The organism is Paenibacillus sp. Soil750, assembly GCF_001428045.1.
In the GTDB taxonomy this organism is placed as follows: Bacteria; Bacillota; Bacilli; order Paenibacillales; family NBRC-103111; genus Paenibacillus_E; species Paenibacillus_E allorhizoplanae.
On the sequence record NZ_LMSD01000007.1, the window covers coordinates 115343 to 173013 of the forward strand.

Genomic DNA, 57671 nt, shown 5'->3' on the forward strand with positions numbered 1-57671 from the left:
TCTAGTATGATTACCTTGCTCGGATACCCGAAAAAGGAGTGTTGAAACCATGACCACGCAATACGAAATTTTCCGCGATCCTTTCCGCATGTTAATTTTACTGGCCACATTAGTGAGTGAAAAACAAAACGAACCAGCACTGCAATTTGACAAAGTACCTTTTTTCGAAAATGATACCTTTCTTATTCAGCATGAGAAGTTTGTGTACAAGAAAAATCTTACAGAAATCACTTGGTTTCAATTTTTAGGAAGAGACATCGCTTGCAGTAAAGACCTCACACGTGAAGAGTATAATAAAATGTTCGTTGATTGCCTTGCGTCCTTATACCACATTGCATAAAAAAGAAGGAGTAGATCACTTCGATCTGCTCCTTCGGTTATTACATTACTTCTTCTTCACTTCTTCTACAAAAACGTCACTTGCGTCACGTGTGCTCCCGAGCTCAAGAATCGTATATTTCTTCTCACCGATCATGATCACATCTTCCACTTCAGGTAGCGGATCGCCTAGGTACACCGTACCTAAATACATATTACTGCTCTTCAAACGTAAATTCCAACGATGTTGTTGTTTCGTCATAGCTAATCCTCCCAAACTCTAATGTTCTCAAGTTACCATAAATTCACGCAAGATGAAAGCTATATGAAGAAACAGCGTTCAAATAGGGAACATTACTTCACTATATTGACCATCTCCAATATTCCGCGGTCCAAAAAGAGACGAAAACCTTATTCTATCCTGCATAAGTTGATCTTTTGGAGCAGAAGTAACACACCCCAACAATTGACAATCTCTCGAGTATTTGGTATATTACTACATGTATAAATAAACGACTTGTTAGCTCAGCTGGGAGAGCACTATCTTGACAGGGTAGGGGTCAGTGGTTCGAGCCCACTACAGGTCATACACAAAAGAAAACCCGCGAAGCCTAGTGCTTCGCGGGTTTTCTTTTTCAATCACGATGGTCCAACTTACTACCGCAACCTCTTCCCTTCACATCTCCCGCTACACAAAAAGAACCCCTCCCAGGGTTCTTCAGCATAAGACTTCTACACCTTAAATCTATCAACCACTTCTTGCAAACCTGTCATCTGATCATGCAGCTCGATCGACTCTTTATGTACACGCTCGAACATTTGTCCCAGCGTCTCCACATTGGCCAAAACTTCCTCGGAGCTGGCTGCCGTTTCCTCGGAACTCGCGGAGGAGAGCTCGATAAAGCCAACAATGATGTTTTTACGGTTATCAACATGCGCCATATCAGCCGAGATACTTTCAATGGATTCATGGATTTGTTGCAAAGAGGAATGAATGAAATCAAATGTATCTGATGTCTGTCCTGCATTCTCTTCTTGCGAGCCCACGATGTGAAGCGACTGCTCCATCGCTGCGGATGTTAGCTGAGCAGAATGCATAACATTCTCAATCAACGTCTGAATATGCTCAGATGCCTCACCTGCTTGAACGGACAGTGTTCTCACCTCAGCAGCGACTACAGCAAATCCTCGGCCGTTTTCTCCAGCTCGTGCTGCCTCAATCGAAGCGTTAAGCGCAAGTAAATTCGTTTGTCTCGAGATGCCGTGAATCGTGCTGACCATCTCTTTAATCGCGTCAATATCCTGCATAAGTTTGCTTACGCTAGCCGCTACTTCTTTGGTCACGGTAACGTTATTGCGGATCAACTCGATCATCGCGTGCATCGCTTCAGCGCCACGTTCTTCCTTCTCGCGAATAATCGCACTATTATTCTGTAGAAGTTGAACATGTCCCTTCGTGTCGTCAATCAATTCCGCCAATTCGTGAACACCCTTCAATCCATCCTCTACAACCTCTGCTTGAGTTCCAGCAGCCGTTGCCAATTCATGAATGGTCGTATTAATTTCATATGAGATCGTATTGGTTTGCTTCATCGAATCTTGAATATGATCGGCATTGCCTTTACTCAGATGTGCAGATTGCTTAACATCCTTGACGATCACATGAATTTTCTCAATAAATTGATTGGTCGCCGTCGACAGTCTGCCGATTTCGTCCATCGAGGTATCGGGAAGCCTTCTCGTCAAATCTCCATCTCCCTCAGCGATCGCAACCATAGCGGATTGCAGTTTCTCCAGCCTTTTGAACTGACGGCTAACAATATAAAATAATACCGCCCCCGCGATTAGTAAGCCTGCCAATGTGGCAATACATGTCGTGTAGAAGAAGTTTCTCAAGACTTGCTCCGACAACGTCAATACAAGCACTTGCCCCGTCGACAACGCTCTAAAATAATACTTGGCTTTGGTTCCATTGTACGACATCGTCTCAAACGCTTTATGTTCCCCAGTTAAACTTACACTAAGGGAGTCTAGCAGCTTCGTGTCTAACTGCGTAACCGCATCATCGGATGAAGCAACGAGTTTGCCAGTGGCATCAACAACTCCCGCGAAAAGCACATCTCCGCCCAGCTCTGACTTTAATTGCGTCAGTACCGGCTTCGCTCCTATTTTACTATCGAGTTCTGTTAGTGTGGCTCCATCTCTTCCTGTTTGTACAATCCGTGGCGATGACCAACCCGACACTCCCACATATTTATACACTTTAGGATCGACACTTCGTTGTTGAGCCGGTTGTGTGACAACTTTTTGCTTACCAGAAATTAAATCCATAAACTCATAAGCTTGATTCTTAGGATCAGCACCGAAATTAAAATCTATCTTTTCTCCCGCATTTGTCAGTACCAACTGACCCTGTGCATTGGTGATCCAAAACTCATCTATACCGGAGCGCTCGGCTATTTCCACAGCTTGCTTATAGTTCATCGGGATTTTATCGAACATATACGACAGAAGGGCTGCTTGTCCGACCATCTCCTTCTCCATCACACTCTCCGTTGTCTTTCTCGCAATTATTGCGTTTTCAATTCCTATCCGAGCTGTTTCTAGTGTCGTGAAACCTTTTTCATGAAGACTTTCAGCCGTCTGCTGATACGTTAGTGTTGCTGTCCCTACGGACACTGCAAACAATACGACCATTAAAGGCCAAATGATTTTGTACTTGATTGATTTGATAGCCATCTCGTTCTCCCTTTTTTTGTAGTTTCAATAATTCTAAATATTCCACTTCGTCATTTACCAACATATTCCTGCTAAAAGACCTATTATTCGACGGAATCTTTCGATTTTGTAGGTCGATAGCACTAAAAAAGCTCTCCAGAAGTAGAAAAGATCTACTCCCAGAAAGCCCTTTAACACCTTTTTACAGATTCAGCATGCTACGTATTGCACCTTTTGTCTCCTCGATCGCCATTCTCAGAGGCTGCGTCTCTCCTTGATACGGGTGTACACTCCCAAAGGTATGGTTGCCCCCTGGAATCTTAACCCATTGAATCGCTGCGTTGTTCGCGACTAGCTTTTCAGAACCTTTGAGCAACCGTTCTCCATCTTCCGTGCCTTGAATAAGTGTAATGGGGAAGGTCGCTTCACGAATTCTTCCTACAATATCAAATCTCTCTTCGTTGCGTTCCATATCTTCTAAGATTTCAAGATCGAGCGGCATCATCTGCTTCGTTCGTCCATTCAAGGTATAGGAGCGGCCCGTGGCTCTCATCTCCGCTTTATTCTCAAGTGTGAGCAAATCGACATGAGCAATCCCATTCCAGCTAATGACGCCTGCAATTTCCTCAGGATGATCCAACGCATAGATCAAACTTACACCAGCGCCTCTGCTATGACCCAGTAAAAGGATTGGCTTATCCGTGCCTGCGTGTTTATGAATATCTGAAATAATAACTTGTATATCCTCTAGATCTTTGGTATACGTATCACCTGCGAATTTCTCAAGTTCTGTAAAATCCATCAAATTTTCACCCACCCCATTATGGGAAAAATTCAAGGCAACAACATCAACAACTTCCGCTAATTCGCTTGCGACATAGGGGAACATTCCCCAGTTTTTGAAGCCTTTATAACCATGTAATAGTAATAAGGTGCCCTTACTCGGTTCTTGCTTTGCTTTATAAATATCGCCTCGTACGATACGCTGCTCTGACATATGTAGTTCAAAAGGTATTCCTTTATAGTCCTCCATCTGTTTCTCCTTCCTTTCGTTACCAAATCAATAATCAATCGTATACTTTTGTCATTTTATCACAATCTAACTCAGACAAGACAACTTTAGCCAACCGAGCCTGTAAATTTCTTGTAAAACAACCAACTCGCATCTTTGACAAAAATGCCCTACGATAAGGAGGAAGCTTCCCTGTTATCAAGCCGAAAACGCAGTAAGCTGCGACTACTATTTCTCACCTTCCTTCTAACTCAACTTTTGAGTCAAGGAATTAACAGCCGCTCACAAGCACAACATATGGAACCGTTACACAAAGAGACGGCCGCCGAGGCGGGAACCATTCAACTTCAAGTCAAAGCATCACCCGGTGCTCTTTATCAAACAGAACTTTCCTTCGTCAATAAAACATTACAACGCGCATTGGAAGAAAGCACGGCAGGCGATGCATCTTTAGAACCGATTCCCCCAGACACCACACTTATGTATTACAAAAAGGGGCAACCACTTCATCTTGGGGTCACCCCAAGCGGAGACGTCGTTGATTGGACTTCGAAGCAACAGATCAATCTCCCCAAATCAGCTCAGGAAACGCTGCAAGCGCAAGTGCAATCCCTTCGCACAAAGCATTATGGCGAGATGCTGCCTTGGGAAGAAGCAAGTCTCGTTCTCCCAAAATACAGTTCATTTACCGTCGTTGATGTGATGAGCGGACTTAGCTTTGAAGGCCAGCGTCGCGCGGGCTCCCACCATGCGGATGTACAGCCGCTAACGAAAACCGACTCCGCGACGCTCAAAAGCATTTATGGCGGCCAATGGAGCTGGGACCGCCGCGCGGTCCTAGTGAAGCTAAATGGCCGCACGCTCGCCGCTTCCATGCATGGCATGCCGCATGGCGGTGATGGTATACCGGGAAATGACTTCAATGGTCATTTCTGTATTCACTTCCTCGGGAGCGTGACCCATGGCTCCCGCTCCGCTGACCCGGCGCACCAGGTCATGGTGCACCGAGCTGCAGGCTTGCTGCTGGACTACGTCAGCAAGCTCTCGCCCTGGGCGCTGATCGACGTATGGATCAGCGCCGCACACCAAGGTGACCTGCAGCTGTTGCAGGTCACCACAGGGCAAGAACAGGCGATGCATGTGCGAAGCATGCGCCGCCTGTCCAAGTTCAAGGAGCTGGATACATCCCAGCTCCTGCAGTTCGACACAGCTGTCGATGTGACGATGACAGGGGCTAAAGCTTCCGCGGTTTCGAGTCGCCGCGTGCTCTTCCATCTTGAACGTGCCTCGGTACAAGATCGGTGGTACATACGCAGCGCGGTTATCCAATGAGTAAAGCCCGGCCACTTTGGAAGTCCCAAAGCAGTCGGGCCTTACTTATTTTTTTTCACCGATTCTATTGCACGGTCTGACCCGAAACCTTACGTAATTCATTGGCGAGTCGATGAAACTCATTCTGCGCAGGCACGGATGTGGTTGCTCCATATCCCGCTGATAGGAAGGGAATGATCGCATTGGCATCTTTCACAGTAAGAGGATAGCTAGGTGGTTCTGGTGTAATTCGTTTATTCCACCAACCTTCATTCCCATAGGATTCATCATAGTCAACCGCAATACCATTCGCCATGACATCGTTGAGGTATTGATAAATTTGAATAAACGTCGATTTCTTACCTCCGCTCCAAGCATAGGTTTGCCAGAACCGTGAGCACGCACCTGCAGCATATACAGCCTCCATGACAGCGTATGAACCATAGACACCTGTCGTGTAAGCAGGCGTAGCTTCACTCGCAGCCTTAATATATGCGATAACCGCCTCCATCTGGGCAGATGATACGTCAAAATCAACAGCAAAATAGATGCAGCTGCCCTCCGGCTGACCTACTTGCGCGGCAACCTGCAAAGCTGTTGCACCGTCCGCCAAACCAGCACTTCTACCACCAAGAGCACGACTTGCCGTTGTTTCATAAACAGAAACCAACTGTAAGCCAGCTGCACTAATTGCGTCAGATTCTGATTTCGTTAATGCCTTTGCACCACTTGGCACCAAATATCTGGCAACAAATGTATAACCCTGTCCGACGAAAGCAGCCGCTTTTTGTGCCGTAAGCGGTGTTGAACAATCAAACCCTTTCGCCACTTGCCATCACCTACTTTCCAATTGGTATTCACATCATATGCCAAAAGAACGAGACCCGACACCACAAGGCATCTAAAGTCCCGTTCTCAGGCATGAAAAAAGGCTTTTCTCCCTAGAGAAAAGCCCGATCCTTCATTCAATTTAAACTTCTTTCGTACCAAAGCGGATTGCATTTCGCTCTTTAGCTCGCTGCGCTTCTACTTCTCGATTCCGAGGTTCCGCATTCGTAACCAAAGAATCCATTAGCTTCTGTGCTGCCAACGCTACCTCTTGTACAGCCAACTGGAACGCTGCTTCATTCACTTTAGACGGCTCTGTAAATCCTGAGATCTTGCGCACAAATTGCAGGGACGCTGCCCGAACTTCATCTTCTGTCACGACCGGTTCATAGTTGAAAAGTGGTTTAATATTTCGGCACATATCGTACTCCTCCAGGCTAGGCATCCCATTACCAATTACCATTTACATACTCTGTTCTCAATATAATAGATGCCCATTGTTTTTTCAAGATCGCATACACCTAGGCTCTGGCCATCAATAGGTCTATACCATAAATCTATATCCAGATCCCCAAACGGTTCCTATATACTGAGGTTTAGAGGGGGTTTCCTCGATTTTCTCTCTAATCCTGGCAATATGAACCGTTACCGTAGATGCGTCACTCATCGCATCCATTCCCCATATCCGCTCAAATAGTTCTTCCTTGCCAAATACCCGATTAGGATATTGGACAAGAAACAGAAGTAGGTCAAATTCCTTTTGAGCCAGGACAACTTCATTTCCGTTCACAAACACGCGTCTGGCATCCTTCTGAAGCTCAAGACCCCTAATCTGGATCGAGCTCCCCTCATTCCCTTTACCAAACCGCTCTTTCATCCGCTCGAACTTCTTAAGATGAGCACTTACCCGTGCCACAAGCTCCCCTGAGCTGAAGGGCTTTGTTATATAATCATCCGCACCGAGGCCAAGTCCATTGACTTTATAAATTTCTTCTGCTCTCGCCGATACCAGAAGCACGGGAATATCATCATGCTCTCGTATGGTTTTTAACACTTCAAATCCATCTATATCGGGCAGCATGATATCTAAGATAACAAGCTCAAACGCTTCTTCCTTGAGCGCTCTCAGACCTTCCGTGCCGTTATTTACCATCTTAACGGAATAACCGCTTAACTCCAGATAATCTCTTTGTAAATTGGCAATACTCTGGTCATCTTCAACAATCAAAATTCTTTTCATCATAACCTCCAAACCTATTTAGAACTTTTTTAGAGATATCATAATCCCGGTTCCCTCACCTACAGCGCTTTTAGCCCATATTTTCCCGTCGTGCCCTTCAATAATTTGCTTAGCTATAGCTAGACCCAGTCCACTTCCATTCTTTCTTGAAGGATCTACTTGATAAAATCGTTCAAATATAAAAGGAAGCTTATCCTCGGGTATGCCATTTCCATTGTCTTTAATTTCAATAATCGCAGATGTTCTAGTTTCCCTGAGTATAATGTCAATCTTACCATTCGCTTTTCCAGCATACGTCATAGCATTATCAATGATGTTTTGCACAACCCGCTTTAATCTTTCGCCATCTATTAATACTTTGACAGGCTCTTTTAACTCATTAATTAATGTGATGGCTACATTCGCCTTTTCACATTCATATTTATGATCTGCCACACAATCCTCGAAATAACTGGCCAAATCACTCTTCTCAAAATGGTAAGGAAGCTGATTCAAATCGAGTTTCGAATATAATAGAAGATCATCAATCATCGCATTGACCAAAATAGCCTTGGATCGGGCTGTTTCCAGATATTCCTCCATCTTCTCAGGCGTCTTAGCTACTCCATCTATAATGCCTTCAATATACCCTTTAATGGAAGTCACAGGTGTCTTTAAGTCATGTGAAATACTTGAAATTAGAAACTTTCGATTATCATCATATTTTTGCTGTAAATAAACAGATTCCTTCAATTTGATCCTCATTAACTCCAAGGTTATCCCTAATTCCCGAATTTCGCCCTCGCCATCCTCGGAAATCTCTCCATTAAGATCGCCTTCCCTAATTTTTACAGCGGCATCCTTTAATCTGGCGATTGGAATAATAATACGACGTGAGAACTTATAGGAAATCCATATATTCATCAGCAAAAAAACAACTGTGAAAAAACTAATCGTAAAGATGCCAAGCATCCAATATACCTTTGTATTCACCTTGATTGGGGCAAGCAGCAGTAGAATACCCGAATCGCCTGACAAGAGTTTGAAATCTGCTCTGTTAAACATATAAGTTTTGCCATCAAGCTCGATCTCGCTGCGATTAGAGTCACTGGAGAGCATTATGCTTTTCTCGATATCAATCTTATTAAAATGTTGCGTAGCGAACATTACCTCTCTGCCCGCGATAAGGATCGCACTGGCATTCAAAACGTTCACGCGATCAGCGAGCTCTTGTTGATACTTCGTATCCAGGAGTCCCTCGAACCCCAGGGTCAGCGCTTCTCTTTTAATCTCACTGATGGCTGCACGAACTTCAAACGCTCGTTGAAACTGCTCTATACCGGCTTCGCGGCCCAAAACTTTCGTATACGTAGCAATAAAAATAATGACAGCCAAGATCGTCAAACCAATGGAAAGCAGCACAGCCAGCGTATTCATCGTGAAAAAACGTTTCGTTAAGTGCATGTAGATTCCTTTCTATATATCCTTTCTGTCAAACAAGTAATACCCCATCGTAAATAACATGATACCACAACCGAATATAATTAGAATCTGGCGGCTTATTTTGAAGACATTGATGGATTCAGATATCCATAGGGTATACCAGTCAAACATCGACGTGATAAAAAAACTGGAATAGGATGAAAAGACAATCCCCAGAAAATTAAATCCAATAAATACAAGAATGGACAGGAAAAATACGGCTAGTCCTCCCTGAATGAGATTGGATAGCAGCACAACGATAAGCGCAAACACAAATACAGGAAAAAAAGTTAAGCCATATGACACCAGCACCTTTACGATACCAATGAAACTGGCGGACGAAGGATTGAATATAAAACCAGCTAACAGCGATAGAACCATAATAAATAAAAGATTACCAGCAATAAATAGTGCTAAATTCAAAACCTTAGCAGTAAACACGCCGAATCTAGATACTGGTCTTAAAAGAGTGATTTTCATTGTATTCGATGAGGACTCACCATTAAACATATCAATGGCTACAAATACTGCAAATAAAGGTAACAGCGTATACGATACAAACGATAGTACGGCTATGGGAAATTCAACGCTCCCTACAACTCTTAATCCAAGACCATGTTTAATCGTCGTTACAGCAATTTGACCGATCATGACGGCAAGAATGGATAATATCGCGGCTGCCATGATTTTTTTCTTTTTAAGCAGCTTCACGGATTCATTCATAAATGCAGCTTTAAACCCTACCATTCCTGTCCACCTCACTAACAAAATAATTCTCAAGCGACGAATAAAATGACAGAATATGTTGGGTATATTCTACATTAACCAGCTTGCCTCCATAAATAATCCCGATTCTCGAACACGTTAATTCCACATCGTGAATCAAGTGGCTGGATATAAAGAACGTCGTACCCTCCTGGGAAAGCTGTTTGATCAACTTCCTCATCTCCAGCATCCCTTCCACATCCAGTCCATTTAAAGGCTCGTCCAAAATTAACAGTTTCGGCTTCGATAGAATCGCCGCCGCTATCCCTAGTCTTTGTTTCATCCCAAGCGAAAATTTTTGTGATTTCTCATTTTTATATTTCAGCATCCCTGTAATTTCAAGACATTCATCAATTCTACGCTGATCGATTTCAGGATAAAATCTTGCAAACAGTCTCAAATTCTCATTTGCCGTCAAATAAGGATACGATTCCGCTGTTTCAATAATACAGCCTACATATTTCATTGCGTTGACATAGTCTTCAGCCACGCTCGCTCCGAAAATCTTCACATCGCCTCGATCAGGCTTCATGAGTCCTGTAATCATCTTCATAGCTGTCGTTTTGCCCGCACCATTAGGTCCAAGGAAACCGAATATATCACCTTGATCTACCTCTAAATTCAAATCGCTGATTCCTCGACCATTCGTAAATGACTTGGTTAAGCCCGTTATTTCAATCGCCTTGACTGTCAATTCATCATCTCCCTAAAAAATCTCAGGAAGCCGCTATCCGCAGCCTCCTGAGAATCATTTCTATTCAAATACGCGATTAAATTCTCCATCATAGAAAGGCTTCATGTTACTTTGTTTGTAACCATTTTTATCCATTTCTAGATTCATTTCAAAATAAATCTTACCTGCCATACTTGGATGAATCATCCCTTGCTTCTGTTCACCCTTCGAGTCTGTGTAAGTAAATGCTGGAGACGTCGACAAATTGTATTCGAAATTAAATACATCCTTGTTTGGATACTCGTTCTCAAATCCAGGATTTACGGTTTCGGAATACGTACCTGTTACTTTGTCGCCATCTACACTTGTGATTTTAACTGTTCTCTCACCGATCTTCACGAACTTACCGTCTTTGTCCAAAATAATATCATTTTGATAGGTTCCCACATATTTAGAGCTGAATCCACCAGAACGACTAACCTTCTCAACCTTGGCTGTAGTTAGATCAGGCATAGTAATCTTTGTACTGCCAATCTCAGACAGCTTTAACATAACATTGAGGTTTAAGTCATGCTGAACCCCATTTTTATCTTTTCCTGACAGCGTGATCTCACCCGTCAGATTTTCTAGATAACCATCTTTACTTTCATTTGCCGTACCTACTACCTTTTTCACGAAAATATCGCTCTCTATAGCTGGTAAATCTCTTTCACTATCCAGCATTTGTTTGATACCGAAGGAGGAAACTGCATTCACAATGGCCGGCACTTGTGTCTCTGACAAACTGCCCGAGAACACTTTACCTCCATTTGCGCTTTCTTCAACTTGTACATAATCTTTCAAAGAGCCAACAACAGCGTCAACGATTTTCTCAACCTCCGTTGCTCCCTTTTCTTTAAAAGGGTTATCAAAATCGGCTGGACCTTTACGGTTTTGGTTCACTTCCGCCGAATGATCAAATACATAATATGTATTGTCCAATTCGTTTTTGTCAATCGTTTGCTTCTTGTCGGCATACGAATATCTGGAGGTCGTTTCACCTTTGGCGTTTTTCGTTACCTCGTTATTCTCTTTCACTTGATTTACCGTATCCATTTTCATGAAATTAGACGATTGAATCAAAATTTTATCATTATCTTTCAGTGTATACATCGTCTCAACCGTATAGTTGTTAAGACCCTTTTCCATCACAGACGCTGTATTTTTCACTGAATCCTTCAACCGGTCGTATCCGGATCCAAGCAGCGCATCAGCGAATGCCGTAGATACAAACAGACAAGCTCCAACCGTAAAAGAAAGTACTGTAATTGATTTTTTGCTAAGTTTCATTTCTCTTCTCCTTTTTTAAAACAATTTGCGGGAAACGTTTCCTTACTAGTTATTTTAGTATACGCTTATTGAATCCATCTAAATGGATTATTAACAAAGTATTAACTCTTATCGTAACTGCGTAGAAATTAAATTTTAAATGCTAGGAGTATGATGAATGATGAGCGAAATTGTAAAATTGTCTAAATCCACTGTCTTAGGAGCTGCCAATGGCGTCATGTTCATGACTTTCTTTGGTGCGCTCTGGTCATCCATTGGCATTGTAGGTTCACATCGACTTGGAGCTCCATGGCCACTTGTTCTTTCAGTACTAATAACATTGATTTTACTGAGCGGAGCCATTTCACTCTTTGTTAAAGCTCGCAGTAGGAATCAATCTGTTACTCCGAAAGAAAAGGAAGAAACGAAGCGATTAAACCAAAAATTCGGTTTGATTTTTGGCTTGGAAGGTGTTGCGATCTTTCTTGCAAGTGTCATTTGCAATACACTCGATCATTTTGAAGTCTTTTTCCCTGTCATGGCGATGATTGTTGGTATTCACTTCTTTCCTTTAGCTACATTATTTCGAGAAAAATTTTATTATGGTACGGGTATTGTAATGTGTATGCTAGGCATCATTTCACTATTTCTACCTCTCAACGCCACGATCGGCGATGTATCTCTCATTCCGATGTCTACGTTTATCGGATTTGGCTCAGCTGTGACGCTCTGGGTAACGGGCTTGAGAATCTGGGTGACCATGCTGAAACAGCTGAAACAATACTAATACTAATCAAAGCATTGTGCACAAACCTGCACAAACAAAGAACAAGCCCCTCATTCCCATCAGCATTGATGAGAACGAGCGGCTTGTTCTGTCTCTAAAATAAATAAAAACCCTTATATACCAAGGGTTTCCGTACTATGGGCCCAGAGGGACTCGAACCCCCGACCAATCGGTTATGAGCCGACCGCTCTAACCAACTGAGCTATAGGCCCTAATGAAATTTGGTTGCGGGGGCAGGATTTGAACCTGCGGCCTTCGGGTTATGAGCCCGACGAGCTACCGAGCTGCTCCACCCCGCGTCATGTATGCCGCTCAACAGCGACAAAAATAAATATACACCAACGGAGATGGCTTAGTCAAGCGTTAATTTTATGCATAATTAATTCGTTTAAGTATTGTATCTGACGCCAAAGCGTCCTTTCTTCGACTTATAAACCTCAACTTCCTGCGGGCACTCATACCCATAGATCCACCAATCTTCTTCCATACGTTTCGCTAAAACACCTGCTTGAAACTTCGAATCGTATAATTTCGCCCAATATATCCAGTTCATGCGTATCCCTCCATTGTAGTCAGATCGTTACATTTAGCTTATCCATATAAAGGATCTCTTATTAGCAGTATTGTCCAAAGACGATCTCAAATATGGGAAAAGTCGTTCTATTTGACCATATGACAAATAAAATGTGACGGTTTACAAGCATAGCAGGATTTTCCCTGTTTTTGGGGAAGTTAAGTGATGTAGACAATTTGGCAGTGAGAAAAAGGAGAAAACATCCATGATCGAATCAATCAAAAATTACTTACAAACGCATAGGGAAAAACACATAGAGGAACTCATGGCTTTTTTGCGGATCCCAAGTATAAGTGCAGTTGCCCAGCATCAACCGGATATGCAGAAATGCGCGGAGTGGACGGCTCAATCTTTACAAAAGGCTGGACTTGAAAACATTGAAATTATGCCTACGAAAGGCCACCCTGTCGTTTATGCCGATTGGTTACATGCCCCCGGCAAACCGACGGTCCTGATTTATGGTCATTATGATGTGCAACCCGCTGAGCCATTAGAGTTGTGGGAAACGCCTCCTTTTGACCCCGTAATCCGTGATAATAAGCTGTTCGGTCGCGGAAGTACCGATGACAAAGGGCAACTGTTGCTTTATGTGAAGGTTGTTGAAGCTTTTCTACAAACGAAGGGTTCACTTCCAGTTAACGTGAAATTCTGCATCGAGGGTGAAGAGGAAATTGCTAGTAAGAATCTCCCTGCCTTTGTTGAAGAGCATGCAGCCAAATTGCAAGCTGATTCCATTGTACTTTCCGACACGCAAATGCACGGTCCTGGTAAACCAGCACTCATGTATGGACTTCGTGGCTTAGCGGGATTCGAAATCACAATCGATGGCGCGAATAGTGATCTGCATTCTGGTCTATTCGGCGGTGCTGTACAGAACCCAATTCACGCTATGACTAAGCTGTTAAGCTCTTTTCATGACGAGAATGGCCGAGTAGCTGTACAAGGGTTCTACGACCGTGTTATCGAACTTTCGGACAAAGAACGTGAAGCTTTCAAGAAAGTGGAGCCGGATGAAAACAAGGTTCGCAAGAATTTGAATGTCACAGAGCTTTATGGGGAGAAAGGATTCTCCTTTTACGAACAAACGACATCCCGACCTACACTTGAAATCACGTCAGTTAGCGGCGGCTTTCAAGGTGAGGGAATTAAACCAATCATTCCGAATAAGGCTACTGCCAAAATTGCATGTCGCCTCGTCGCTGCGCAGGTTCCTGAGGAAATCATGGATCTGGTCGAAGCCCATATACATGCACAGTCTCTTCCCGGCGTGTCAGTTACGTTAGATCGCCAATTACGAGGGAATCCCTTCATTACACCTATTGATGAACCCGTTATGGTAGCGGCAGCAGAAGCATATGAAGAAACATTCAGTGAATGGCCGGTCTATACGCGCAGCGGAGGATCAATTCCGATTGTCGAAGTGTTAGGTCGCGTCTTAGACGCACCTGTGGTACTTATGGGCTTTGGTCTGCCAGGGGAGAATCTTCATGCACCGAATGAGCATTTCCATTTGATGAATTGGGACAATGGGACTGAGACGATTAGCCGTTACTGGTTGAAGCTAGCTGCATTGGCTGCAACTACAACAGAATCTAACTAAGGTAGAGTAAAAGGAGTAACTTCTATGGGGAATTCATTACACATGCGTGATGCACAATTGGAAGATTTACCAGAAATCGTACGTATCTACAATTCCACGATTGCTGGACGTATGGTTACTGCCGACACAGAACCCGTTACAACAGCTTCAAGGGAGCGTTGGTTTCACGAACACTCTGCTGATTTCCGTCCACTTTGGGTGCTTGAAAATGAAAACGGCATTTGTGGCTGGCTGAGTTTTCAGTCCTTCTACGGACGACCCGCCTATAACGCAACAGCGGAAGTCAGTATTTACGTAGATGAAACGTATCGTGGCCAAGGGATCGGTCGATATTTGATGGAACAAGCCCTTGAAGCTAGTCCCAAGCTAGGGATCAAGTCTTTGTTAGGTTTTATATTCGGGCACAATGAGCCGAGCCTGCGGCTTTTCCGCAAATTCGGATTCACGAATTGGGCGCATTTGCCTGGTGTCGCTGAGTTAGATGGTGTTGAGCGGGATCTGATCATTTTGGGCAAACGTGTTGGTTAGTCGACACTCGTAAAATAAAAAGCGCTACGCCTCCCTACTCGCGAAATTAAGTTCGCGATGCAGTGAGTTGTAGCGCTTTATTCATGATCGGTTGGGTAAACCTGAACCAATTGTGGTCCTTCTTCCATTTACTCTACGTCACACCATTCTCTACTCGCCCTTCGCCACAATCGCTTCTACCTCTATCTCAATCAGCAATCGGGGGTCAATCAGCGCTTTCACTTCGACCATCGTCGCAACGGGCTGCACATCACGGAAATACTCGCCATGCGCCTTGCCGTACTCTTCCCATAACGTTATATCCGTCACGAACATCCGCGTTCGCACCACATCAGATAGCTGTGCTCCGAGCTCTTGCAGCGCCTGTTCAATCGTTTGAAGGATGAATCGAGCTTGCTCGTAAGCGTTGCCTACGCCAACAACCTCGCCATCCTTCATCGCTGTCGTCCCAGCCACCTCGATTCTGTCACCTATGCGAATAGCTCGACAATAGCCGACCACGGGCTCCCATGGTGAGCCCGTAAATACTCTCGTTCGATTCATTACTCCATCGCTCCTTACTTTTTTACAGATAAGTTGCTAGTCTCGCTTGCAATCCCTCTGTCACCGGTAATAGTGGCAATCGTAACGCGCCTGAACCGATGACGCCTTGTTGGTGAAGCAGCCATTTGATCGGAGCGGGATTTGGCTCTTGGAATAGAAGACGAATAAGCGGAAGCAACTCCTCGAACTCTCGTTGACTGTCCTCCTGTGCCCCGTTTACGAAGCTGCGGATAAAAGAAACAAACCTCTCCGTCTCCACATTCGCAGAAGCACTCATAACCCCTTTAGCGCCAGACTGCAGAGCTGCATACAGCAAAGTGTCCTCGCCACACAAAACTGGTTTAGATCCTAGTCTAGTCAATTCTGTGACCAACCCAATGTTAGGCGTACTGTCCTTCATCCCGATAACCCCATCAATATCAAGAATGGCTCGAACCGTATCCAACTCAAGCGTTACCCCTGTACGATGCGGCACATCATACAAGATCACCGGTACACCAACCCCCGCCACCTGGCGAAAATGTTCAATGATCCCTTGCTGACTTGGCTTGTTATAATAGGGTACTACAACTAATGCAGCTTCTGCACCAAGTTTGCCTGCTTCTGCTGTTTTGCGAACGGTTGAACGCGTATCGTTCGTACCTGTTCCAACGATTAAAGGCACATCAACGTGAGCAGCGTCGCGAGCTGCTTGAGCTGTAGCAAACAACACGCCAAGCTCGTCTTTCGTGATCGTTGGTGATTCTCCCGTTGTCCCATTGACAACCAATCCATCTATTTCATCTTGAAATAAGTTATAAGCCTGATTATAAAAGGATGCAGCATCCACTTCAAACTCATCATCAAAAGGTGTGACAATGGGTACGTATAACCCCTGTAGGTCTTGTTCTTTTAGCAAAATAACCATCTCCCTGCCTCATTTGTTTGTACATTTACTTTAGCATGGAACTCTTCATCACAGTTAGCTATAATAAATGATAGAACTCATCAAAAATATTGATAATGAAGCGAGGCTATATATGGATCTGACGTATTTCCGCACCTTTCGGGAAGTTGCCCGTAGGAAAAGCTTCACGCGTGCTGCAGAGGAATTAGGCTATGCCCAATCAAGCATTACGATGCAAATTCAAAAGTTGGAACGTGAATATGGTGTCCCTTTATTTGAAAGGTACGGCCGACAGCTACGCCTGACGCCACCTGGAGAAAGCTTACTTGTGATAACGCAACAATTGTTGGAACTCTATGATCAATCGAAGGAAATGATAGCCAATCAAGTTAGCGGAACGTTGACCATCGGGACCATCAACTCATTAGCAGCCTATTATCTGCCACCTTTTTTACACAAGCTCAAACAGCTGTATCCTGGGTTAAATATTCAGCTTTTTCCGGATAGTGAAGCTTCTATCCTCACCAAGGTCAAAGAAGGGGATTATGATATTGGGCTTCTATTAGATCAATATCCGGCAGATCCCTCTCTCACTTGTACAAGTGTCCGTGAAGAACAACTCGTCTTCGTTGCACCCTTAGATCATCCTTTAACTAAACAATCGGATATTCAACTTGCTGACCTGGGTAACACGGAATTTATCGTCACCGAAGAAGGCTGTATCTACCGTGGGAAGTTTGAAAGATTACTTAAAGACAATGCCGTCGCCTTACAAATCGGTTTCGAGTTAGGCAATGTTGAAGCCATCAAACAGTGTGTCATGAGCGGCTTAGGCATCGCTTTGTTACCTCGGATCACAGTATCAAATGAGCTGGCCGTCGGAAAGCTTGCACAGCTTCCTTTTACGCATAACCAACTTTCCATGGACTTACAGCTAGTGCTTCATCCGAAAAAATGGTTGTCACAACCCTTACAAGCGTTCATTCAATTGTTGACGAAACAATCCACGGAATGAAAAAAGAAGCTCACCTTTGCGAAAAGGTAGAGCTTCTTCTAATTGTAAGTCAATTTCAAGATTTGCACCCTAGTGCGGCGCCGATTGTACGGTAACCTGCCCAGATTCGCAAAATCTTGTGGTCTGTTACAAGACCACTTTAGTATAGAGGAATTCTACACCGTTCGTCAAATCTCGTCACAGAAGCAACAATTATACCCCGTAAGCGGATGGATTAACTCTCCAAGAACGCAAGAGCTCCATATCATCTGGCTGGATCTTCCCTTTTTCCAAAGCTACCTCAAGTAAGGTTGAGTAGTTAGAAAGTGTGTGAAGTGGCATTTCTGCCGCCGCGAATGCGTCTGTTGCTTTATCCAGCTGATAAGAGAAAATGGCTAGTACACCAAGTGCTTCAGCTCCCGCATCTTTCACTGCAACAGCTGCTTTCAGCGAGCTTCCTCCTGTGGAAATCAAGTCTTCAATAACGATGACTTTTTGTCCTGGTTTCACGGAACCTTCAATCAAGTTCTCTTTACCATGACCTTTCGCTTTATCGCGAATGTAGATCATCGGAAGACCTAGCTTCTGAGCTACCCAAGCTGCATGAGGGATTCCAGCTGTTGCTGTTCCTGCCACAACCTCAGCTTCAGGGAATTTTTCCTTGATCAGGGCAACGAAGCCATCGGCAATCGCATCACGGATCGCAGGGTGAGACATGGTCAAACGATTATCACAATAAATCGGAGACTTCAGCCCCGATGTCCATGTAAAAGGTTGCTGTGGACGAAGAGCCACGGCTTCAATATCTAATAACGACGCTGCAATATGCTGTGCGATTGTTTCGAGCTTACTCATACGCTCACCGTTCCTTTCAATGTTAAAATAAAGTGCCTAGACGATTGAATCGATAATCGCTTCAATCGCTGCTCTTGGGTCCGCTGCGCCTGTGATCGGACGCCCGATCACGACGTAGTCCGTCCCCTGCGCGAACGCCTCAGCCGGCGTCATAATCCGCGACTGGTCGCCGATGTCGGCCCCCGCCGGGCGGATGCCTGGCGTCACGGTGACGAAGCCGTCACCGCACGCCGCCTTAATCGCTGTCACCTCAAGCGGTGACGCGACGACCCCGTTAAGCCCCGCGGCATGCGCCAAGCGGGCATACCGAATGACGGCCTGCTCGGTTGTACCGGCAAGGCCGATCTCGTCATTCAGCACCTGCTGCGAGGTGCTGGTCAATTGCGTCACGCCGATGACAATCGGACGTGCAGCTCCTAAAGCTAGCCCCTTGTCGACACCCTCCAAGGCGGCTTCCATCATGTACTTGCCTCCGGCCGCATGTACATTGAACACATCAACCCCTAGGCGCGTCACGCTTTCCGCGCCGCCCTTGACCGTGTTCGGAATGTCATGCATCTTCACGTCGAGGAACACCTTATAGCCGCGATCCTTCAGACTCGCGACAAAGGTAGGACCTGCAGCATAAAACAGCTGCATTCCTACCTTTACATAACACGGAATGCCTTCGAGCTGCTTAAGCAGCCCTTCAGCACTTTCCGCATTCGCGTAGTCCAAGGCGACCATGATGCGTCCGGTAACATCGTTGCGAGTTAACGTACTCATGTTTGGCACCATCCTTTAGACATGTATTGGCATTGCACGTGAGGAGAAGTTGATAGCTTCAAGCATATTCACTAGCGCTCTTACAGTATCGAGCGATGTCATACATACAACACCGTTCTCTACTGCTTCACGACGAATACGGAAGCCGTCACGCTCAGGCGTTTTGCCCTTAGTCAATGTGTTCACGACGAACTGCGCATCACCACTGCGGATGAGATCAAGAATGTTTGGTGAACCTTCACTAAGCTTGTTGACGGTTGTAACCGGAAGTCCTGCTTGAGTAATCGCTTCGGCAGTTCCACCTGTTGCAATGATTTTGTAACCTAGGCGATAGAAGCCTTTCAAGATTTCAATCGCTTCTTCTTTATCTTTATCAGCTACGGTTACCACGACGGAACCTGCAGCAGGGATCTTCATACCAGCACCGATGAGACCTTTGTACAGGGCTTTTGCAAAATTCACATCACGACCCATAACCTCACCCGTGGACTTCATTTCAGGTCCGAGTGTTGTATCTACACGGCGAAGCTTCGCGAAGGAGAACACTGGTACTTTGACAGATACGTATTTATCTTCTGGCCATAGACCACTTTGATAACCCATATCTGCTAGTGATTGACCCATGATTACGCGTGTTGCCACGTTCGCCATCGGAATGTTCGTCACTTTACTTAAGAAAGGCACAGTTCTGGAAGAACGCGGGTTAACCTCGATCACATACACTTGATCGTTATGAATAACGAACTGGATGTTCACTAGACCAACAACGTTAAGCTCCAAACCGATTTTCGTCGTAATCTCGATGATTTGCTGCTTGATCTCATCGGAGATGGATTGTGGCGGATAGACCGCAATGGAGTCACCAGAGTGAACCCCTGCGCGTTCCACGTGTTCCATGATCCCTGGGATCAGAACTGTTTCTCTATCGCAGATTGCGTCAACCTCTACCTCTTTACCAAGCATGTATCGATCGATTAGAACCGGATGCTCAGGGTTGATTTTCACCGCATATTCCATGTAGCTCAGAAGCTCTTCATCGGAGTAGACGATTTCCATTGCGCGTCCACCAAGTACGTAGGAAGGACGAACGATAACCGGATATCCGAATTTCGCAGCTGTACCAACCGCTTGATCGACTGAAGTTACTGTGCCGCCTGGAGGTTGAGCTACTGAAATTTTGCTAAGCAAAGCTTCGAATTTCTTACGATCTTCTGCTGTATCGATACTTTCTAGGTCAGAACCTAGGATACGTACACCAGCTTTGTGTAATGGTGCTGCCAAGTTGATTGCCGTTTGTCCACCGAATTGAACGATAACACCGATTGGTTGCTCACGCTCAATTACGTTCATAACATCTTCGAAGAACAATGGTTCGAAGTACAAACGATCCGATGTGTTAAAATCTGTTGAAACTGTTTCTGGGTTGTTGTTGATAATAACCGCTTCGTAACCAGCCGCTTGAATCGCCCATACCGCATGAACGGTGGAGTAATCGAACTCAATCCCTTGACCGATACGAATTGGACCCGATCCTAGAACAACAACTTTTTCTTTGGTCGTTTCTGTTACTTCATCTTCTTGCTCATAGGTGGAGTAGTAGTATGGCGTTGAAGCTTCAAACTCAGCCGCACAGGTATCTACCATTTTGTATACGGGCTTGATGTTATTTTGCAAACGGAAAGTTCTTACATCCGCTTCTTTCGTGAAAGTTGAGCAACCTGCCAATGTACGAATTTCCGCTACAGCACGGTCTGTGAAGCCTTTACGCTTAATTTCAAAAATAAGCTCAGCTGTCAAATCCTTCGCTGCAATTTCCTTTTCATACGCGATAAGTGCACTTAATTTGTTCAAGAACCACCAGTCAATTTTCGTCAAATTTTGCAGTGTTTCCACGGTATACCCTCTGCGGAACGCTTCTGCTAGTAAGAAGATACGCTCGTCGTCTGGTTTTACCAAACGCAGTTCTAATGTTTCTTTATCTAGTAAATCCGTTTCTTTCAAGAACAAGCGGTGAACACCGATTTCTAGGGAACGAATCGCCTTTTGAATGGACTCTTCGAACGTACGGCCAATCGCCATAACTTCGCCAGTCGCTTTCATTTGTGTGCCTAGCTTACGGTTAGCAGCTGTAAATTTATCGAACGGCCAACGTGGAATCTTGGATACGATGTAATCAAGTGCTGGCTCGAAGCAAGCATAGGTTTGTCCTGTAACTGGGTTAACGAGTTCATCAAGCGTGTATCCAATCGCAATTTTCGCTGCCATTTTCGCAATTGGATAGCCAGTTGCTTTGGAAGCAAGCGCCGAAGAGCGACTTACACGCGGGTTAACTTCGATAACATAATATTGGAAGCTATGTGGATCTAGTGCATATTGAACGTTACATCCGCCTTCGATGTTTAGAGCACGAATGATTTTCAAGGAAGCGGAACGAAGCATTTGGTACTCACGGTCCGACAATGTTTGGCTTGGTGCTACTACGATACTGTCGCCTGTATGTACACCAACTGGATCAAAGTTCTCCATGTTACACACAACTATACAGTTGTCGTTCGCATCACGCATTACTTCATACTCGACTTCTTTCATACCCGCGATACTGCGCTCTACGAGACACTGACCGATTGGGCTGTAACGAATACCGGAAGCAACGATTTCCACTAGTTCTTCCATCGTGTTACAAATACCGCCGCCTGTTCCACCTAGTGTGTACGCAGGACGAATGATGATTGGAAAGCCGATTTCATTAGCAAAATCAACTGCTTGCGCTACTGTCGTTACGATAACGCTATCTGGTACTGGCTGTTCTAGTTCTCTCATCAAGTCTCTGAAAAGGTCACGATCTTCTGCTTTTTCAATCGCCGTAAGTTGTGTTCCTAGAAGCTTAACGTTCTCGCTCTCTAGAACGCCTGCACGAGCAAGTTCAACCGCCATGTTCAGACCCGTTTGTCCGCCAAGTGTTGGCAGCAAACCGTCTGGACGTTCTTGACGAATGATTTGTGTCACGAACTCAAGTGTAATTGGCTCGATGTATACTTTGTCAGCCATGTTCGTATCCGTCATGATCGTAGCTGGGTTGCTGTTGATCAGGATAACTTCCATGCCTTCTTCTTTCAATGCTTGGCAAGCTTGCGTACCAGCGTAGTCGAACTCCGCCGCTTGACCAATAACGATCGGTCCGGAACCGATAACGAGAATCTTTTTGAGTGTATTATTTTTTGGCATATTGCAGTTCCTCCTTCACAGATGTCGATGCCGTGGAAGCATTCCACTGAGCAAGCATTTGCGCTTGGCGCGGCTGCTGTGGGTTATCTAGTTTGTGCTGACGAATCATCGAGATGAAATCATCGAATAGGTAGCTGGAATCAAATGGTCCAGGTGCTGCCTCTGGGTGATATTGAACCGAGAATGCAGGATATTGCTTATGGCGTAAACCTTCGATCGTGCGATCGTTATTGTTAATGTGCGTCACTTCAAGGTTCGTTCCTTGGACGGAATCTTCCTTAACCGTGTAGCCATGGTTTTGCGATGTAATGTAGCAACGTCCTGAGATCAAATCTTTAACCGGGTGGTTACCGCCGCGATGACCGAATTTCAATTTATCTGTATCGGCGCCGCACGCAAGTGCGAACAATTGGTGACCCAAGCAAATTCCGAATAATGGAATGTCACCAAGCAAACCTTTAATCATTTCAACTGCGTGTGGAACATCCTTCGGATCCCCAGGGCCATTGGAAAGCAATACGCCATCTGGTGCTAAGCGGCGAATTTGTTCAGCTGTTGCGTTTTGAGGCACAACAACAACATCGCAATCGCGTTTGCTAAGATCGCGGATGATGCCGCTTTTTGCGCCGAAATCCACAAGAACTATACGTTCTTTGTGCCCAGGAGCACCGAATACACTTTTCGTGGACACACGGGAAACTTGATCCGTCATAAGCGGTGTGTTTTTAAGAGTTGCCATCAATTCTTCTACGGATTTATTCGACGTTGTGATGATACTTTTCATAACGCCATAATGACGAAGTTTGCGAGTCAACATACGTGTATCGATGCCGCTGATCCCTACGATGCCGTATTCTTTCAACAGGCTGCCTAGCGTGTATTGTGCTCTCCAGTTACTTGGAATTTCTTCATGCTCACGCACAACGAAACCATGGATAAAAGGACGTACGGACTCGAAATCATCACGAATCACACCGTAGTTCCCTACCAATGGATATGTCATTGTTACGATTTGTCCACAATATGAAGGGTCCGAAAGCACCTCTTGATAACCTGTCATTCCTGTATTGAATACAACCTCGCCGACGGATTCACCTTCACTACCGAACGATTTTCCTGTAAAAAGAGTGCCGTCTTCCAGCAACAATCTTGCCTGCATGTTCTTTCAACTCCTTCGCTATTGTCAGGCGGTTCTCACGAACCGCAGATGTCATGCTTACCATGTAATGATTCAAGGGCTTGCATAAAGATTAATCTTTCTGTATAAATATACACGATTTTAACGCAATCGTATATATGCTTCTCGTGATTTGGGCTTTAAAATTAAGGCTATTTATTGAACTTAGGAGTATACAACTTTACCCGAAGCAATCGTAACAATCGGCCAGCCCTGCAGCTCCCAACCGATGAATGGGGTGTTCTTGCTGCGTGAAACAATCTCTTCTTTCACAACTGCTTTCGTTGTATCCAGATCAACGATTGTAATGTCTGCCGCGCTGCCCACTTCTAAAGTACCGTATGGAAGACCGAATACGTCAGCAGGCTTTTTGGTCATGCGATCCACTAGGAATCCAAGAGTCCATTTACCTGTAAGTACAAATTTCGTATACAGCAAGGAGAAAGCTGTTTCGAATCCAAGGATTCCGAATGGTGCTAGCAACATGCCTTTGGCTTTCTCTTCTTCTGTATGCGGCGCATGGTCTGTCACGATAATGTCGATCGTGCCATCTTCCAACGCTTCGATAACAGCCTGTACATCACGAGGTGTGCGAAGCGGCGGGTTCATCTTCCAGTTCGCGTCCATCCCTGGGATGTCTTCTTCAGAAAGAAGCAGATGATGCGGGCAAACCTCAGCAGTTACCTTGATGCCGAACTGTTTGGCATGACGGATCAAACGGACCGACTGCTCTGTGCTGACGTGACATACATGGTAGTGTACCCCAGTTGCTTCCGCTAGCAATACGTCGCGGCCAACATGAATCGCTTCGGATTCATTCGGGATACCTTTCAAGCCATGCTTTGTCGCGAAAGTACCTTCGTTTACTGGCGCTCCTACAACCAATGTGTCATCTTCGCAGTGTGCGATGATTGGCATACCGAGTGATGCGGCAAGAGCCATGGCATCCTTCATCATTTGCGCGCTTTGAACGCCAACGCCATCGTCCGTGTACCCGATAACGCCCGCTTCTTTCAACGCTGCGAAGTCCGTTAGTTCACGGCCAAGCTCGTTCTTCGTGATCGTTCCGTAAGGAATGACGCGTACAACGCCTTCTGTTGCTGCTTTATCTAATATGTAATTTACCGTATCTACGGTATCAATAACCGGTCTTGTATTTGGCATGCAAGCAATCGTAGTAAAACCGCCTCTTGCCGCAGAACGTGTTCCAGTTGCAATGTTCTCTTTATGTTCGAAGCCAGGTTCTCTCAAATGCACGTGCATATCAATGAAACCAGGTGATACAAGCTTGCCAGCAGCGTCAATGACTTCATGACCCGCTGTTTGCGGAATTTCACCATTAGAAGCATCAACAACCTGTGCAATTTTATCATTTTCGACTAAAACATGTTTCTTCGTTTGTACATTATTCGCATCAACGGTTAGTCCGTTTAGAATCCAAATTCCCATCTTGTGAAATCCTCCTCAAATTTATGATAAAGCTCGTTCAATGACAGCCATACGAATCGGCACACCATGAGCAATTTGTGTAAAGATCTTGGACTTCTCATGTTCCACGAGTTCATCATCTAGTTCCACATTGCGATTCACTGGAGCTGGATGCATGATGATCGCATGAGGAGCCATGCGGCTTGCACGTTCTACTGTTAAGCCATATTGTGCGCGATATTCCTCAGCTGAGTTCAGCAACCCTGTGTCATGACGTTCTAATTGCACTCGAAGCATCATAACGACATCAGCTTTCAAAGCCTCCTCGAAGGAAACATACGGTGCAAACTGTGCCAGTTCAGGAGCCTGCATACTTGCAGGAGCACAGAACTGAACTTTCGCTCCCAAGGCGATTAAGCCCCAGAGGTTCGAGCGAGCAACGCGGCTGTGAAGAATGTCTCCGATGATGGAGACCGTCAAACCTTTGATAGCGCCGAATTGCTTGCGCATTGTATAGAAATCAAGCAACGCTTGCGTTGGATGCTCATTATTGCCGTCCCCTGCGTTGATGAGCGGGATTTTGATTGTCTCAGCTAGCTCTTGCAGTACACCATTAGGCTTTAGTCGAATCACACCAGCATCAATCCCCATGGATTCAAGCGTGCGAACTGTGTCGTAGATGGACTCGCCTTTTTGTACACTGGATTCTGCCGCGGAGAAATTCAGGACATCTGCACCAAGACGCTTTTCTGCAAGTTCAAAGGAGAAGCGAGTTCTTGTACTATTTTCAAAAAATAAGTTGGATACGAATTTGCCTTGGAATTGGTTATTCACTTTGTTAGGGCTTTGTTCCCAATAGGCTGCACGATCCAGAATGCTTGTGATCTCCTCTGCACTAACGCCTTTCAGTCCCAAGAAATGTCTAGTTGTATATGTGCTCACGCTACTCACTCCTGTTTCCCCCTTTGGATAATAACTTCATCTTTATCATCAATTTCCGTTAACATCACTTCAATGCTCTCACTCTTGGACGTCGGTACATTCTTACCCACATAATCCGGCCGGATTGGAAGTTCCCGATGCCCTCTGTCTACAAGGACAGCCAGTTGAATCATTTGCGGTCTGCCTAAGTCAATTAGCGCATCCATCGCGGCTCTTACCGTTCTGCCGGTATACAGCACATCATCGAAAAGGATGATTTTGCGATCTTGGATTTGCATTTTGCCACCTTCTTGCACGTTCTCCACCGATCTGACTTTCACGCGATCATCGCGATACGACGTGATGTCAATCTCTCCCACTGGAATCGGTACGCCTTCAATTTCTAGAATCCGTTCTGCTACTCGCTTCGCTAAGTAAATGCCTCGGGTCCGAATACCAATCAAGGTACAATTCTCTACACCTTTATTCTTTTCCAGTATCTCGTGTGCAATCCGCGTAAGTGCTCTGCGAATTCCCATTTCATCAATAATGGTGTGTTCGGTGGTCTCATTCATCGTTTTCGCCTCCTGGCTAAACTATCTTCGTCAGCATTCACATACGTTTTCTGGTGGTAAAACCAAAAAACTCCTTGCCCAATTCTTGGCAAGGAGTTTACGAGTGCATAAAGAGATAGAGCGGGGCTGTAGGATGCGCACATCCGTAAGCTTACTGAATTCTCGATTCAGCATTACCCGACTTTTCTTATCGTTTTACCTTGCCAGCCTCTCTGGACTGTTTTTAAAGGCACATATGTAATTAAAAGAATTATGCCACTTTCGACAGGATAAGTCAATGTTTTTTGATCTTCTTTTTTTGAGCAAAATCAAGGCCATGTGTTATAATTTACATATAAACTCGCTTTTCCACCTAGGAAATTCCAATTCATCGAGGTTACAAAAATAAGGAGGAAACTATGTTCAAATTGTTTAGGTATTTGAAGCCTTACCGGGTTTCCGTGGTTGCAATCATTACATTAATGTTATTGCAATCGCTTGCTCAACTGTACTTACCAACTTTACTTGCAGACATTGTAGATGTCGGTGTAGTGAAAGGTGATGTAAGCTACATTCTACGATTTGGTGCTTATATGCTGCTAGTTGCCATGGGAGGCATGGTCTGTGTCATGGTGGCCAGCTATTTGCTCGCTAAGACGGCAACCGGCTTTGGTAGAGATCTACGCCGTAAGCTCTTCTCTCATGTCGAGAGCTTCTCCTTGCATGAATTCGATAAGCTTGGAACGTCTTCCTTGATTACTAGAACAACCAATGATATCGCACAGGTACAACAATTAGTTGTCATGATGCGAATGTTCATTGGTGTACCTACCATGCTCATTGGTGGTGTCATTATGGCATCGTACAAAGATACGAATCTCGCAATTGTCCTATACGCTGTAATCCCCATCCTTGTTCTTGTTATTGCAGTTATCATGCGTAAGAGTTTACCTTTATTTAAAACCTTGCAAATTAAAATCGATGGCATCAATCTTGTTCTGCGCGAACATTTAACGGGTATACGTGTCATCCGTGCTTTTAACCGCTCGGGTCATGAGAAAACGAAATTCGAACGAGCCAATCAAGACTTCACGCAGACTGCCATCAAAGTCAACACGATCATGGCTACGATGATGCCGATCATGATGCTTGTTTTTAATCTCGGCATTGTTGTCATCCTTTGGTATGGCGGCATTCGTATTGATAACAATCAAATGCAAATTGGAGATTTGATGGCTTTCATCCAATATGCGATGCAAATTATGTTCAGCATGTTTATGATGACCATGATATTCATGATGATTCCACGAGCTTCCGCTTCCGCTGTACGTATTAATGAAGTCCTTGCCATTCAGTCCAACATACATAATGCAGACAACGCACAAACACTCCATGAGGACCAAACCGTGGTTGAATTCAATCATGTGACTTTCAGTTATCCTGGTGCCGAGCAGCCCGCTATTCATGATATTTCATTCCGTGCTAAACCTGGTGAGGTAACAGCAATAATTGGAGGAACCGGTTCCGGTAAAACGACGCTCATCAATTTATTACTGCGATTCTATGATGTGGAGTCCGGTGCAATAACGTTGAATGGCCAACCGCTACCTTCCCTTTCCTTGGAGAGTGTTCGGAATCAAATCGGCTATGTGCCACAGAAGGCTGTGCTATTCTCAGGTACAATTGCGGATAACCTCCGATTCGGCAATGATGACGCCACAGATGAAGAGCTTTCCGCTGCAGCTTCTACAGCACAAGCTGCTGACTTCATCCAAGGTATGAAAGATAACTTCCAAGCTACGCTCGCACAAGGTGGTACTAATCTATCAGGTGGTCAGAAGCAACGCCTTGCCATTGGACGAGCACTTGCACGTAAACCGAACATTTATATTTTCGATGACAGCTTCTCTGCCCTTGATTTTAAAACTGATGCTAAGCTTCGCGCTGCGCTTAAATCAGAAACTGCACGAGCTACCATGATTATTGTCGCTCAACGTGTGAGCACTATTATGGATGCGAATCAAATTATCGTTTTAGATGAAGGAAGAATCGCAGGTATAGGTACACATAGTGAGCTTATGAGAACCTGTGAGGTTTATCAAGAAATTGTTGCTTCTCAGCTATCAGAGGAGGAAAGTGCATGAGTGAGAAACCCAAAGAACCACAGCGACCCGCAGCTGGCATGAATCCAGGTTTCATTGGTCGTGGCGGAATGGCTGGCATGGGGATGCCTGTCCAGAAGGCGAAGAATTTTAAAGGTACTCTGAAGAGACTCATGACTTATATGCAGCCTTTTCGTGTGTCCATATCCTTTGTACTCCTTGCAGCTATATTAAGCACATTATTTAGTATTATTAGCCCAAAATTAATGGGTAACGCAGTTACGAAGTTATCTGAAGGTGCTATCGGCAAGATGAAAGGCATCGCAGGTGCCAAGATAGATTTTGATGCGATCCTACAAATCGTACTCATCCTTGCTGCCCTCTATATTTTTAGCTCCATTTTATTGTATATCCAACAACAAATCATGGTAAAAGTTACGCAGCGCATTGTCTTCAATCTACGCAGAGATATTAGTGAGAAGCTAACGCGTGTTCCACTCTCCTTCTTTGATGCAAGAAGCCATGGCGACACCATGAGCCGCGCTACGAATGATGTGGACACGATCAGTTCCACAATGCAGCAAAGCTTGACGCAGTTGATTACGTCCGTTGTCACGTTAATAGGGATCATTATCATGATGCTGACAATAAGTCCTCTGCTCACATTAGCTACTATTGTTACCCTGCCGCTCAGCATATTAGGAACCAAAATGATTGCTACCCGCTCTCAGAAATATTTCAAAGGGCAGCAACGAACGATTGGCGAGCTCAATGGGCATGTCGAAGAAATGTATACAGGACATACGATCGTTAAAGCTTTTGGAAGAGAAAAGCAATCCGTTGATAAATTCAATGAAATTAATGATCGGCTGTATCATTCTGGATGGAAAGCACAGTTTATTTCAGGTCTTATCTTTCCTTTGATGTCCTTTATCGGGAATATTGGTTATGTACTCGTTAGTGTCATCGGTGGCATCATGGTTACTCATAACGCCATTAAAATAGGCGACGTTCTCGCCTTCATTCAGTATTCGGGTCAATTTGGCATGCCGATCACACAAGTCGCAAATATCGCGAACGTGATTCAGTCTACGATCGCAGCTGCAGAGCGTATTTTCGAATTATTAGATGAGACAGAAGAAGTTTTAGAGAACAAAGTGACGGATTCCGTTACTCACGTGAAGGGGCATGTCCAGTTCGAAGATGTTTCCTTCGCCTACAAAACAGATACACCGCTTATCGCCAACATGAACATCGATGTGAAGCCAGGGCAAACCGTTGCGATCGTTGGACCCACTGGCGCAGGCAAAACAACGATAGTCAACCTGCTCATGCGTTTCTATGAATTACAGAGTGGCCGAATTTCCATCGATGGTGTCGACTCACGGAATATGTCTCGCAGTCATCTTCGTGGACTATTCGGTATGGTACTGCAGGATACTTGGCTCTTTAACGGTACCATCCGCGACAATATTGCTTATGGTCGTCATGGCGCTACCGAGGAGGAGATTATTGAGGCTGCACGCGCGGCTTATGCAGATCATTTCATACGAACACTGCCGGATGGGTATGATACGATTTTGAATGAGGAAGCATCCAATCTATCCCATGGTCAAAAGCAATTACTCACCATTGCTCGTGCGGTTCTCGCTGATCCTCCGATATTGATACTTGATGAAGCAACGAGCAGTGTTGATACACGAACGGAAGTGTCTATTCAACGAGCTATGAACAATTTGATGGCAAATCGCACTAGTTTCGTCATTGCTCATCGGTTATCCACGATCCGAGAAGCTGATCTAATTCTAGTGATGAATCAAGGAACCGTCATTGAACAAGGTACTCATGGCGAGTTGCTCGAACAGCAAGGTTTCTATGCTGAACTCTATCAGAGTCAATTTGCGCAAAAAGCTGTGTGAAACAGATTGGCTCAAACGCCTCCTTTCTGCTAATATAGGAGAGTCAATCATAAATTTGAAGGAGATGTCACCATGTCTGAAATGAATACCCTAGAAATTATCCAGTTTATTAAAGAAAGCAAAAAGAAAACTCCGGTGAAAGTATATGTAAAAGGAAACCTTGATGGTCTTGAATTCGGCGAAGGCAGCCAATCCTTTATCACTGGCGGGAGCGGAGTCGTTTTCGGCGAGTGGAGCGTGCTTCAACCTATTCTAGAAGCTAACAAAGATAAAGTTGTAGATTTCGTAGTTGAAAACGATCGTCGTAACTCTGCTATTCCTATGCTAGATTTGAAACACATCAATGCTCGCATCGAGCCAGGCGCAGTTATTCGCGATAAAGTACATATCGGCGATAACGCGATTATTATGATGGGCGCGCTTATCAACATCGGTGCTTCCGTTGGTGATGGCACAATGATCGACATGAACGCTGTTCTTGGCGGACGTGCACAAGTAGGTAAAATGTGTCACATTGGCGCTGGCGCTGTTGTAGCTGGTGTTATCGAGCCACCTTCTGCTCAACCTTGTGTGATCGAAGATGACGTTCTTGTTGGCGCTAACGCGGTTATCCTAGAAGGCGTACGCATCGGTAAAGGTTCTGTTGTAGCAGCAGGCGCTATCGTAACACAAGATGTTGAAGAGTACACAGTGGTTGCAGGTGCACCTGCTCGCGTTATCAAGAAAGTAGACGACAAAACTAAATCCAAAACCGAAATTCTAGCAGACCTACGTACCCTATAAGGTGAACTAGATCTGGAGGAAATCGTTATGCTTAGCCCTTTTGTAGAGCTGCGACGTCAGCTTCATCAAATCCCGGAGCCGGGATTTCAAGAGTTCAAAACACAGCAACTTCTTCTTGAGCAATTGGCCAAGCTGCCGCAGGATCGTCTGACGATCCGTACATGGCGTACGGGCATTCTAGTTTATATCAAAGGCTTAAACCCTAGCAAGCGCTTTGGCTATCGCGCCGATATGGACGGGCTTCCTATTACGGAAGAGACCACTCTCCCCTTCCCCTCTCAGCATCCAGGCTATATGCATGCGTGTGGGCATGATTTTCACATGTCTATCGGGATTGGCGTTGTGACACACTTCACAGAGAATCCTATGCAGGATGATCTTGTCGTGTTGTTCCAGCCAGCCGAAGAAGGTCCCGGCGGCGCGTTACCGATGCTAGCTGCAGAGGAATTGCAAGATTGGATGCCAGATCAGATGGTTGCGCTCCATATTGCGCCAGAGTACCCTGTCGGTACAATTGCTGTCAGACCTGAAATCTTGTTCGCCAATACATCAGAGCTGTTCATTGATTTGCTTGGAAAAGGCGGCCATGCGGCCTACCCGCATCAAGCGAATGATATGATCATCGCGGCAACGCAGATGGTTGGGCAGCTTCAAACCATCGTATCCCGAAACGTAAATCCGCTGGATTCCGCCGTGATCACAATTGGCAAGATGGAAGCTGGAACGAAGCAGAATATTATCGCGGAGAAGGCTCGCTTAGAGGGTACGATTCGCACATTGTCTGCTGCTTCCATGAACAAGATCAAAGGGCGCATCGAAGCGGTTGCCGCGGGCATTGAAGCTTCTTTTGAATGCCAAGTCAACATCGACTGGGGCTCGAATTATCGCCAAGTATACAACGATCCAGCATTAACCGTAGAATTCATGGATTGGCTTCGTGGACGTGATAACGTTACGTTGTTCGAGTGTACAGAAGCCATGACCGGTGAAGACTTTGGTTACTTTTTGGAGAAAATCCCTGGCTTTATGTTCTGGTTAGGTGTGGATACACCGCATGGCCTGCATAATGCCAAACTTGATCCTGATGAGCGTGCCATTGATGTAGCTATCGATACGATTACGGCATACCTGCGATATAAGTCTAGCTAATATGAAAAAGCCTCTCGATCAACCACTGGGTTGATTGGGAGGCTTTTTGTGTAGTGTATGTATGATTATACTAACTAACCCAACCTTCCAACTTTCCTCCACTGGTAGCAGTTAGAGTAATTAACTGGATTTGATGCAGCTAATTTGGGCAAAACATCTTCCAAAACACAAATAACTGGATTTCATGTAGCTAATTGTGCTCATTTTACTTTAAACTAGCCCAACCATTGAAATTAACTGCAGGTTTTCCATCTACTCTTTATTCCTGGTCTAAATCAAGGAATTTAACTGTATATTTTCCATTTATTGATGGGTAATTGGATAGCCATAGGTATATCCGTTGTATTTTGTTGGCAGTCTGGGTTTGGGGGTTGGGGCACTGGGTGTGTGCCGTTTGGTGCCGTTTGCACTTAGGAGACGGCAGCAGCTAATGGTCCTCAAATAATTATAAAACCACCGCTGGTACCAGCGATGGCTCCTTTCTACAACTTGCTTACAAATCGTTCAAGTCGATCCAACGATTGCTCCAGCACATCCTGTGCATAGGCATATGAAATCCGGATATAACCTTCTCCATAAGAAGTGAAGGCATCTCCCGGTACGACTGCAACATGCTCTTCATGCAGCAGCCTCATCGCAAACTCTTGCGAGGCTAAGCCGAAATTTGCAATAGACGGGAACAAGTAGAACGCGCCATCCGGCTTTTCTAGCACAATCCCCATTGCGTTCAAACGATCGTAGACATAATCCCGTCGGGCTACATAAGCTTCACGCATCGGAAGTGCATCGTCAATCCCTACCGTCAACGCCTCCAAGGCGGCATACTGGCTTACTGAGCTAGCGCAGGTCACGTTATACTGGTGAACCTTCACCATGTGCGCTGTGAGGTACGCAGGAGCCAATGTAAACCCTACACGCCAGCCTGTCATGGCATGAGATTTGGACAAGCCATTAATGACGATTGTCTTTTCGCGCAACTTACCGACTGTCGCAATGGAACGATGTTGCACGCCATATACCAACTCGCTATAGATTTCGTCGGATAAAATAAATAGCTCCCGATCTGCCAATAATTCGGCCAAATCAGAAATTTCCTTCTCCGTTAGCACCTGACCTGTCGGGTTAGACGGATAACAAAGAATGACACAGCGTGTTTTCTCTGTTAGATAGGGTTCCAATAGCTCAGCTGTTAATTTTAAGCCATTCTCTCTTGTATCCACATAGACAGGAACGCCACCAGCTAAGTGAATTAAAGGCTCATAACCAGGATAAATCGGAGCCGGAATGATAACTTCAGCACCTGGTGTCAAAATTGTTCGCAACGTGATATCAACCGCTTGACTAGCACCCGCTGTGACGATAATCTCATCAGCCGCGCGATAATCCTGGCCATACTTAACCTTCACAAAGTTAGAAACAGCTTCTCTAAGTTCGATTAAACCAGGGTTTTGCGTATAGACCGTTTTATTTTGGTCCAATGCTCTTTGTCCCGCTTCGATGATATGCCGCGGCGTAGGGAAATCAGGCTGCCCAATCGTTAAGGTCAAAGCTCCCGGAATCGTACTGACTAGGTTCGAAATTTTACGAATACCTGATATTTGAATATCTTTTACTTGCGGGTTAATCAAATGCTCCAACACTATTAGCTCTCCTCTCTCCCTTGAACAAGAACTATGTTGTCCGTATCGTTGATATTAGGTTCTCCATATCAGGTGGAATTGGCGCTTCAAACTGCATCCATTCCCCTGTTCGCGGATGTTTAAAGCCCAGAATCGCCGCATGTAAGGCTTGACCGTCCATCAACATGCCTTTGCTCTTACCATACATCGGATCCCCAACTAACGGATGGCCAATGAATTTCATGTGTACACGGATTTGGTGGGTACGACCTGTTTCCAGCTTTAACTCTACTAAAGTAAAGTCACCAAATCGTTCGAGAACAACGAAATGCGTTACCGCGGTTTTACTATTTTTCTCCGTAACGGTATACATCTTACGATCATGAGAATCGCGTCCAATCGGCGCATCGATCGTCCCTTGATCATGTTGAATATATCCGTGTACCAAAGCAATGTACTTGCGGTTGACGGTATGTGCCTTCAATTGCTCTGCAAGGCTAGCGTGAGCCTTATCATTTTTGGCAGACATAATTAAGCCTGATGTGTCCTTGTCAATTCGATGCACAATACCTGGCCGAAGCTCACCATTAATGCCGGATAAGTCCTTGCAGTGGTACATTAACGCATTTACTAAGGTACCCGAGTAATGTCCCGGCGCAGGATGAACTACGAGTCCACGCTGTTTATTAATGACGATCACATCGCTGTCTTCGTACACAACATTTAGAGGAATGTTTTCGGCCAGCAGCTCCACACCTTGAGGCTCTGGAATCACTAGCGCAATCACATCTTGTAAGGACAATTTATAATTGGGCTTTACTTGTTTCCCATTCACCTTAACGTGACCATCTTTGACCCATTGTTGGACAAGTGTGCGAGAAATATCTTCTTCCAACGCTTCTGTAATAAACTTATCAATCCGTTCGTTGGCATATTGATTTTCTACTGTCCATTCAATTGTCTCTTGCGTCACGGACTCAGGTGAGGTCTGGTTTGTGTTCATGTGTTGCTCCTTTTTTCTCTTTTCGTGAAGCTAGAATCGACTCAATAAAGATCAGGATAACCCCGACAACGATGCAAGAATCCGCTACATTGAAAATAGGGAAGATATAATCGACTTCTTTGCCGAAAAAGTTAAAATCAAATGTAAACTGGAAGAAATCCACTACTTCTGCAAATAAGGCCCGGTCAACGAAATTGCCGAATGCTCCTCCAAAAAGTAAACACAATGCGAACGGTAGTAACACCTTGCCTTCACGAATGGTCCGTTGCATGTACCAAATAATACCGCACAGCACGAGAATAGTTACAATGATGAAAAACCATCGTTGATTTTGTAAAATACCGAAAGCCGCACCACGGTTACGATGGGATGTAATCATAAAAAAATCACCAATGACAGGACGTTCTTCCCCAAGCGGAACTTTTTTCACAATGATCCATTTCGTAACTTGATCAAGAATGAATGCAAGAAGTGCATACAGGTAATATTTCAAATATTTCATCTAAGAGTACCTCCTACATTGTGAAAAGCTTGTACATTCCTTTTTTTCAAGGAATTACCTCACTAAAAAAAGCGGTCTATCGGCATCATAAACGGTATGAATGAGCTGTTAGAAGGGAGCTGTATGACCTATGAGCCATTTAACCGATGAGCAATTACAATCCTTATATGTACAACTGTTGGAGGAAAAGGTTGCACTTGAAAAGCACTTCGCTTCGAATGATCAATTTGGACTCGCAAATTCATTCTCAGATTCCATAGGCGAGCTCTCCATGTATGATAATCATCCCGGGGATATCGGGTCCGAAGTTTTTGAACGAGCCAAAGATATTTCGCTTAATGAACACGCAGAGATGCACTTACAACAAGTCAATGAAGCTTTAGCACGTATGGAAAGTGGCGATTATGGCATTTGTGTTTTTAGCCATCAACCCATACCGTATGAACGCCTAGAAGCCATTCCAACAACTTTATACAGCATAGAACATGTCCCTGATCCCGACCAATCGTTCCGGCGCCCTGTTGAAGAGCAGGTTCTTTACCCGCCATTCGGGCGAACTAGCTTCGATGAGAAAAACAACGAAACCGAATTTGACGGCGAAGATGCCTGGCAAATCGTTGAAAGCTGGGGAACTTCAAATACCCCCGCTTTCGCAGAAAGCAACCAAGTCGAAAGCTACAATGACATGTACATTGAAGCCGACGAGTTGGAAGGCTATGTAGAGTCATTCGAAAGCTTTGTAGCCACTGATCTCTACGGTGAACATGTTACCATTGTACGAAGTAAAGCTTACAACGAGTATATGCACAGCGATGAAGGCGACCCTTTTCTTGAACCTGAAAGAACTGCCGATTTAGATGATGAATAAATACAATAATTGACCCTGATTAAAAACAGGACAAACGAGCTTCGCATTTCGCGCAAGCTCGTTTGGTTCCTCTACTCGTGATAATGAGCAGTCACAACATCATTACATCTGACACAGAGTGTTGGATGCTCTTTACTGTGCCCAACCTCTGGCGTCACTATCCAACAACGCTCACATTTCTCACCGTCTGCAACAGCGATGGCAATAGCAACATCTTTGGACTGAAGTGCACCTTCTGGTACAGGAGTACCAACTGGGTATAGGTTAACAGCGGAAACGATAAACAACTGATCCAATTGCTCGAATTGTGTCAACAAAGCAAACATCGCTTCATTTGGATATAAATTCACTGCTGCCCCTAAGGAATTGCCAATGACTTTCTCCTTACGCGCTTCTTCTAGCGCCTTCAGCACATCATCACGCACTTCCAAGAAGGAATTCCATTTATTTTCCAATTGTTCGTTGTATACACTCGTATCAACTTCCGGTAATTCAGCAAGTTGTACGGAGCTTAAATCCACACCTGGAATGTACTTCCAAACTTCATCCGCAGTATGAGGAAGAATCGGTGCAATAAGTTTCGTAATCGCAGTTAATGCCGCATACAGCACAGTTTGAGACGCTTTACGCGCTGGATCCTCAGCCGCATTCGCATACAGACGATCCTTAATGATATCCAAATAGAAGGAACTCATTTCGACCGCACAGAAGTGATGAATCGTTTGATACACAACATGGAATTCATATGCTTCATAGGCTTTGATAACTTTCTCGATCATTCGATTCAAACGAATCAACGCGTAGCGATCAAGTTCGGATAAACTTGTATAAACAACACGGTCTGTAGCCGGATTGAACTGACTCAAATTCCCAAGTAGGAAGCGCATGGTGTTACGGATTTTACGATAAACCTCAGTTGTTTGGTTCAAAATATTGTCCGAAATCCGGTGATCGGACTGATAATCCACGGAGGAAACCCATAGACGAAGAATATCAGCGCCTAATTTGCCGCAAACCACATTCGGATCAATCGTGTTACCGATGGATTTGGACATTTTGCGCCCTTCGCCATCTAGTGTAAAGCCATGACTCAGAATACCTTTATAAGGCGACTTCTCTCTCGTTGCCACACCAGTGATCAGGGAAGAGTTGAACCAACCGCGATACTGGTCTGAACCTTCCAGATACAGATCAGCAGGCCATTGAAGTTCAGGACGCGACTCGAGAACCGCAACATGACTGGAACCGGAATCAAACCAAACGTCCATAATGTCCGTTTCTTTGCGGAATTCACCGTGACTACATTTCGTACAGCTAGTACCGTGTGGAAGAAGATCCTTCTCATCCTTGATGAACCAAGCATTCGAACCTTCTTGCTCAAATAACTGAGCAACATGTTCAATCGTTTGCTCGTTGACAAGTGGCTCATTACAGCTGCGGCAATAGAAAATTGGAATCGGAACGCCCCATGCCCGCTGTCTTGAAATACACCAGTCCCCACGATCAGCAATCATGTTGTGAAGGCGTACTTCGCCCCACTCTGGCGTCCATTGCACTTGCTTGATTTCATCCAGCATCTCTTGTCTGAACTTATCGATCGACGCAAACCATTGCTCTGTTGCACGATAAATAACAGGTTTCTTCGTACGCCAGTCATGTGCGTATTGATGCTGAATGTCAGCAGCTTTTAGCAATAAACCTGACTCCTTCAGCTGCTCAATGATCAGCTTTCCGCCTTTTTCATAGAACAAACCTTCATAACCTGGTGCTTCAGCCGTAAAATGTCCTTGATCGTCCACTGGACAAAGTACGCCGATGTTATAACGTTGACCGATTGCAAAGTCGTCTTCCCCGTGTCCAGGAGCTGTGTGAACACAACCTGTACCCGCTTCTAACGTCACGTGCTCGCCCACCATAACAAGGGATTCACGATCGTAAAAAGGATGTTGGCAGGTAACAAACTCCAACTCACTGCCTTTTACCGTCGATAATACTTCGTATTCGCTCCAGCCAATTTCCTTAGCCGCTGCTGCAAGAAGTCCTTGTGCCAGCACATATTTCTTCCCATTCGCTTGAACGACTGCGTACTCGAATTCAGGGTGTACTGAAATCCCTAAGTTCGCAGGTAATGTCCATGCTGTTGTTGTCCAGATGACGATGGCTGCATCTTCAGGCAGCTTGCCTTTGCCGTCCTTTACTGGGAACGCCACGTAAATGGATGTTGAAGTTTTCTCTTTGTACTCGATTTCTGCTTCAGCTAAGGCGCTCTCAGAGGATGGGGACCAGTAGACAGGCTTCAACCCTTTGTAAACAAAGCCCTTCTGTACCATCGTACCGAACACACGAATTTGTTGTGCTTCGTAGCCCGGTTGCAGTGTGATATACGGGTTTTTCCAATCTCCACGAATACCTAGACGTTGGAATTGACTCTTCTGCTTCTCAACAGATTGCAAGGCGTATTCTTTGCAATATTCACGAAACTCCGGAACCGTCATTTTCTTACGATCGACTTTCCCGCTATTTGTAATCACTTGCTCGATTGGTAAGCCATGTGTATCCCAGCCTGGTACGTAAGGCGCGTCGAAGCCTTGCAGTGTTTTGAAACGAACGATAATATCCTTCAACACTTTGTTCAGTGCGTGACCGATGTGAATATCTCCATTCGCATAGGGAGGCCCATCATGTAAAATGAACTTTGTTCTACCCTTACGACTTTCTTGTACCTTCGCATAAATGTCTTCTGCTTCCCAATGCTCTTGCATTTTCGGCTCTGCCTGCGGCAAATTACCTCTCATCGGGAATTCTGTTTGTAATAGGTTTAATGTTTTTCCATAATCCATTTTTACCACTCCACTCCTGGTTCAATCTATCCTAGTCTAAAAAACAAAAAAAGCCTCTCATCCCAAAAGGGACGAGAAACTCAACTCGCGGTACCACCCTCGTTAAAAAGCATCATGAACACGCGCCTAAAGGCGAGTCGAACAGAGCTTCTTCACTCGATCATGTGTAACGGCATGACCCGTTTCTCCCTACTCATTTCAAGAGACGCTCCTGGGGGATATTCGGTACGCTGCAGAGATTAGGCTCACACCAAAACCCTAATTCGCTGACACTGCTCTTAAACGCCCTACTCGTTCCAGTCATAGCTTTATTGCGATACATTTAACAGGAGTATACCCAATCTGGCAAGCATAGTCAATAAGAGAGAACTGCCCTTTGCCCTATTACTTCTCTTCAGCAGTTTCAAACTGCATACTTTGCCAGCCTTCTGTGTTTAATAATTCAAGTTGTGCTTCAAGTAAAGTCCGAAAGCGCGTACGATAAATCGAAGCTTGTTTCTTGAGCTCTTCGATCTCAAGAGCTACTTTGCGTGAACGCGTCAACGATTCATTAATAATTCGATCCGCATTTTTCTCCGCTTCTTTCAGTATTAACTGAGCTTCTTTCTTCGAATTGCTTCTGACTTCATCCGCAGCCTCTTGCGCTACAATGATCGTTTTACTCAACGATTCTTCAATATGCGTGAAATGATCCAAACGCTCCTGCAAGGCCATCGATTGATTCTGCAAATCCTTATTCTCACGAATAAGCGCTTCATAATCCTTGATGACTTGATCTAGGAATTCATTCACTTGATCCTCATCATAACCACGAAACGAACGTGAAAACTCCTTATTATGTATATCTAACGGTGTTAATGGCATCAGTGCCCCTCCTTAGCGTTTTGCGCAGCAAAACTGACTTCGTAAGCATAAGCTGAGCTTGTCTGAAAGCTAGCCTACACCCATGTCTATACAGTTCAGTTCGACAGAAAATTAGCAATTCCTGCAAAGTTCGTGGATAAATTATCCACGATCATGCAAACTTGCCAATCTTCACACGTATTCGACCTTTTTTCGATACGCCTTCCACTTCAAGCACTTTAAATCTACCAAAACCCTGCAAGGAGATCATATCGCCTTCTTTCAGTGGCTTGCTTGGATCTTCTTCCAACTTCCAGTTCACGCGACAACGACCAGCTTGGATCGGTATTAAAACTTTGGCTCGGCTAAGTCGGAATACATCGCTTACAATTCCGTCCATTCGCATAGAGGCAACAGATAGATGGAGCTCATCCAATTGCACTTGCGCTACTTCCAGCTTATCTAAAGAGAGCAATTCCGTTTGGACATGCACTCTATGTACTTGTGACAAATTCAAATGCAAATAGTCGGCTGCATCCTGCGTTACCAAGCAATGGCAGCCCCCCTCTATAACATGAATATCCCCAACCTTGTCCCGCTTCATGCCGAGTCCAAGAATGGCGCCCATGTAATCTCCGTGTTCTAACGTAAGAAATTTACCATCGCCTGAGGAGACAGCTAACACAGCCATCGCCATGTCTTCACTATCCAAACTGCGGTAGTCAGGAGCAATAATAGCACGCTTACGCTCTGCTGTTTCATAGCCGCCATCAAGTCGGCAATGTACATCCGGGTGTCGATTCACGAGTGAATTCAGAATGAAAGCCTGTCTGGGATCGAGGAAATCGGTTAACTTCACAGCATGCTGCTCGGCAGCTCGCTCAACCCAATCCCAGGCTTTATCAACAAAATGATGCTCGTCTTGGTGAAAATGCCCATAAATATCCTTCGTCAAGACTAGAAAATCCCCACGATGAAATCAAGAACAGCAAAGATACCCATGACGACGAATTTCAATGCAATCAACGCCACGATTGGCGAGAGGTCAATGAAACCGATGCTTGGTATGATTTTGCGGAATGGAGCCAGATACGGTTCAACCAACTTCGAGAGCAGTCCACCGACAAAACTGCCACGTGCGTTTGGAAACCAAGATAAGATCAAGTAACCAATAATCATGAAATAATAAATTTCTGTCAAAACGCTTAAAAAAGAGTAAACGTTATCCACGTTGTTTCCCACCTCTGTCTATGTGTTTGGGGATATGCGTCTATTCCTCGCCCATCATCTCAGAGATATGACCATGAATATCTACTGAGTCTGGTGTACAGAGAAAAATATTCGGTCCTAGCTTAGAGATAGACCCATTCAATGCGTAAACCGTACCACTCAAGAAATCTACAATTCGGATCGCTTGATCGCCGCGAACTCGTTGCAAATTAACGACAACCGCTCTACGAGCACGTAGATGGTCTGCAATGTCCTGTGTTTCCTCATAAGTGCGGGGTTCACTAAGGACAACGCGTGAATTCTTCTGTGAATGAATACTGACGACATTCGCCTTATTTTTATTACGTAATTCGTATGGATTGGTTTCAGGTTCTTCTGTTGCTTCTACAATCCGTTCACGCTCTACAATTTCTTCCTCTTCCTGAAGTCCCAGAAAGTTCATAAATCGGTTATATACACCCATAGCGCTTCCCTCCTATCGAAATCATACCAATCGGAATCAAATTCCTATGCCCTTTAGCCCTCTTTGCCTACTAATACAGTACCCAAACGAACCCAAGTTGCACCTTCTTGAATGGCCACGTCGAAGTCACTTGACATCCCCATAGAGAGCTCTTTCACTTCATAAGGGAACAACCTACGTTCATTCAATTGATCCCGAAGTTCACGTAATCCTCGAAAAACAGGTCTCGTTTCTTCAGACTCTAACTCATAAGGAGCCATCGTCATCAATCCGCATACGCGAATATGAGCAAGCTTGCTTACTTCCTCAGCAAATTGGAAGAATTCTTGAGGCGATACGCCATATTTCGTTTCTTCACCTGAAATGTTCACTTGCAAGAAACAATTGACTTCTATTCCCAAACTAGCTGCTTGCTTGTCCAACTCTTTCGCAAGCGACATCCGATCAAGCGAATGAATATAAGCAAATTTGCCAATGACATCCTTCACCTTATTCGTCTGCAAATGCCCTAGAAAATGCCATGTACCACGCTCATGCAGAGCTTCCCACTTCGGTTTTACATCTTGCCAACGATTCTCTCCAATATGTTGTAGACCGATGTTCAATACTTGTTCTGTCGTTTCTAAAGATACATATTTGGTTACTGCGATGATCTTAATGTCATTTTCTTGACGACCTGACTCCCGACATACAGTTGCTATCCGAGCTTCAACCTCTTGTTTGCGTTCCAATACGCTCATTCTCTCTACACCTCAATTCAAACACGTTGCCCGTTCCTTTCAACGAAGACCGATCCAAGCGATCATTCGCCCTGTGGAACCCCCTTCCTTTCGATGCGAAAAGAAGAGATCAGTTCGACAACTCGTACATAACTGAGTTACTTCGATATGGGACGACAAAATTCCTGCTTGCTCGATCAATTTTTGATTTAATAATTGCAAATTCAACATGTACTTCCCGTTGCCTTTATCGGTGATAATAGCTTCTTGTTCCTTAGGCAATATCTGTACTTCCTCAAAAACCAATCTAACGCGTGATGCTACCATCTGATCAACCTCATAGCAACACGCACCAATTGAGGGTCCTATTGCTGCTCGGATATCAGATGGCTGACTACCAAAAGTATGTGTCATTAAGGATATTGTAGCCATGGAAATGTTTAACACAGTACCTTTCCAACCTGCATGGGCAAGACCTACTACACGCTGAACGGGATCATAGAAAAAAAGCGGTACACAATCCGCAAATTGCGCACAGAGTACGATACCTTTCTCCTTTGATATAAATCCATCCTTCGCTTGAAGAGCTGTTTCTCTGCTATCACGCCCCATTCCCTGCTCGTTCAGACTAACGATAGCAATGTCTTTCCCATGTACCTGCTCCGCGTATGTATAAGATGTAAATGGCTGCCCTATTGCGTCTGCAACGCGCTCTCGATTACGCACAACATCGTCCTTGTTATCATTCACGTGTAAACCAAGATTTAATGTTGAAAAGGGGGCTTGACTCACTCCACCTAAACGAGAGCTAAAGCCAGCAGTAATCTCAGGGAATAATGACATCCACGGAGCTATAGGTAAAAGGACCGGATGATCCTCTTTTGAATGTAAGGATGGTTGTATGACAAATGGTTCCAATGTAAATCCCTCCAACCCTTTTTGTTTATCTCTACTTTAGCACAAAATAAAAAGACACACGATGTCTGATCAGCTGCTATAGTGCTGATACAGCGTCCCCGTGTGTCCAACGTCAATTTTTAAATTGACGATTAAACTCATATACCACTTCAGTGTCGTCCGTTTGTCGATATGGCCGTACGTCTTCTAGCTTCACGAGCACAACGTCAGCACCAATTTTTACGATATGCTTCCAAGGAATGATAACATCGGTTCCTGTTCCAAACAATCCAAAAAAACGACTCTGATTCGGAACAACAATGGATTCGATTCGTCCTTGGCGCAGGTCAAGCTCCAAATCACTGATTTGACCAAGCTTTTTGCCGTCCACAATATTAATTACGTCCTTCGTCTGGAAATCAGATATTTTCATGAGGCCTATCACCACATATCTCATTAGAATTTGTACTGATTTTTTATTAGTATATGTGTCTTATGGGCAAAATGTCCTGTCAAACAAAAAAAGACCTTCACGGCTTGTCTACCAAGGCCGTTCCAGTCTTTGTTAATTGCACTTAGGATTTCACATGTTTCTGCATCTGACAAATAGCCGATTTCTCTAGCCTTGAAACTTGTGCTTGAGAAATGCCAATCTCATCTGCCACTTCCATTTGGGTCTTCCCTTCAAAGAAGCGCATAGATAGGATCATCTTCTCTCTAGCATTCAACTTATGCATCGCTTCGCGCAATGCGATACCCTCGATCCATGACATGTCTTTATTGCGCTCATCGCTTATTTGATCCATCACATAGATCGGATCGCCTCCATCATGATAAATGGGCTCAAATAAGGATACTGGATCTTGAATAGCATCAAGCGCGAACACGACATCTTCTTTGGGTACATTCAAGGCTTCAGAAATTTCATAAATAGATGGCTCGCGTGAGTTTTGATTCGTTAGACTGTCTCTAACTTGCAATGCTTTGTAAGCAATATCTCTCAAGGAACGAGAAACGCGAATCGGGTTATTATCTCGTAAGTAGCGGCGTATCTCACCTATAATCATCGGTACAGCATAGGTCGAGAATTTGACATTTTGACTTAAATCAAAGTTATCAATGGCTTTCATCAAACCAATACAGCCAACTTGGAAGAGATCGTCCACATACTCTCCACGATTGTTGAACCGTTGAATCACACTCAGTACCAACCTTAAATTGCCATTGACCAATTTCTCTCTTGCAGTTCGTTCTTGTTTTGTTTGCAGGTCAGTGAACAACTCACGCATCTCTGCATTGGTTAGCACAGGCAGTTTAGCGGTGTCAACTCCACATATCTCAACTTTATTTCGGGTCACCGTGATTACCTCCCAAGGAGAAACATTACTGTTAATTATCCCCGTGAGCGGTCGATTTATTCCTGCCCTATCCCTTACTCAGCCACTTGACAAAAGGGTACTGACTCGCTCCCTCCCGTGACACCTGAACAATTTCGACATTTACTGCCAAAAAAAAATTTCAGACCATCTTGTTAAACTCTTTGCGAAGCCGCTTAATAATCCGTTTTTCCAATCTGGAGATATAAGATTGCGAAATGCCTAACAGATCTGCAACGTCTTTCTGCGTCTTTTCTTCCCCATCCTGCAACCCGAACCGCAGCTCCATAATAATACGCTCACGTTCACTAAGCTTATCAAGCGCCTTATGCAAAAGCTTCCGATCAACTTGTTCTTCGATATTGCGGTAAATGGTATCATTCTCTGTGCCTAGTACATCGGACAATAGAAGCTCATTACCATCCCAATCAATATTCAAGGGTTCATCAAACGATACTTCTGTTCGAATTTTACTATTTCTGCGCAAATACATCAGAATTTCATTCTCGATACAGCGTGATGCGTAGGTTGCCAGTTTAATTTTCTTCTCGGGGTCAAATGTATTTACGGCTTTGATAAGACCAATCGCTCCAATCGAAACTAAATCCTCAATGTTAATGCCCGTATTTTCGAATTTTCTCGCTATATAGACAACCAATCTCAGGTTGCGTTCAATCAACATAGCTCGAATAGCTGCATCCCCGGATGGTAATTTTTCCAATAAGTATTCTTCTTCTTCACGAGTTAGCGGTGGTGGCAATGCTTCACTACCACCTATGTAATAGATTTCCTCACCTTTAAGTCCTAGCAGCATCAAAATGCGATAATAGGTTAGTTGAACAAGCAGTTTCCACTTCAAGAACATGTTAGTTTCCTCCTAAGAGTTTTGCCATAGCAAAACTTTCATCGTAAGCTAAGCTGCGTTTTCCAATGGAAAACTGACTTTGTAAGAATGAACCGTGAACTCCCGTTGAACCTCTCATGAAAATGGACTAGCCACTCTTCTCGAAACATTAACCAGCCTGAATCAATGCAGGATGGATAATGGCTTGGTAGGAACCATCGCTGCACAGCTTTCCTCCGTCGAGGCCTATAAGCACCTTCGTTGCCTCCAATTGCGATTCATTATGAATAATCACCACCTTATCGGGTTTAATCGCTAGCATGAATTGCGTATTCCGGTTGACCCCACGGTAAGGTACGAGTCGCAAACGGTCCTGCCAAATAAACTCCTCCTCTACCCCTAAGCCGCTGATGATTTGATCCACATCGGATGAGCGTATCCTTTGCAGCCATAGCTCGGGTAGAACATCTCCCCATTCCGATACTTCCATTACCATAACTGGTGTTCGCGTCAAAGGATCATATAGTTGGTTACCCGTATCGATCAAACCTTTACAGGTAGCACTAAAATCCCCAACGTGAATCGTGACCTCTGCCAAATAGGTCGTCATAACCTCACGCTGCTTACTACTTTGAAACACGGTTCTAAACCACCAGAGGAGAGGAAGCAGCAATAGGACCACAAACAAGATACTGCCGATTTGAAATTGGAATACTGCGACACCAGATTGTGTAAATACGATACCCTTCATAACATCCGAGGAAGAGGCAAGCACATAATGGATGCCGAACATCCCACCAGCAACAGCAAAATTGATGAGTAAAAAAGTTCCCATATTCCGTAATAAATTTTGTAAGGAACCGTAACCAAAAGCGGTTATAATCATACCTGTACAAAACATACATTTCACAGAAAATGTAAAAAGCAAGGTTGGAACTGGTAAAAACATCATAACGACATACGAAGCCCCTAATGCTGCAGAAAGTGCAATTCTCCACCATTTGAACGCTATTTTCCGCGTTTTTGCAGTGACCAATAGTAAGGCTGCATCCACCAGAAAGTTCAACAGGAAAATGAGATCCGCATAGACGACCATGCCATGCCTCACCTCCAAGAAGGGCACTATCTAGCAATTTCGTGACGAAACTTTAAGGTTCTAAATCAGTATATTGGATTCCAAGTTCAAAGTCTGTCTAAACATGCTAGTAGGAAGCTACTTTTTTTGTCAGTTAGCGCGGTCTCGTCCACAGGAGAAAAGCTTACAGAACAACAAAAAACCGAAGCTTCTACATCAAGTAGGGCTTCGGTCTCTAGACAATTATTATGTAATTATTTGTCAGTATTGCGTCCGCGATTTCGTAAGAAAGTCGGAATATCTAATTGATCATTAGAAGGCTGTGCGCCAAATGGTTTAAGATTATTTAAGCGGTTGTCAGGTGCTGCCGTCTCTGGTTGTCCTGGTGAAACCGGACGTTTGATAGACTGATGAATCGGAGCCGCTTTATGCTCGAAACCAGTTGCAATAACGGTAACTAAGATCTCATCTTTTAACTTTTCATCGATAACAGCACCGAAAATCATATTTACCTCAATGTCAGAAGCGGATGCCACTATATCAGCAGCTTCATTCACTTCGTACAAGCTAAGGTTCATACCGCCTGTGATATTCATCAAAACACCACGTGCGCCTTCGATGGATGTTTCCAACAAAGGACTAGAGATCGCTTTTTTCGCCGCTTCTGCCGCACGATTCTCACCTGTAGCTACCCCGATCCCCATAAGGGCGGAACCGCGTTCAGTCATAATCGTTTTGACATCTGCAAAGTCCAAATTGATAAGTCCAGGTACTGCGATCAAATCAGAGATCCCTTGAACACCTTGGCGAAGAACATTATCCGCTTCGCGGAATGCTTCAAGCATCGGAGTCTTTTTGTCAACAATCTCAAGTAGACGATCGTTCGGGATAATAATAAGTGTATCTACTTTCTCTTTCAATGCAGCAATCCCTTGCTCTGCTTGTAAGGAACGCTTACGTCCTTCAAAAGTAAACGGTCGCGTCACTACACCAACTGTAAGTGCACCAACTTCTTTTGCGATTTCCGCAATGACTGGAGCAGCTCCTGTACCTGTACCGCCGCCCATACCTGCCGTTACGAACACCATATCTGCGCCGCGAAGCGTATTCAGAATCGTCTCCCTTGACTCTTCTGCTGCTTTCTTCCCGACTTCAGGATTTGCACCTGCACCAAGACCGCGGGTCAATTTATCGCCAATTTGCAATTTATGAACGGACTTGGCCAAATGAAGCGCCTGTGCATCCGTGTTTACGGTAATAAATTCTACACCTTTAACACCGTTTTCAATCATGCGATTAACTGCATTGCTACCGCCGCCACCAACACCAATGACTTTAATTTGAGCCAATTGGTCTAAATCCATATCAAATTCAAACATATGAGCCATATCCCCCTAACTTAACGTTCACTAAATAAATTCACTGAAGAAATTTTTAACTCGATCAACCCATCCTGGCTTTTGACTATCGGAGGATTTTTTGGTAGTCTTAACAGCCAGTTTTTTGGTGATGCCTGAATTACGATTCTTCATGTATTTGGAGACGAATTGAATAATACCAACACCACTTGTGTAGGAAGGATCACGTACCCCAATGAAATCAGGCACTGCAATACGTACAGATGTAGCCAGTTCGGATTGTGCAATCGCCAGAATACCTGGGATACAAACTGTTCCACCAGTTAGTACATAACCACCTGCAAGATTTCCAAATCCCAAACGATGAACTTCGGCACGAATTAATTGAAAAATCTCTTCGACACGAGGCTCAATGATATTTGCAAGATCAACCTGAGAGAACTCTTTTTCAACATTGCTGCCCATTCTCGTCACTTTAAACACTTGATCAGGCGCGGAATCTTCTACGGATGCACAGCCATATTTCAATTTGATCTTCTCAGCAATTTCCAGCTGCGTATGTAAGCCAATAGAAATATCATTGCTGATAAATTCTCCGCCAATCTGAATCGTTGACGTTGCAACTAAATTACCCTCGTCGAAGACAGCAATTGTCGTTGCGCCAGCTCCGATATCAACTAATACGGTCCCTACAGCCTTCTCATCTTTGGAAAGTGCCAAATTACCGGATGCGAGCGACATTAAAATAAGTCCTGCAACCTTCAATTCGGATTTTTCCACAACACGCATTAAATTATGTATGCCCGTTTTCGCTCCAGTAATAATCGTCGCTTCTACTTCTAAACGAACACCGATCATACCGCGTGGATCATTAATACCTTCTTGTCCATCAACCAAATATTGCTTAGGTACAACTCCAACTATTTCACGTTCGGGAGGTAATGCGATGACCCTTGCCGCTTGAATGACGCGATCAATATCTTCTTCTCCGATTTCTCGGTCCTCATTTGAAACAGCAACTACGCCGTGACTTGATTGAAGAGAAATATGATTTCCTGAAATTCCAACGTAAACCTCGGAAATTTGTATACCGACCATTCGTTCAGCATGATCAATGGCACTTCGAATTGAATGTACAGTTTGATCAATGTCAACGATTGCGCCTTTACGAATACCCTCTGACTCGGCAGATCCCACTCCTATTATATTAATGGTTCCGTTAACAACTTCCCCAATAATAGCTCGAACTTTGGATGTACCGATGTCTAAACTAACAATGATATCATTGTTGCTCAAGCCCCTGGCACCTCCTGTAACTTAGGTAAAATTGCAAAATCTTCACAAATGCTTTTATACGTATTCCACACAACCGCCATATTCCCTCTTTTTTCTACATTTTTTTTGCATTTGAAAACCAACTTCAATTTCTCTTTTCAATGTTGTAAAATGCAAACAATTTCGTCTAGTAAATACAAGAAAAAATAGAGTATGCAGATAGAGCCTATTTAACCATAAAACTAATTTTAACATTTTTTTCAGAGATTGAGTAGTCTCTGCTACGAATTTTTGTTAGTTTCTCCGCACTATGACGGTTGTTAAGGCTTTGGTGTTGTTTTCGGCGTAGGTTTCGGGGTGGTCTTAGGTTCCGTTTTGGAATCTGTTTTGTTATCTGTCTTGGAATCCCCGCTTGTTGCAAATGGTGTGTGATATTCGACTTCGAGCATTGTGATGACGCCATTCGAAATGTGATCCTCTGCTAAACCGGCAATATAACCAGGCAGGTTATCTATTCTATCAGGCAGATAGGAAATGGTTGTATGGATTTCGAATTGTGAGCGTGTATAAATCTTTATTTTGTCAGGGTACGATTCCGAAGGATCCGGCTTAATCTCTGACACGTCTGACAAAGCACTCTGAGGGATTTCCCCTAGTATTTTACAAAGCGCCGCTTTATTCGGATCCGTATCGGTCCAACCCGTTAAGATTGGCATGTCGAGCGGGATAACGCTACCAGCTGGCAGTTCAATAACGTTGCCATCTGCGAGCACAGCTTGCTTTTTACCGTTAGGATCAATTTGGAATGCTACTTTAGGGAATTCTTCGACTTGAATGTGAATAACTCCTGGGAACATCTTCTTCACGGCAGCGCTCTTGATCATAGGCATCTTCGAGATCCGCTGTCCAATCGTCTTAGAGCTCACTGCAAAAAAACGATCTCCTACTGCAACTTGACTAGCTTGTCCAATTGAATCCGAGGCTAATAGCACATTTCCCTCAACATCAATCCGACTGATCCGACTTAGTGAAGATTGAAAGAACAAAATGACTAGAACAGTTAGGAAAAAAATGATCAAAAAAGAGAGCAGCTTCCGATTCGTACGTGTACGCGGCTTAGGTACAGGCAGCGTTGGTACTTTGTTATCTTCGGACAAGAGGGGCACCACCTAATTATATTTATTACAATGAAAGTGAATATCGTGAATCCCCTCCTGTTTGCAGGAAGGGATACGCGATAGCCACACAAGCTATTACTCACTGGGAACCGGAGCTTGTCGACGCACAGAAGCCCCAAGTCTGACTAGCATATGTTCGATCCTATCATATCCTCTATCGATGTGATGAATTTGCTCAACGATCGTTGTGCCATGCGCAGCTAGACCGGCGATTACAAGAGCAGCACCAGCCCGCAAATCAGTTGCTTCAACAGTGGCTCCATACAACCTTGGCACGCCACGGATAAAGGCTGAACTCATATCTACGCGAATATCTGCCCCCATCCGAGACAATTCATCCACGTGCTTAAATCTACCTTCAAATATCGTCTCTTTCATCACACTTAGTCCATCTGCTAGAGATAAAAGTACCATGACTTGAGATTGTAAATCCGTTGGGAAAGAAGGATGAGGCGACGTCACGATACGTTCAACTGCTTTGGGTCTTGCCTTGCAGCTTACATGTATTATATCACCGTCTGCGATGATTTGAACACCTGCACGCTTAAGCACATGGATAACCGAGGTTAAATGAGCAGGGTTTACTCTTTCCAAAGTAATATTACCTCTAGTAGCCGCTGCAGCAACTAGAAAGGTACCTGCAACAATACGATCTGGAATAATCCGATATGTGCAAGGAGACAACGTAGTAACGCCACGAATCGTGATTGTATCCGTTCCTGCCCCAATAATATCTGCGCCCATCGCATTCAAGAAATTTTGCAAATCCTGTATCTCTGGCTCGCGTGCAGCATTATAAATCGTTGTCGTTCCTTCCGCTCTCACCGCGGCCATCATGATATTCTCGGTCGCCCCGACGCTTGGAAAGTCCAAGAAAATCTCATTACCTTGTAATGTTTCGGCCGTACAGACAATTTTATTGGAAAATTCTTCAATCTCGGCTCCAAGAGCCTGCAAACCTTTGAGGTGCAAATCAATTTTACGTTCACCGATCGCACAGCCACCAGGTTGATATACGGTGACACTGCCGAATCTAGCGAGTAGCGGACCCATGAGAAAGATGGAAGAACGCATCTGACCCATCAATTCTTCGGGGATGTGGGAGGAATGAACTGTGGATGTTGTAATGGTTACTGTATCTCCTTGCTGCTCGGCTCGACAACCAAGTGAACGAAGAATACGAAGCATGGTGTCGATGTCGAGCAGATTAGGAACATTCTGTAAAGTATGCGTACCACTTGCAAGTAAGCATGCAGCTAATATGGGTAATGCGGCGTTTTTAGCGCCGTGTATCTGGATGGCTCCCGTAAGGGGTCTTCCACCTTCGATAACGAGCTTCTCCAAAATTCCACCTCCGATTTACCTCTCACCCATTACCAAAACCTCAGGTACTAGCTTAATACCGTACGATTGCTCTACGATCTGCTGTACTTCGTTGATAAGGGTAAGAACGTCCTCGGCTGTAGCTTCTCCTGTGTTAACAATGAAATTGGCGTGAAGCATAGAGATCTCTGCTCCACCGACACGTTTGCCTTTCAGGCCTGCTTCTTCGATGAGCTTCGCTGCGAAGCCCCCTTCGGGGTTGCGGAATACACTTCCTGCGCAAGCTAATTGCAAAGGTTGGGTACGCAATCGCCGATCTCGATAAGCGGCCATAGCCCCTGCGATTTCGTTGCGGTCTCCAACCTGTAATTCAAAGACAGCCTCTGTTACAATGCCAGGCAATGTGTGCAAAATAGAATGTCGATAAGCATATTGTAAATCTTCTGCCTGCATGACGACCAATTCCCCTGTATCCAGGATGACTTCAGCCTGCTTGAGTATGCGTGACACATCGGACCCATGAGCCCCTGCATTCATGTAGACGGCGCCTCCCACAGTACCGGGGATTCCTGAAGCAAACTCCAGTCCGGTCAAACCTTCTCTGGCTGCGAGTACGGACAATTTAATGAACGAATAGGAACCTCCTGCATAAACCATCGCGCCTTCAAAACGAAGGGTTTCAAGCGCCTGGCCCAGCTTAATCACGACGCCTCGAATCCCTTTGTCTCCCACAAGCAAGTTGGAGCCCCTACCGATTACAGTCCAAGGTACTCCACGCTCATGAAGAAACTTGATGGATGCAGCTACCTGCTCTTTGGAGTGCGGAATAATCAAGCAATCAGCCGGACCGCCGATTTTCCAAGTGGTGTATGGAGCTAGTCGTTCATTCGTTCTTATCTCGCCAATATTTGATGCCTTTAAGTCGGCTATTAACTTCTGCATGGGAAAACCTCCTTCACAGAACGTAGGGCGAAATGTAGAAATGTAAGATGTAAGACATACAAGTTCTGACATTTCAATCATAAGGAGCTGAGCGAAGTCGGCCGTTCTTCGTTCCTTGTTCACTTATGAAGCCTTAGGTGTCTGTCACGGTTATAGTGTAGTTTATGTAAAATCGGTTAGAGTGTGACAATCGCCTATACGCTTTAACAAATTCACAACGAATTGCTATGCGATTCAATCAATTTCACGATAGCAGCTACGGCATCACTTTCATTACGTGATTGCATTGCTGCTTTATACGTCTCACGGTTCTTGTAAAGCGCTTCGACATGATCACCAAGTCCCTCAGTGGTTAAATCTTCTTCCTGTATCACATCGGCATAACCTGCCTTCTGAAAAGATGCTGCATTCAGAATTTGATCCCCTCGACTAGCTTGACGGGATAGCGGGATTAACAGCATGGGTTTCTCTAAACCTAGAAACTCAAAGATAGACGTTGCACCTGCACGAGAAATGACGAGATCCGTCATCGCCAGCACATCAGGAAGCTCTTCGTTCAAGTACTCAAATTGCTTATATCCACGGGTATGAAGATGCTCAACAGACACATTTCCTTTGCCGCACAGATGCACAATTTGAAATTGTTGGAGTAAGCGACCTAAGTTAGCGCGTACAGCTTGATTCAGCACCTGCGAACCTAAGCTTCCACCCATAACTAATATCACAGGCTTCTGAGAATGGAAATCACATAGCTGAAGCGCGCGCGTTGCTTTACCACTGCTAATATGTTCACGGATCGGCAAGCCCGTAAGAACAGACTTTCCGCCCTTAATATGCGAAAGGGATTCAGGAAATGTCACACATACCTTCGTTGCAAATGGGATCGAAATTTTATTCGCCAGTCCTGGCGTCATATCGGATTCATGGATAATAACAGGAATATTGTTCATACGGCTCCCAAGAACGACAGGAACGGAAACGAACCCGCCTTTCGAAAAGACAATGGCGGGTTTCAAACGTTTAAGCAACCGATACGATTCATAAACACCTTTCATCACTTTAAATGGATCTTTTATATTTTTGAGATCAAAATATCGGCGCAATTTCCCTGAAGAAATCGGATAAAAGGGAACCCCTTCTCGATCAATGATCTCTTTTTCAATACCTGTAGCCGAGCCTATGTATTTGACATCCCAACCTTGCTGCTTCAGCTTATGCATCAGCGCTAAATTAGGGGTTACATGGCCTGCGGAGCCTCCTCCGGTAAATACAATTGTCTTCATTCCCCTGTCACCTCGAATAGCGGGATATATTAAGCAGGATGCCGACAGATGTCAGCATGAGTGTCAGTGAAGATCCCCCTGCACTTATAAATGGCAGCGTAATACCAGTTACCGGAAACATTCCAATAACGACGCCGATGTTAATAATAACTTGAACGGCGATCATGCCGATAATGCCTACTGCAATTAAACTGGCAAATGTATCTGGTGCCGTAATGGCCGCACGCATTCCCCGCCATACTAAGATGGTGAAGAGCAGCAGAACCAATGTACCCCCTATAAAACCAAGTTCTTCAGCGATAATAGAAAAAATAAAATCAGTTTGCGGCTCTGGTAAGTAACTATACTTTTGCCGGCTCATTCCGAGTCCAAGTCCTACTAGTCCGCCTGGTCCAATCGCATATAAGGATTGTATAGATTGATAACCAGCACCAAGTGGATCTTGCCATGGGTCGAGAAAGGCTGTTATCCGCTTAAGGCGATATGGAGCGGCAATAACGAGCCCAATAAAACCCGCAACTCCTATCATACCTAGATAGGAAAGATGAAGCAATCTCGCGCCAGCCGTGTAAATAATTAAGAGCGAGGCACCAACTAATACAACTCCAGTTCCTAAGTCCGGCTGCAGCATGATCAAACCGAATGCAATTCCCATAATACCTAGAGGCGGCATCAACCCTTTGGTAAGCAGTGTAATCTTGGACTGATTTTCGGATAGCATCTTAGAAAGAAATAGAATCATCCCTATTTTCATAAATTCAGAAGGTTGAATCCCGAAAGCTCCGATTCCAAGCCAACTTCTGGCACCGCCACGAATAACGCCGATACCAGGAATCAAAACAATGACCAGCATACCAAAGCAAACAAACAAGGCTAACTTTGCAAATCGTTTCCACACCAAATAATCCACATTCATCGTGAAGAACATCGCTACAATTCCTAGTACGGCGAAGATCAGTTGTCTTTTTAAATAATAAAAAGAATCGCCAAACTCACGAAACGCAAGTACACTACTAGCGCTGTAGACCATAATAACGCCGATTGTCAAAAGCAGCAAGGTCGGAATAATAATCCAAATGTCAGGAGCGGAGCGTGCTTTACCCATTACAGACACCTCTTTGTCAGTTGTGGGCTCCCTTTAAAATGTGGATAAGCCCTACTTAAAGGTTATGCACGGACTCCTTAAACATGCGTCCCCTGTCCTCATAGGATGGAAACATATCCCAACTTGCACAAGCTGGTGATAGAAGCACGATGTCTCCTTGCTCACTCATTTGCCAGGCAAGCTGCACGGCTTGTGAAACCGCGTCCGCTGCATCCTTAGCAGTATCGACGGTTTGCACCTTACTAATCCCTGCCAATTCGGCAATATGCTTGATTTTCTCTTTGGTTTGCCCTAAAGTGACAATTCCTTTGATACGATTACGAAAAGTTGGCAGCAGTTCCATATAATCCGAACCGCGATCCAAGCCGCCAGCTATCAAGATCACTGGTTGATTAAAAGCCTCAATGGTCACAATGGAAGCGGCAGCATTCGTTGCTTTAGAGTTATTATAAAAGCTTACGCCATCAAGTTCTCTCACAAGCTCTAGGCGGTGTTCTACGCCTTGGAACTTTCTTAACTCACCTGCAATCACAGGTAGTGCTACGCCAGCTGTAATGGCCGCTGCAGCGGCTGCCAACGCATTGCCAACGTTAAAGCTGCCCGGCATGCCCATGTCAGAAGCCGGCATAATGGTTTGAACAGATCCCTGACCGTTCGCATACACAAGACAGTCCGTCTCCGCGTCTAAATAGACACCATATGCAAGTTTTTCTTCCAGTGAGAAATGAAATTGTTTCGCCTTCAAACTTGGCATAAGACGTCGACACACTTCGTTATCCCAATTCAAAATAGCTGTGTCTTCCTCTGTTTGATTTTCAAAAATTTTGGCTTTAGAGGCGATATAATCGTCCATGGAGCCATGATAATCTAGATGTGTTTCGTATACATTTAACAATAAGCCAATGTTTGGACGGAACGCTGTTGTGCCTTTTAGCTGGAAAGAGCTTAATTCAACTACCATCCAATTCTCAGCTGTCACCTCAGGTGTAGCTTCGGTTAACGCACGGCCAATGTTGCCTGCAACAACTGGCTTTAAGCCCGCCGTTTCCAGCATCAAGCCGATCAGTGTTGTTGTCGTTGTCTTTCCGTTGGAGCCTGTGATACCAATAATTGGCGCTTCACAAAATTGATAAGCTACCTCAACCTCAGTCACAACCTCAATACCGAGTTCTTCTGCTTTTCGAATCGGGTCTACCGAATACGGAATCCCTGGATTTTTGACAACTAGCGCAACCCCTTGATGCACGAGGGACTCCGGATGAAACCCACATACAACAGAAATACCCAGAGCCTCCAGTTCGTCGGCTTCAGGGCACGCGCTTCGTTCCTTTTTGTCGTTGACAGTGACGAGAGCTCCTTTTTGATGAAAAAGCTTAGCTGCAGCGACACCGCTGCGAGCCAAGCCAAGTACGATCACTTCAAGTCCACGATAATCCCGCGGATGCTTCATGTTCTACAACACCTCATTCATATATAATCCGAGCACGGCAAGCACTAAACCTACGACCCAGAAAGTAATTACAACTCGCCACTCAGACCATCCAACCAACTCAAAATGATGATGAATCGGACTCATTTTGAACACGCGTTTTTTCCTAGTTTTAAATGAAACAACTTGAATGACAACAGATAAAATTTCAATTAAGAAAACTCCGCCAATAATAGCTAGAAGAAGTTCTGCTTTCGTTAAGATGGCAACGGCAACAAGTCCACCACCGATTCCCAAAGAGCCGGTGTCACCCATGAATACTTTGGCAGGATGCGCATTGAATACTAGGAACCCGAGTACGGCACCAACCATTGCTGCTGAGAAGATTGCTGCTTCAGGCTGTGTATTATTCATGGCAATAATCGTGTATGCCCCAAATGCAATTGCACTTGTCCCCGCTAACAAGCCGTCCAAGCCATCTGTAAAGTTAACGGCATTCGAAGCGCCTAGCATCAAAATAGCCATTAACGGGAAATACAACCAACCCGCATTCATATGATACGAAACGAATGGCACATAAATATCTGTGCTGTGTCCTTGCATAACGAGTAAATAACAGACAATGGCTGAAATCAATAATTGACCAAAAAGCTTTTGCTTTGCTGTAAGTCCCAATGAACGCTTAAAAATAATTTTGATATAGTCATCAAGGAAGCCAACAAGTCCATAACCTAATGAAGCTAATAATAAAATGAGTAAATCTGTATTTTTATCAGCAAAACGAAGTGTAGCCAAGGAGAGCGCGAGTAAAATAATGACGCCGCCCATCGTTGGTGTACCTTGTTTTTTGAGATGTCCCTGCGGGCCATCCTCACGAATTTGCTGACCAAATTTCATTCGTCTTAAAATAGGTATACATAATGGCCCCATGATTAGCGCAAGCACAAATGCCACACCCATTGTTAATAATACTGCGTTTTCCACGTTGGTTCCCCCTGCTCATTTCCGTCACTCTATTTCATACATGCAATTCGATTTCGTTAATTAGGCTAATAAGCTATGGACAACCTGCTCG

General features: G+C 44.6%; 55 protein-coding genes, 3 tRNA genes and 1 other annotated feature (1 of these 59 cut by a window edge). Of the genes, 12 read left to right on the forward strand and 46 right to left on the reverse strand.

The genetic code is table 11. The features are described from left to right. The first annotated feature begins 49 nt into the window (after positions 1 to 49). Positions 50 to 340 (forward strand): hypothetical protein, encoded by a 291-nt coding sequence (locus ASL11_RS08715; protein WP_056612570.1) that lies wholly within the window; start codon positions 50 to 52, stop codon positions 338 to 340. Positions 341 to 385: 45 nt separating this feature from the next. Here ASL11_RS08715 and ASL11_RS08720 read toward each other — a convergent pair whose 3' ends face one another. Continuing rightward, positions 386 to 580: a hypothetical protein gene (locus ASL11_RS08720; protein WP_056612572.1), complete on the reverse strand. Its 195-nt coding sequence runs from the start codon at positions 578 to 580 to the stop codon at positions 386 to 388. A 252-nt stretch (positions 581 to 832) separates the two neighbouring features. Here ASL11_RS08720 and ASL11_RS08725 point away from each other — a divergent pair. After that, a tRNA-Val gene (locus tag ASL11_RS08725) sits at positions 833 to 905 on the forward strand. Positions 906 to 1050: 145 nt separating this feature from the next. Here ASL11_RS08725 and ASL11_RS08730 read toward each other — a convergent pair. Both ASL11_RS08730 and ASL11_RS08735 read right to left on the reverse strand, forming a co-directional pair. After that, entirely contained in the window at positions 1051 to 3057 is a 2007-nt protein-coding gene (locus ASL11_RS08730; RefSeq protein WP_056612574.1) for a methyl-accepting chemotaxis protein, read from the reverse strand. Between the two features lie 181 nt (positions 3058 to 3238). Next, positions 3239 to 4069: an alpha/beta hydrolase family protein gene (locus ASL11_RS08735; RefSeq protein ID WP_157256862.1), complete on the reverse strand. Its 831-nt coding sequence runs from the start codon at positions 4067 to 4069 to the stop codon at positions 3239 to 3241. Between the two features lie 276 nt (positions 4070 to 4345). On the opposite strand from ASL11_RS08735, the gene ASL11_RS08740 reads away from it, so the two are divergent. Then, positions 4346 to 5380, forward strand: a complete 1035-nt coding sequence (locus tag ASL11_RS08740) for a hypothetical protein (RefSeq protein WP_056612576.1) — start codon at positions 4346 to 4348, stop codon at positions 5378 to 5380. Between the two features lie 64 nt (positions 5381 to 5444). On the opposite strand, the gene ASL11_RS08745 is transcribed toward ASL11_RS08740, so the two are convergent. The 7 genes from ASL11_RS08745 to ASL11_RS08775 all read right to left on the reverse strand — a co-directional run bounded on the left by ASL11_RS08745 (position 5445) and on the right by ASL11_RS08775 (position 11655). After that, the gene (locus tag ASL11_RS08745) at positions 5445 to 6188 is read right to left on the reverse strand and encodes a DUF1906 domain-containing protein (protein ID WP_056612578.1); all 744 of its coding nucleotides are present in this window, start codon (positions 6186 to 6188) and stop codon (positions 5445 to 5447) included. A 141-nt stretch (positions 6189 to 6329) separates the two neighbouring features. Beyond that, positions 6330 to 6608, reverse strand: coding sequence for a DUF2277 domain-containing protein (locus ASL11_RS08750; protein ID WP_056612580.1), 279 nt, complete (start codon positions 6606 to 6608; stop codon positions 6330 to 6332). 123 nt (positions 6609 to 6731) lie between these two features. After that, entirely contained in the window at positions 6732 to 7427 is a 696-nt protein-coding gene (locus tag ASL11_RS08755) for a response regulator transcription factor (RefSeq protein WP_056612582.1), read from the reverse strand. A gap of 18 nt (positions 7428 to 7445) precedes the next feature. Then, positions 7446 to 8870, reverse strand: coding sequence for a sensor histidine kinase (locus ASL11_RS08760; protein ID WP_056612584.1), 1425 nt, complete (start codon positions 8868 to 8870; stop codon positions 7446 to 7448). A 12-nt stretch (positions 8871 to 8882) separates the two neighbouring features. Further along, positions 8883 to 9635 (reverse strand): ABC transporter permease, encoded by a 753-nt coding sequence (locus tag ASL11_RS08765; RefSeq protein ID WP_056612586.1) that lies wholly within the window; start codon positions 9633 to 9635, stop codon positions 8883 to 8885. Continuing rightward, the gene (locus ASL11_RS08770; RefSeq protein WP_056612588.1) at positions 9622 to 10347 is read right to left on the reverse strand and encodes an ABC transporter ATP-binding protein; all 726 of its coding nucleotides are present in this window, start codon (positions 10345 to 10347) and stop codon (positions 9622 to 9624) included. The genes ASL11_RS08765 and ASL11_RS08770 overlap by 14 nt, the downstream gene beginning before the upstream one ends. Positions 10348 to 10407: 60 nt before the next feature. Continuing rightward, positions 10408 to 11655: a hypothetical protein gene (locus tag ASL11_RS08775; protein ID WP_056612590.1), complete on the reverse strand. Its 1248-nt coding sequence runs from the start codon at positions 11653 to 11655 to the stop codon at positions 10408 to 10410. 157 nt (positions 11656 to 11812) lie between these two features. On the opposite strand from ASL11_RS08775, the gene ASL11_RS08780 reads away from it, so the two are divergent. Further along, on the forward strand, positions 11813 to 12421 hold the full coding sequence (locus tag ASL11_RS08780) for a DUF7010 family protein (RefSeq protein WP_056612592.1): 609 nt from the start codon (positions 11813 to 11815) through the stop codon (positions 12419 to 12421). A 138-nt stretch (positions 12422 to 12559) separates the two neighbouring features. Here ASL11_RS08780 and ASL11_RS08785 read toward each other — a convergent pair. The 3 genes from ASL11_RS08785 to ASL11_RS37080 form a co-directional block, all read right to left on the reverse strand. After that, positions 12560 to 12633 (reverse strand) — tRNA-Ile (locus ASL11_RS08785). A 10-nt stretch (positions 12634 to 12643) separates the two neighbouring features. After that, positions 12644 to 12720, reverse strand: a tRNA-Met gene (locus ASL11_RS08790). 89 nt (positions 12721 to 12809) lie between these two features. Next, a complete protein-coding gene (locus ASL11_RS37080; protein ID WP_164483565.1) occupies positions 12810 to 12974 on the reverse strand; it encodes a hypothetical protein in 165 nt (54 codons plus the stop codon). Positions 12975 to 13200: 226 nt separating this feature from the next. Here ASL11_RS37080 and ASL11_RS08795 point away from each other — a divergent pair, with 226 nt between their 5' ends. After that, positions 13201 to 14595, forward strand: coding sequence for a dipeptidase (locus ASL11_RS08795; protein ID WP_056612594.1), 1395 nt, complete (start codon positions 13201 to 13203; stop codon positions 14593 to 14595). Positions 14596 to 14619: 24 nt separating this feature from the next. After that, positions 14620 to 15123 carry a GNAT family N-acetyltransferase gene (locus tag ASL11_RS08800; RefSeq protein WP_056612596.1) on the forward strand — a complete coding sequence of 168 codons (504 nt, stop codon included), beginning with the start codon at positions 14620 to 14622 and terminating at the stop codon, positions 15121 to 15123. Positions 15124 to 15273: 150 nt separating this feature from the next. On the opposite strand, the gene ASL11_RS08805 is transcribed toward ASL11_RS08800, so the two are convergent. Both ASL11_RS08805 and dapA read right to left on the reverse strand, forming a co-directional pair. Continuing rightward, entirely contained in the window at positions 15274 to 15666 is a 393-nt protein-coding gene (locus ASL11_RS08805; RefSeq protein ID WP_056612598.1) for a RidA family protein, read from the reverse strand. 22 nt (positions 15667 to 15688) lie between these two features. Continuing rightward, positions 15689 to 16573 (reverse strand): 4-hydroxy-tetrahydrodipicolinate synthase, encoded by an 885-nt coding sequence (gene dapA / locus ASL11_RS08810; protein ID WP_327205093.1) that lies wholly within the window; start codon positions 16571 to 16573, stop codon positions 15689 to 15691. Between the two features lie 112 nt (positions 16574 to 16685). Between dapA and ASL11_RS08815 the strand changes: the two genes are divergently transcribed. Beyond that, complete coding sequence (locus ASL11_RS08815) at positions 16686 to 17567, forward strand: LysR family transcriptional regulator (RefSeq protein WP_056612600.1); 882 nt, start codon at positions 16686 to 16688, stop codon at positions 17565 to 17567. Positions 17568 to 17759: 192 nt separating this feature from the next. Here ASL11_RS08815 and pyrE read toward each other — a convergent pair whose 3' ends face one another. From pyrE to pyrR, 7 genes are all read right to left on the reverse strand, one after another. Then, a complete protein-coding gene (gene pyrE, locus ASL11_RS08820; protein WP_056612602.1) occupies positions 17760 to 18401 on the reverse strand; it encodes an orotate phosphoribosyltransferase in 642 nt (213 codons plus the stop codon). Between the two features lie 36 nt (positions 18402 to 18437). Continuing rightward, positions 18438 to 19166 (reverse strand): orotidine-5'-phosphate decarboxylase, encoded by a 729-nt coding sequence (gene pyrF / locus ASL11_RS08825; protein ID WP_056612604.1) that lies wholly within the window; start codon positions 19164 to 19166, stop codon positions 18438 to 18440. Positions 19167 to 19181: 15 nt separating this feature from the next. After that, positions 19182 to 22391 (reverse strand): carbamoyl-phosphate synthase large subunit, encoded by a 3210-nt coding sequence (gene carB, locus ASL11_RS08830; RefSeq protein WP_056612606.1) that lies wholly within the window; start codon positions 22389 to 22391, stop codon positions 19182 to 19184. Beyond that, on the reverse strand, positions 22378 to 23550 hold the full coding sequence (carA, locus tag ASL11_RS08835) for a glutamine-hydrolyzing carbamoyl-phosphate synthase small subunit (RefSeq protein ID WP_056612607.1): 1173 nt from the start codon (positions 23548 to 23550) through the stop codon (positions 22378 to 22380). The genes carB and carA overlap by 14 nt, the downstream gene beginning before the upstream one ends. Positions 23551 to 23733: 183 nt before the next feature. Beyond that, a complete protein-coding gene (locus ASL11_RS08840; protein WP_056612609.1) occupies positions 23734 to 25017 on the reverse strand; it encodes a dihydroorotase in 1284 nt (427 codons plus the stop codon). Between the two features lie 21 nt (positions 25018 to 25038). Next, the gene (locus tag ASL11_RS08845) at positions 25039 to 25938 is read right to left on the reverse strand and encodes an aspartate carbamoyltransferase catalytic subunit (RefSeq protein WP_436242674.1); all 900 of its coding nucleotides are present in this window, start codon (positions 25936 to 25938) and stop codon (positions 25039 to 25041) included. A 5-nt stretch (positions 25939 to 25943) separates the two neighbouring features. Beyond that, positions 25944 to 26492 carry a bifunctional pyr operon transcriptional regulator/uracil phosphoribosyltransferase PyrR gene (pyrR, locus tag ASL11_RS08850; RefSeq protein ID WP_056612614.1) on the reverse strand — a complete coding sequence of 183 codons (549 nt, stop codon included), beginning with the start codon at positions 26490 to 26492 and terminating at the stop codon, positions 25944 to 25946. Positions 26493 to 26890: 398 nt separating this feature from the next. Between pyrR and ASL11_RS08855 the strand changes: the two genes are divergently transcribed. The 4 genes from ASL11_RS08855 (at position 26891) to ASL11_RS08870 (ending at position 32424) form a co-directional block, all read left to right on the forward strand. Further along, positions 26891 to 28615 carry an ABC transporter ATP-binding protein gene (locus ASL11_RS08855; protein ID WP_056612616.1) on the forward strand — a complete coding sequence of 575 codons (1725 nt, stop codon included), beginning with the start codon at positions 26891 to 26893 and terminating at the stop codon, positions 28613 to 28615. Next, positions 28612 to 30492, forward strand: coding sequence for an ABC transporter ATP-binding protein (locus ASL11_RS08860; RefSeq protein ID WP_056612618.1), 1881 nt, complete (start codon positions 28612 to 28614; stop codon positions 30490 to 30492). The genes ASL11_RS08855 and ASL11_RS08860 overlap by 4 nt, the downstream gene beginning before the upstream one ends. 72 nt (positions 30493 to 30564) lie before the next feature. After that, on the forward strand, positions 30565 to 31275 hold the full coding sequence (gene dapD, locus ASL11_RS08865) for a 2,3,4,5-tetrahydropyridine-2,6-dicarboxylate N-acetyltransferase (RefSeq protein ID WP_056612620.1): 711 nt from the start codon (positions 30565 to 30567) through the stop codon (positions 31273 to 31275). A 27-nt stretch (positions 31276 to 31302) separates the two neighbouring features. Then, positions 31303 to 32424, forward strand: a complete 1122-nt coding sequence (locus ASL11_RS08870; protein WP_056612622.1) for an N-acetyldiaminopimelate deacetylase — start codon at positions 31303 to 31305, stop codon at positions 32422 to 32424. A 482-nt stretch (positions 32425 to 32906) separates the two neighbouring features. Here ASL11_RS08870 and ASL11_RS08875 read toward each other — a convergent pair whose 3' ends face one another. Genes ASL11_RS08875 through lspA form a run of 3 tightly spaced genes read right to left on the reverse strand, consistent with a single transcriptional unit; the run spans position 32907 to position 35539 of the window. Continuing rightward, positions 32907 to 34061 carry an aminotransferase A gene (locus ASL11_RS08875; protein WP_056612697.1) on the reverse strand — a complete coding sequence of 385 codons (1155 nt, stop codon included), beginning with the start codon at positions 34059 to 34061 and terminating at the stop codon, positions 32907 to 32909. Positions 34062 to 34095: 34 nt separating this feature from the next. Beyond that, the gene (locus ASL11_RS08880) at positions 34096 to 35046 is read right to left on the reverse strand and encodes an RluA family pseudouridine synthase (RefSeq protein WP_056612624.1); all 951 of its coding nucleotides are present in this window, start codon (positions 35044 to 35046) and stop codon (positions 34096 to 34098) included. Next, on the reverse strand, positions 35021 to 35539 hold the full coding sequence (lspA, locus tag ASL11_RS08885; RefSeq protein WP_056612699.1) for a signal peptidase II: 519 nt from the start codon (positions 35537 to 35539) through the stop codon (positions 35021 to 35023). Before lspA ends, ASL11_RS08880 begins: the two co-directional genes overlap by 26 nt. A gap of 139 nt (positions 35540 to 35678) precedes the next feature. On the opposite strand from lspA, the gene ASL11_RS08890 reads away from it, so the two are divergent. Further along, entirely contained in the window at positions 35679 to 36416 is a 738-nt protein-coding gene (locus ASL11_RS08890) for a molecular chaperone DnaK (protein ID WP_056612626.1), read from the forward strand. A 71-nt stretch (positions 36417 to 36487) separates the two neighbouring features. Here ASL11_RS08890 and ileS read toward each other — a convergent pair whose 3' ends face one another. The 21 genes from ileS to ASL11_RS08995 all read right to left on the reverse strand — a co-directional run. After that, positions 36488 to 39256: an isoleucine--tRNA ligase gene (ileS, locus tag ASL11_RS08895; RefSeq protein WP_056612628.1), complete on the reverse strand. Its 2769-nt coding sequence runs from the start codon at positions 39254 to 39256 to the stop codon at positions 36488 to 36490. A gap of 64 nt (positions 39257 to 39320) precedes the next feature. Further along, positions 39321 to 39569 (reverse strand) — a binding site (T-box leader). A 71-nt stretch (positions 39570 to 39640) separates the two neighbouring features. Beyond that, positions 39641 to 40120 carry a DivIVA domain-containing protein gene (locus ASL11_RS08900; protein WP_056612630.1) on the reverse strand — a complete coding sequence of 160 codons (480 nt, stop codon included), beginning with the start codon at positions 40118 to 40120 and terminating at the stop codon, positions 39641 to 39643. 151 nt (positions 40121 to 40271) lie between these two features. Continuing rightward, positions 40272 to 41054, reverse strand: a complete 783-nt coding sequence (locus tag ASL11_RS08905; RefSeq protein ID WP_056612631.1) for a YlmH family RNA-binding protein — start codon at positions 41052 to 41054, stop codon at positions 40272 to 40274. Between the two features lie 2 nt (positions 41055 to 41056). After that, complete coding sequence (locus tag ASL11_RS08910) at positions 41057 to 41329, reverse strand: YggT family protein (protein ID WP_157256863.1); 273 nt, start codon at positions 41327 to 41329, stop codon at positions 41057 to 41059. A gap of 40 nt (positions 41330 to 41369) precedes the next feature. Beyond that, positions 41370 to 41792 carry a cell division protein SepF gene (locus ASL11_RS08915; protein WP_056612633.1) on the reverse strand — a complete coding sequence of 141 codons (423 nt, stop codon included), beginning with the start codon at positions 41790 to 41792 and terminating at the stop codon, positions 41370 to 41372. A 53-nt stretch (positions 41793 to 41845) separates the two neighbouring features. Then, positions 41846 to 42532: a YggS family pyridoxal phosphate-dependent enzyme gene (locus ASL11_RS08920; RefSeq protein ID WP_056612635.1), complete on the reverse strand. Its 687-nt coding sequence runs from the start codon at positions 42530 to 42532 to the stop codon at positions 41846 to 41848. 39 nt (positions 42533 to 42571) lie between these two features. After that, positions 42572 to 43429 carry a peptidoglycan editing factor PgeF gene (gene pgeF / locus ASL11_RS08925; RefSeq protein WP_056612637.1) on the reverse strand — a complete coding sequence of 286 codons (858 nt, stop codon included), beginning with the start codon at positions 43427 to 43429 and terminating at the stop codon, positions 42572 to 42574. 112 nt (positions 43430 to 43541) lie between these two features. Then, positions 43542 to 43841, reverse strand: a complete 300-nt coding sequence (locus tag ASL11_RS08930) for a YlmC/YmxH family sporulation protein (protein ID WP_056612638.1) — start codon at positions 43839 to 43841, stop codon at positions 43542 to 43544. A 142-nt stretch (positions 43842 to 43983) separates the two neighbouring features. Continuing rightward, entirely contained in the window at positions 43984 to 44766 is a 783-nt protein-coding gene (sigG, locus tag ASL11_RS08935) for an RNA polymerase sporulation sigma factor SigG (protein ID WP_056612640.1), read from the reverse strand. A gap of 160 nt (positions 44767 to 44926) precedes the next feature. Continuing rightward, a complete protein-coding gene (gene sigE, locus ASL11_RS08940) occupies positions 44927 to 45649 on the reverse strand; it encodes an RNA polymerase sporulation sigma factor SigE (RefSeq protein ID WP_056612642.1) in 723 nt (240 codons plus the stop codon). Positions 45650 to 45797: 148 nt separating this feature from the next. Next, positions 45798 to 46724: a sigma-E processing peptidase SpoIIGA gene (spoIIGA, locus tag ASL11_RS08945; protein WP_056612643.1), complete on the reverse strand. Its 927-nt coding sequence runs from the start codon at positions 46722 to 46724 to the stop codon at positions 45798 to 45800. Positions 46725 to 46957: 233 nt separating this feature from the next. Next, a complete protein-coding gene (ftsZ, locus tag ASL11_RS08950) occupies positions 46958 to 48082 on the reverse strand; it encodes a cell division protein FtsZ (protein WP_056612645.1) in 1125 nt (374 codons plus the stop codon). 30 nt (positions 48083 to 48112) lie between these two features. Next, entirely contained in the window at positions 48113 to 49357 is a 1245-nt protein-coding gene (gene ftsA, locus ASL11_RS08955; RefSeq protein WP_056612647.1) for a cell division protein FtsA, read from the reverse strand. A gap of 299 nt (positions 49358 to 49656) precedes the next feature. Beyond that, positions 49657 to 50493: a cell division protein FtsQ/DivIB gene (locus tag ASL11_RS08960; protein ID WP_056612649.1), complete on the reverse strand. Its 837-nt coding sequence runs from the start codon at positions 50491 to 50493 to the stop codon at positions 49657 to 49659. A 96-nt stretch (positions 50494 to 50589) separates the two neighbouring features. Then, positions 50590 to 51858 carry a UDP-N-acetylglucosamine 1-carboxyvinyltransferase gene (murA, locus tag ASL11_RS08965; protein ID WP_056612651.1) on the reverse strand — a complete coding sequence of 423 codons (1269 nt, stop codon included), beginning with the start codon at positions 51856 to 51858 and terminating at the stop codon, positions 50590 to 50592. Positions 51859 to 51873: 15 nt separating this feature from the next. After that, complete coding sequence (gene murB, locus ASL11_RS08970) at positions 51874 to 52779, reverse strand: UDP-N-acetylmuramate dehydrogenase (protein ID WP_056612654.1); 906 nt, start codon at positions 52777 to 52779, stop codon at positions 51874 to 51876. 212 nt (positions 52780 to 52991) lie between these two features. Continuing rightward, positions 52992 to 54062, reverse strand: coding sequence for an undecaprenyldiphospho-muramoylpentapeptide beta-N-acetylglucosaminyltransferase (locus tag ASL11_RS08975; protein ID WP_056612656.1), 1071 nt, complete (start codon positions 54060 to 54062; stop codon positions 52992 to 52994). Positions 54063 to 54069: 7 nt separating this feature from the next. Then, complete coding sequence (spoVE, locus tag ASL11_RS08980; protein WP_056612658.1) at positions 54070 to 55167, reverse strand: stage V sporulation protein E; 1098 nt, start codon at positions 55165 to 55167, stop codon at positions 54070 to 54072. A gap of 55 nt (positions 55168 to 55222) precedes the next feature. Beyond that, positions 55223 to 56617 carry a UDP-N-acetylmuramoyl-L-alanine--D-glutamate ligase gene (gene murD / locus ASL11_RS08985; RefSeq protein ID WP_056612660.1) on the reverse strand — a complete coding sequence of 465 codons (1395 nt, stop codon included), beginning with the start codon at positions 56615 to 56617 and terminating at the stop codon, positions 55223 to 55225. Positions 56618 to 56620: 3 nt separating this feature from the next. After that, positions 56621 to 57556, reverse strand: a complete 936-nt coding sequence (mraY, locus tag ASL11_RS08990) for a phospho-N-acetylmuramoyl-pentapeptide-transferase (RefSeq protein ID WP_056612703.1) — start codon at positions 57554 to 57556, stop codon at positions 56621 to 56623. An 84-nt stretch (positions 57557 to 57640) separates the two neighbouring features. Then, a protein-coding gene (locus tag ASL11_RS08995) for a UDP-N-acetylmuramoyl-tripeptide--D-alanyl-D-alanine ligase (protein WP_056612662.1) crosses the window boundary here: on the reverse strand, positions 57641 to 57671 show its 3' portion. The gene runs 1352 nt beyond the window's last position; 31 of the gene's 1383 nt are visible here — the last part of the coding sequence; the start codon falls outside the window, past its right edge; it ends in the stop codon at positions 57641 to 57643.

Coding starts and splice junctions, on each gene's coding strand:
- pyrR (WP_056612614.1), bottom strand. CDS start 26,492: ATGAATGAGACCACCGAACACACCATTATTGATGAAATGGGAATTCGC.
- ASL11_RS08805 (WP_056612598.1), bottom strand. CDS start 15,666: ATGAATCGAACGAGAGTATTTACGGGCTCACCATGGGAGCCCGTGGTC.
- dapA (WP_327205093.1), bottom strand. CDS start 16,573: ATGGTTATTTTGCTAAAAGAACAAGACCTACAGGGGTTATACGTACCC.
- ASL11_RS08765 (WP_056612586.1), bottom strand. CDS start 9,635: ATGGTAGGGTTTAAAGCTGCATTTATGAATGAATCCGTGAAGCTGCTT.
- carB (WP_056612606.1), bottom strand. CDS start 22,391: ATGCCAAAAAATAATACACTCAAAAAGATTCTCGTTATCGGTTCCGGA.
- ASL11_RS37080 (WP_164483565.1), bottom strand. CDS start 12,974: ATGAACTGGATATATTGGGCGAAATTATACGATTCGAAGTTTCAAGCA.
- ileS (WP_056612628.1), bottom strand. CDS start 39,256: ATGGATTATGGAAAAACATTAAACCTATTACAAACAGAATTCCCGATG.
- spoIIGA (WP_056612643.1), bottom strand. CDS start 46,724: ATGGTCGTCTATGCGGATCTCATTTTCCTGTTGAACTTTCTGGTGGAT.
- ASL11_RS08855 (WP_056612616.1), top strand. CDS start 26,891: ATGTTCAAATTGTTTAGGTATTTGAAGCCTTACCGGGTTTCCGTGGTT.
- ASL11_RS08780 (WP_056612592.1), top strand. CDS start 11,813: ATGATGAGCGAAATTGTAAAATTGTCTAAATCCACTGTCTTAGGAGCT.
- murD (WP_056612660.1), bottom strand. CDS start 56,617: ATGAAGCATCCGCGGGATTATCGTGGACTTGAAGTGATCGTACTTGGC.
- ftsZ (WP_056612645.1), bottom strand. CDS start 48,082: ATGTTTGAATTTGATATGGATTTAGACCAATTGGCTCAAATTAAAGTC.
- carA (WP_056612607.1), bottom strand. CDS start 23,550: ATGCAGGCAAGATTGTTGCTGGAAGACGGCACTCTTTTTACAGGAAAA.
- ASL11_RS08840 (WP_056612609.1), bottom strand. CDS start 25,017: ATGGGAATTTGGATTCTAAACGGACTAACCGTTGATGCGAATAATGTA.
- ASL11_RS08800 (WP_056612596.1), top strand. CDS start 14,620: ATGGGGAATTCATTACACATGCGTGATGCACAATTGGAAGATTTACCA.
- ASL11_RS08915 (WP_056612633.1), bottom strand. CDS start 41,792: ATGGGTGTATATAACCGATTTATGAACTTTCTGGGACTTCAGGAAGAG.
- mraY (WP_056612703.1), bottom strand. CDS start 57,556: ATGGGTGTGGCATTTGTGCTTGCGCTAATCATGGGGCCATTATGTATA.
- ASL11_RS08870 (WP_056612622.1), top strand. CDS start 31,303: ATGCTTAGCCCTTTTGTAGAGCTGCGACGTCAGCTTCATCAAATCCCG.
- pyrE (WP_056612602.1), bottom strand. CDS start 18,401: ATGAGTAAGCTCGAAACAATCGCACAGCATATTGCAGCGTCGTTATTA.
- ASL11_RS08900 (WP_056612630.1), bottom strand. CDS start 40,120: ATGCCATTAACACCGTTAGATATACATAATAAGGAGTTTTCACGTTCG.
- ASL11_RS08890 (WP_056612626.1), top strand. CDS start 35,679: ATGAGCCATTTAACCGATGAGCAATTACAATCCTTATATGTACAACTG.
- ASL11_RS08880 (WP_056612624.1), bottom strand. CDS start 35,046: ATGAACACAAACCAGACCTCACCTGAGTCCGTGACGCAAGAGACAATT.
- ASL11_RS08795 (WP_056612594.1), top strand. CDS start 13,201: ATGATCGAATCAATCAAAAATTACTTACAAACGCATAGGGAAAAACAC.
- ASL11_RS08715 (WP_056612570.1), top strand. CDS start 50: ATGACCACGCAATACGAAATTTTCCGCGATCCTTTCCGCATGTTAATT.
- ASL11_RS08760 (WP_056612584.1), bottom strand. CDS start 8,870: ATGCACTTAACGAAACGTTTTTTCACGATGAATACGCTGGCTGTGCTG.
- ASL11_RS08930 (WP_056612638.1), bottom strand. CDS start 43,841: ATGAAAATATCTGATTTCCAGACGAAGGACGTAATTAATATTGTGGAC.
- ASL11_RS08815 (WP_056612600.1), top strand. CDS start 16,686: ATGGATCTGACGTATTTCCGCACCTTTCGGGAAGTTGCCCGTAGGAAA.
- ASL11_RS08750 (WP_056612580.1), bottom strand. CDS start 6,608: ATGTGCCGAAATATTAAACCACTTTTCAACTATGAACCGGTCGTGACA.
- sigE (WP_056612642.1), bottom strand. CDS start 45,649: ATGTTCTTGAAGTGGAAACTGCTTGTTCAACTAACCTATTATCGCATT.
- ASL11_RS08720 (WP_056612572.1), bottom strand. CDS start 580: ATGACGAAACAACAACATCGTTGGAATTTACGTTTGAAGAGCAGTAAT.
- pyrF (WP_056612604.1), bottom strand. CDS start 19,166: ATGAGTACGTTAACTCGCAACGATGTTACCGGACGCATCATGGTCGCC.
- ASL11_RS08730 (WP_056612574.1), bottom strand. CDS start 3,057: ATGGCTATCAAATCAATCAAGTACAAAATCATTTGGCCTTTAATGGTC.
- dapD (WP_056612620.1), top strand. CDS start 30,565: ATGTCTGAAATGAATACCCTAGAAATTATCCAGTTTATTAAAGAAAGC.
- ASL11_RS08920 (WP_056612635.1), bottom strand. CDS start 42,532: ATGAGCGTATTGGAACGCAAACAAGAGGTTGAAGCTCGGATAGCAACT.
- ASL11_RS08755 (WP_056612582.1), bottom strand. CDS start 7,427: ATGAAAAGAATTTTGATTGTTGAAGATGACCAGAGTATTGCCAATTTA.
- ASL11_RS08735 (WP_157256862.1), bottom strand. CDS start 4,069: ATGGAGGACTATAAAGGAATACCTTTTGAACTACATATGTCAGAGCAG.
- spoVE (WP_056612658.1), bottom strand. CDS start 55,167: ATGGGTAAAGCACGCTCCGCTCCTGACATTTGGATTATTATTCCGACC.
- ASL11_RS08975 (WP_056612656.1), bottom strand. CDS start 54,062: ATGAAGACAATTGTATTTACCGGAGGAGGCTCCGCAGGCCATGTAACC.
- ASL11_RS08740 (WP_056612576.1), top strand. CDS start 4,346: ATGGAACCGTTACACAAAGAGACGGCCGCCGAGGCGGGAACCATTCAA.
- murB (WP_056612654.1), bottom strand. CDS start 52,779: ATGCAGAAGTTAATAGCCGACTTAAAGGCATCAAATATTGGCGAGATA.
- ASL11_RS08860 (WP_056612618.1), top strand. CDS start 28,612: ATGAGTGAGAAACCCAAAGAACCACAGCGACCCGCAGCTGGCATGAAT.
- ASL11_RS08775 (WP_056612590.1), bottom strand. CDS start 11,655: ATGAAACTTAGCAAAAAATCAATTACAGTACTTTCTTTTACGGTTGGA.